Here is a 57671-nt window from a genome sequence, read left to right as displayed (position 1 = left end):
ACCTTTTGTTTTTTCATCATAGGTATAATCCGTTTCATGTTTAAGTGTTCGTACAAATGAATTTGCCTGTTGATACATCTGTGCAGATTTCTGTGCAGATCCTGAAATTATTAAAGGTGTTCTAGCTTCATCGATAAGAATGGAGTCAACTTCATCAATAATTGCGAAATTCAAAGGTCTCTGAACCATTTGCTCTTTGTAAAGAACCATATTATCTCGTAAATAGTCAAACCCAAATTCATTATTTGTACCATAGGTTATATCACAATAGTATGCTTCCCTTTTTTCTTCTTTGGTCAACCCGTTCCCATTCAATCCGACAGTCAAGCCAAGAAATCCATATAACTCTCCCATTTCTTCCGCATCACGATCAGCAAGATATTCATTTACTGTAATAATATGAACGCCTTTATCAGCTATCGCATTTAAATATGCAGGCATGGTTGAAGCAAGGGTTTTACCTTCACCTGTTTTCATCTCAGCTATATTACCTTCATGCAATGCAATCGCACCCATAAGCTGTACCGGGAACGGACGCATACCTAGCACCCTTTTTGATCCTTCACGTACAACGGCATATGCTTCAGCCATCATATCCTCTAATGTTTCACCATTAGCATAACGTTGTTTAAACTCATCTGTTTTGTACCTTAAATCTTCATCAGATAAAGCTTCCATTGCCGATTCCAATGCCTCTATCTGATCAACCTTCTTCTCTAATCGGGTTAGATGCTTTTTATTTCCATCACCAAAAATCTTTGTCAATAAACCAGCCATTTAAAACGCTCCTCGTATTATAAGAAAAACTTAGCCTTCAACCAACAGGATGACCATCGTTATTCTTAAACTGTACCAATAAAATTTATTTGAAATATAATTCTCTTTAATATGATAGTCCACCATTAATAATAACGTATCTAAAGTCTCATGACAACTGATTTAAAGAGCTTAATCGTTTAACAAATGATAGAGAAAAGAACAGTTCGGGGGTGAACTGTTCTTTAAAATGAGGTAAGTATGAGGCATATTAGTGGAAACTATAGTTCTCTTGCTGCTTAGAAGAAAAATTATGTAAGCGAATATGTATGCGACTGTTCATTTTGCTTCCTTTCCAGTTCTGAAAGGCGCCGATTTGTAACAGCTATGATTTCCACTAGTTGCGTAATGGTTTCTTCATGCTGCTGCACTCTTCTTAGCAGTTCATCATACTTTACTCCACTCACATCAAAATCCCCTTCCTTTTCTGTGTAATTCAGTTATATCACGAAACATTGTAAAGATGCTAATTGCCATTTTTCAATTTTAGGAATCAATTCGACAATAAATTCCAAGAAAAATAAGTAGTACAGTAATTTTAACGCATAATTAGTTGAAAATGGCTTTAAATTAGGTCCCAAAATTTAATTTTGGCAAACTGTACGACAAATTTCGACAAATTGTTAGAAACCCCGGCATTCGCCAACCCTTTTGGCGTGCCTAAGTTGCATTTAGCCAGTAAGAAAGTATTTATACTTTCTTGCTGCTAAAAAAATTTTTTTTACATGCTACTTTTTCATGTTGAGAAACGATTGTTGTTATAGAAGTACAGTTTTCTGCTTTTGCCGAAAATAGCACATCTTAACTGCTCATTTAAACTAGGAAGGACGATCTCAATATGAGACCGCCCTGTGAATATCTATTATTTTTAGCTGTTAGGTTCGATCAAACCATATCTCCCGTCTTTACGGCGGTAAACTACATTTGTGTCACCAGATAAAGCATTGGTAAACACATAAAATGCATGACCTAACATGTCCATTTGTAATACTGCTTCCTCAGAATCCATTGGTTTTAAATTGAAACGCTTTGTTCGAACAATATCAATTTCATCTGAATCAAGTTTTTCATCGTATGCTTCTTTTTCCAATTCAGCAAAAATGTGTTTCGGAGAACCTTCCTGTCTAAACTTACGATTAACTTTAGTCTTGTACTTACGAATTTGTCTTTCTAACTTATCTACTACCAGATCAATTGCTGCATACATATCAATATGCTGCTCCTCGGCACGCAGTAGCAGGTTAGTCATCGGAATCGTAACCTCAATCTTCTGTTCATCGTTATAGACACTTAAGTTTACATGTACATCGGATGTTGGGGGTGTATCAAAGTACCTCTCAAGTTTACTAATCTTTTTTTCTACGTATTCCCTTATTGCACCCGTCACCTCGATATTTTCACCACGAATGTTGTACTTCATTAAAAGTGTCCTCCTTTCATCCTTATGTATTTATTATACTACGTTACCCCGTACTTTTCCTGCTTAAACCACCAAAAAAATGTGTCATATTTTGTAACTTTTTGTCGAATGATTCCAGGATGCCCTATACACACTGAAGTACAGTTACTTTTTTCATTAAAAAAATAGTTAAAAACTCCTGGTTTTAGCAGGAGTTTTTAACTATTTTTTACTATCCATATACATACCATCCATTGTTTTCACATTTTCATATGGATTTACATATGTACGATTTGACTTCTTCTGTTTTTTCACTTGCTTCATTTCCACTTTCAAATCGTCAAACAGGTTATTCATCTTCTCTTGAATTTGTTCATTCAGTTTAACCAGTTCTTTTCCAAGTTGCTTTTCTTCTTCGGAATAAGGAGAAGTGATTTCACTTAGCAAGTCACCTCTCTGTTCAACCAAATGATTAACCTGCTCAATTACAGCATTACGGTCTTTACCATTTATATTCACATTTAGCACTTCTTCAAGCTGCTTAGTAACTTTGTATGTTTTCTGAAGTCGATTCATTATACTTGTGCGCCCTGTGCATATTGCGTTTTTCTCGTTTGTATTATAACCTGCTTCCAAGTATCTCTAAACTCAATTACGTAATTTAAGGCTTCTTCTAAAAGATTAACATCATTCTTGACGTTGCCTTCCTTTAATTGAAACTTAATATACTCGTATAAAGGCATAATCTGTTGTGAGATTTCAACTTCTGGATCCAATGTTACCATTAATTCATGTATAATATTCTGTGCTTTTTGGATATTTGTGTTTTTTGCTTCAAAACTTTCATTTTGTAAATCTTTAATTGATTGTTTAATAAACTTGATACAACCATTATATAACATTAAAGTCAGTTCTCCACCAGACGCCGTGTTCACTGAATTATTTTGATATGCCTGGTAATGCTTGTTTGCTGCCATAAAGTAACACTCCTTAAAAGTTTAAGCGCCTCCACCAAACTGGGACATTAATTGTGCTGATTGCTGATTCATTCGTTGTATTGCTTTCTCCATTTGTGTAAATTGGCTCCAATATCGGTTTTCCACCCGTACTAAGCGATCCTCGAAATCTGAAATACGCGTATTAATTTCTTTCATTCGTTTTCCTAATGAATAATTTTCTAATGTATCCATACCACTTCCAGCTCGTGCTTCGATTTTTCCTCTAGTCGAATCAAGTGCATCATCTAACCGATTAATAAGTCCACGGCTGCCATCTTCACTACTGTTTGAAAATAACTTTTTAACTTCCTCTGGATTGTCGCTCAACGCAGCTTTCAGTTCAATTGGATCTACAATTAACTTACCACCATCTCTGTAATTACTGGAGGTGGTAATACCCACTTGCGTTAGTGAGGTTATCTCACCACCTGTATCAACATTGGAATACCAGCTGCTTCGCATGGAAAATAACCCATCAGAAATTGCTGATTCACCACTGAGAATACCGCTTTTCGCTTTTTCTTCCCAAAGCTCGATTTCATCTTCTGACATGGACTCTTTTTGTTTGTCTGTCAGTGGTTTATAATCACGGAATTTTTCTTCACTTTGCGATCCGTTCAATTTTTCAACAACTTCATTATACTTATCAACGAATTTCATGATGGAATCAAATGTAGCCTCATCATTATTTGTCACTGAAAGATTGGCAGTCCCTACACCTTTAAACTGGAAATTGATTCCTCCAAGATCGTAAGAATTATTATGTGAAGTCATACCGACACCATTATAATTAAATTGAGCATCTTCTCCACCTGTTTCTTGTGATGCATAACCTGCCCCTAGTTTCAATGTATCATTTAAAAAGGAATCTGTAGAAAAATCAATTTCCTTATTACCATTAATATTGTATTTTCCGGTTCTTGTAGTCTCCATAATTACTTTTTTTGTATTTGAATCATAAAATGCTCGCACATTATTGTCATCGTCAGTTATTTTTTTCAGTACATCTTGTAATGTGTCATTAGAATCAACTGATATAGTATGAGTCTCGGTGTTCCCGTCTTCTGTATAAGTATTAAAGGATATTTCTCCAGGTACTATTCCTTGTTCCTCTAATGTTTTAGTTGTATCAATATCGATTTGTTCACCAATAACTGTCTCACTACTGGCTAATTTTTCCACTTCAATACTGTAGTTACCATCAGATACTCCGGTAGATGCTGTTGCAGTAACTGAGCTTTCATCAGAGGAACTGACGGATTTCGAGTTATACGTTCTGTCCAGTTTCATATTCAGCATCATATCATCTAACTCAAGTAACTTTTTGTTAATATCCCGAAAAGCATCTCGTTTCCAGGTTAGTGTAGTGCTCTCCTGTTGCATTCGGTCCAATGGCATCCGTTCTGCTTTCATTAACTTATTAACAAGTGAATCAATATCCATTCCTGTAGCTAGACCACCAATACGCATAACATACAACTCCTTTAAATCTTTTCATCCACCAGAATTCCCATGAACTCTGCCATCGCTGCATACATATCAAGCATGTTCTTAGGTGGAATTTCCTTAATGACCTCATCTGTCAGAGGGTTTACAACCGTTACATAATATTCATTTAATTTTTCATGATATTCGAACTTTAAATCTGTTCGCAGTGACTCGGTAAATTCATTCAATTTATCAACTACTGTCTTGACTTTATCAGTATTAATGACCTCTTCATCATGTAAAGCGGTTTTCTTTTCAGCCACTTTATCCTTTGCTGCTGACATTTGCCTGCTGAATTTCTCATTTTGCAAGGGATGAGCACCTGTTAGTGCATTTTCTAACTTCATTGCCCAAGCAACTCCTCGTATTTATTCTATTTTCTATTTATATCGGACTAAAGTTATGTAATGTTAAGGTTTGAGTGAGAATTTATATATGCTATTAACTATCTTTGTTTTTACTCTCCAGCAATTTAAGAATATCCTGTGAAACATTAACTGCTTCGTTATTCTGGTTCTGAATATCCAAGTAAACTTCCTTTCGGTGGATATCTATGGACTTTGGCGCATCAATTCCTAGTTTTATCTGATCACCATCAATTGCCAACACTTTGATCTCAATATCATCGCCAATTTGGATTGACTCATTCTGCTTTCTGGTAAGTACAAGCATCGTTATTCCCCTTTCCCAGTGGAGGAAGCTGATGGAGCAATTGCAGCCTTGGATGGGTATTCATCCATATTTAAAATATATTGCTTCCCTTGTTTCGTTTGTGAATTAATAATTATTGGTGCCTTTAAGTTTATTGTACTTGTATTGAATGGATCTTTTACCGTCACAATAACCAATACAATCACATCTTTATCATCTTCAATTTGCAGATTATCAATAATACCCTCGTCCAAGTCGATTACATAGTTCTGATAAAATTGATATGGATTTGTAACAATGAACGCGATACTAGGAGTGATAATTGATTGCATGATTTGAAAGGATGCATTATCTGGCAAGTCCAGTAATACAAACTTTGTTTCATCAATAAACCCAGGTAAACCTGATGGAAATTGGATAACCCTACTATCTACTATTTCCATGTCACCTAAATATTTGGTCTCTATTTTCATATTATTTTTAAACATCCTTTCTTAAGCAGATTCGGAGAATAGGTTAATAAAATCTATTTGCAGATCCTGATATTGCTTCATACTCGTTGATACTTCCCCAGGCTGGTAATTGATAATCGGCATTTGTGGTTTATTGTTAATAATTGGTTGGTTTACTTCCGTATCAATTTTTAATTCAGATGGTTGATAATGAATTTTAACAGCAAAATGTGATGGAATAAATTTAATGCCTAATTGCTTCATTTGGTCGTGTGCATTTGTTGCAGCTTGGTTCACAATTGGATTGCCATCATTCTCGATCTTCATAAGCTCTGCACCTTGTTGAACCCTCCGAGCGATTCCTTCTAGCAATCCTTGGCGACCGTCATTTGCAAACTTTTCTATTCGTTTAGAAATATGCATTAGACCCATGTCCTCCCAGGCTTGTGTCTGATCAATGCTTAACTTAGAGGGTGTCGTCCTCATGGAAACTTCGGCTTTAGGCTGTTGAATCGAAATTTGAGCCTGTGGTTGCTGAATTTCCTGTTTTCCAGCTATTTGTTGAATTTGTATACGTGCCATTTGCGATTCCATTCGTATTTGTGGTAGTTCCATATCATCAATCCTTGACTAGTTTTTTAGAAACTTTCATTACTGTTAATAAAGCCCTGTACCATAAAGGCCAGGGCTTGCAAACTAATTAGCGTAAAAAATCCATTAGTGTAGGTTGAATTATTCTCGATCCAGCTGATAAGGCAGCGCGATGTATACTTTCCTGTGATGTCAGTTTAGTAATTACCTTCTCATAGTCGATATCTTCGTTTTCAGACATTGTTTGGGTAGCAATTACTTCTTGTTCGCTTAACCTATTTTCCACTAATTCCAATCTATTCATTCGTGCGCCAAGGTCTGCACGGGCATTAACGACATTATCAATGTTTGCATCAAGGGATTTAATACTATCTTCAATTGCAGATTGATCTTTACCATCAGCAAGCGCATTAATAAATGTGTCAATTTCACCAAACATATCACCAGCACTATCTGGATCCCCAGCAAATACGCTTCCTGCATCAACATTTGCTTGTAATTTAGTCCCATTTGCAACTTCAATCATAACTGGATCTGAATTAATCGCAATTTTTGTAATGTCACCATTCTCGTTAGTGGTAACTGGTTTTGTATCAGTTGATGTCCCATTAAAAATATATTTACCATTGACCTCCGTATTAGCAATATCAACAAGATGCTCTTTTAACTGTTCTGCCTCTTCCATAATGTTTTCACGTTGTCCATCGTCGTATGTATCATTACTTGCCTGAACAGCTAATTCCCGTAACTTTTGCAGTGCTTGGGTGGTTTTATCCAATGCAGCATCTGAGTTGTCCATCCAATTATGAACTTCATTCGTGTTCCGTTGATATTGTTCAACTTCCTTCAACTCTGTCCGGTAGCTCATCCCTTTCATTGCGATTACAGGATCATCAGAGGGCTTGTTGATTTTTTTACCCGTAGATAACTGATTCATATACGTATTCATTTTGGAGTAACTGTTCGACAAGTTATTAAGCATATTATTCGAAAGCATACCTTGTGTAATTCGCATCAATACTTACCTACCTTCCTACTAATCCCATATTATTAATAACACGATCAATCATTTCATCTACAGCTGTCATGCTGCGGGCAGCTGCACTATACGCATGCTGGAACTTAATCATGTTACTCATTTCTTCATCCAATGAAACAGAACTAACCGACATTCGTTGATCTTCTACTTGTGATCTTAGTATTCCAGAGTTTTCTACCATACTATTAGCTTTTTGGGCGTTTACACCCATATCACCAATAATAGATTCATAGTAACTTCTAACAGAAGCATTATCTAGATCGCCATTTTCTGCATCAAATATATCAGCTAAATCGGAAGCATTTTCGCCATTTCCAGAACCACCACCATTACTCGCAGCTATTTCATCTGGATTATTCAATATCGTTTCACTCACGGTGATATTTCCAGCTGTTATATTGGCAGCAGTTTCATCATCCGCATTTTGAAAAAATTGAGCGGTACCCTGTTCTCCATTTAAATTCGCACCATCATTATGAACATCGTTGAATTCATCAGCAAATGCTTTAGCCATTTTATCCAAATCTGCCAGCATATCAGGGTATTCACCTTTAACAACAGTATTACCTGCATTATCTACGCCATCCGTAAAACCATATGATTCAATAAACCCTTTAAGTGATCCTTGTGAAGTGAATTCTGTTGCTGTATAGGTTTCGCCATCAGCACTGATTGTTTCAACAGCGTCATCTGTTACCTTAACGTTTATTTCATTAAAACTCAGATCACCTTGTGATAAATCACCATTAACCAGCGTTGAACCCAGTGGTTTGCCACTTTCATCTGCAAGTTTAATAGTTGCCAATCCATCTGCAGTGTCAAGAGCGGCATCGCTGCTTTTTGAATAGGACACCTCGATATTAACGATTCCTGATAACTCATCAACTAAACGGTCACGCTCATCATAAAGGTCATTTGCCAAGGAACCGTGTGTCTCTATATTCTTAATTTGTTTATTCAATGAATTGATCTGGTCAGAAATAGAGTTCGCGTCTTTGACTTTAACATCAATTTGATCCTTCAAATCAGTTCGCATCGTTCCTAATGAATCAGACATATAGTTAAAGGTTTCTGCTACTGCAAGCCCTCTTTGTGCGACAACAGATCGTGCCCCAGTATTTTCGGGGTTAACCGATAAATCCTGAAGTGATTGCCAAAACTTGTCCATCGTTTTATTCAATCCATTCTCAGATGGTTCATTCAGCAGCCCTTCCATCTTACTAAGAGCATCTGCTTTTGTGTCCCAATAATGGGATTTACTATTTTCTGCACGATATTGATAATCCAGAAATTGATTTCGGACCCGTTGTACCGACCCTGCTTCCACACCTGTACCCATTTGACCAGGTATCTCCGGACGATTCCGTGAAGCAGCTGGAAATGGTGATGTCGTTTCAAAATTTACACGTTGTCTGGAATACCCTTCTGTATTTGCATTGGAGATATTGTGTCCAGTTGTATATAGTGCTGATTGCTGTGCAGATAAAGCTTGCTTAGCCATTTCTAACCCATGAAAAGTACTCATTGCTTACTCCCTCCGATCGTTATTCGCTCCTGTTTATGCTTTTGAATCGAAAACAGAACGCTCTGCAGAATCAGATGATTTGTTTCCACCGTAGTTCAGATTACGAATAGAGGGTTTCATCATGTTGAGCGATAGTTCGACAAATTGCATTGATTGCTGGATTAGCGATTGATTCAGTTGCTCCTGCTGTTTTAATTCAGTAATTGTTTTAGTTAATGTAATTGTTATTTGTTCCAATTCATTTTTGGTTTGTTCATCATTGATAACCTCAAGAATACCAGTGATAGTTGCATTTTCCAGATTAGCATTGTGCTGGGCAACCCAGTCCTCAACTTCTTTTTGACGCTTAACCTCAGCTTGTTCTAACGCTTGGACATGTTTGCGCTCTTTCAAAAGAAGGGGTTGCAAGCTCTCGACGGAACCCTCTTTCACAACTGCTGTTTTCTGCTTAGAAATCTCAAGGAGTGATTCATGCAGACCAATCAATTTTTCCAATGATTGTATTATCGGTTGAACGGACAATTTGATGTCCTCCTTTACTATTGCTTCGACCAGAAATCAACCATTTTTTGTGCTGTTTTCTCATGATTGACTTGATATTCTCCAGCATCTACTGCATCTTTAATGTTTTGAACATATGCGGCACGTTTCTCACTTGGTTTCTCATTTTGAAGCATTTCCTTAGCTTGATTCGAGATTTCGAGCTGATCTTTTTTATTGATATCTTTGGAGTAGTCCATCTGTTTTTGCAGTTGATTTTTATATGGGTTAAAATTTGTTTGGTTTGGACCATTAATTTTCATTAAAATCACCTCATTTTTTCGGTTACAATTCATTATATTATCATTTCATGTATATTTATATCTTACTTTTTATATCGGCAGATTTTATGTTTCTTAAAGCTATATGCGATTATTTTTTACGGTTCTCATATGTATAGTAAATATTTGCCTTTTCTTCCTTCTCGTTTGCTTGACTTTCCATTTTATCATAATACTCTAAACCACTTTTAATATCATCAGAACAATCGCCGCACAATCTTCCATGAATTATATCAACGTCACATCGTTCACATGGATAGGCTAATTTTGGAAACTGTGATGTTCGCAATCGCTTTTCTTTAATGAATTTAATAATGAGATTTTCATTCACCTCTGTAGCCTTAACAATCTCCATCATCGTTGCTTCTCTGTTTTTTCGTACACTTAAAAAACGGTATACTGTTTCAAATGCTCTTTCTTCTTCTTTATAGCATGATTGACAAACATCTCGAATAGTTTTCACAAAAACCGCCTGGCAGCGAGAGCAATTTGCTAGTTCAGCCATTGTAACTCCCCCCCTATTATATAATAACACCATCCGCTACCCACGAACTAGTGTCAGGGCATAAACTGTTGGGCATCCCTTCTCCTTTAATAGCGATGCAGCATGACGCAACGTAGACCCTGTTGTATATATATCATCGGTAAGAATGACTGGTTTGTTTATAGTTTTCATTATTTTAAATGGATTCAACGTCGAGATACGTTCTTTTCGTGTTTTTTTGGATTGTTTTTCACCATGGACACGGGTAAGCAATTCGCAAGTTTCTAGTGATAAGAAACTTGCGAGCTGCAGCGACTGGTTAAACCCTCGTTCCTTCATACGCTCATCGCTTAAAGGGATTGGAACAGCAATTGTATCTTTTGGTAAATAAGTAAATTCCTGATCAAATGCTTTTGTATAATACCTTTTAAAAGAATTACCAATACAATAATCCCCACGATATTTCCACCTTGAGATCATATCCTGCATCTGCTCGTTATAATTAAAAACCGAGAAATTCAATACTAGTGGATCGTCATTTTCCCCATGTACGTCCCATCTTTTGCAATCTAAACAAAATGGCTCTTCACTAATGCGGCTGCATTTTCTGCATCGCTTTCCTTCCAATATAGAGAACTTCTTCTCACAATCTGAACATAAATTCTTCGGTTTGGATAAAGTAAACAAGTTTTCCCAATTTATTTCGGGAATAATTTCAGCATCACACCATAGACAATTCATCTTAACGAAAACCTCCCCGTTTGTTCATCGTTTGAATGGAACGGACCGCTTGTACCATTGCTTCTGTTTTACCATTATGAAAAAAGACCACTTCCCCTGTCGGATCCTTAGGACTTCTGCCTGCTCTTCCTGCTATTTGAACTAGCGCTGCCTCATCAAAGACTGTATGGCCCGCATCAAATACCACCACATCAACCGCTGGAAACGTCACACCACGCTCCAAAATAGTTGTTGTAACTAATATCCTAATTTGTTTATTTCTAAATTGCCGGATTTTTTCTTCGCGATTACTGTCAGATGCATGAACAGCGACTACATTATCATCTAGTATTTGTAGCAGGTTCCTGTACAGTTTTTCTGCGAGTATAATTGTTGGTACAAAGATTAATAATTGGTGATTTGGAGTTTTCCGGTGAGCATACCATTTGAAAAAAGGTTTTGGGGGCTGGAAGCTTTTCATATCCTTTTGCAAAGAATAGCACATATGAAAAGCAGGTACTGGCAATGGATAGCCATGAAAACGACTTGGAACGAATATATGCTGGAGTTTCTTGCGGGCAATTAGAATTTGATGTTTCTGTCGTGGAGTTGCAGTTAGATAAATGGTCGTATTTGAATCTTCTCTTTTTGAACGATTAGCAGCATACGAAAGGGATTTATCGGCATGATATGGAAATGCATCAATCTCATCAATGATGATGACATCAAAGGCATTCTTAAACCGTAACAGCTGGTGTGTTGTTGCAATTACGAGTTGAGCTGCTCCATCAGTCTCACGGCTACCACCATAAAGACCTTGGACATAGGTACCTGAAAAAGCTTCACGTAGCCTTGGCAGCAATTCACGTACGACATCTGTTCGTGGTGTAGCGACACAAATACGCTTACCACGCTTTAACGACTCGGCGATTCCTGGAAAAAGCATTTCTGTCTTACCTGCACCACAAACAGCCCATACAAGTAATTCATTCTCTTTATTGCAAATTGCTTCTGTAATACGGTCCGCAGCCTTTTGCTGTACTTCTGTTAGTTCTCCTTTCCATGTACATGCGTTAATATGAGCAGGCCATTTAACCTTTGGACCAGTCCATTCATATAACGGTTCACATTCCATTACACGTCCCATTTCAATGCATTTTCGGCAATATAAATGTGTTTTTTCGCAATTGTTACAGGGGATACTACCGAATAAAGACCGTTTACAGTTACCACATCGCTGACACTGATATTGATAATATTTCTTTTTTATCGAAGACCTAGGTGTGAAGAAAGAACTATGAAGAAGTTGCTTAAATGTGGCTTCATCTACAGGGATTTCTCTTCTTAATAAAAGTTTTCCTGAATAGCGGTTGATAGATTCATTGTCGGGGTTGTAAAACATGGACTAACACTCCTTCTTTAGAGGATAAAGCGGAATAAGAGCCTACCAGTCGGGGAGACTGGCAGCTATGAAATAAATTATTATTTCTTATACCAACTAACGCCAATGGCACCTTCACCAAGGTGTGTGCCGATTACAGGACCGAAGTAGCTTATCGTACTATCAATATTTGGATACATAGAATCCATACTATTTTTTAAATCAATTGCGCCTTGCTCATCATTAGCGTGAATGAAAGCTACCTTTAGGTTTTTACCTTGCTTAGCATCATCCTCAAGCATACCAATAATTCGATTTAATGCCTTTTTTCGTGTGCGGATTTTTTCAAAAGGAACGATCTTTTTATCAAAAAAATGAAGAACTGGTTTAACCTGCAGTAAACTTCCAACGATTGCCTGTGCGCCATTTAAACGACCACCGCGCTGCAAATGACTTAAATCATCCACCATAAAATATGCCCGAATACTTTGTTTAATTTCTTCAAGACGATGCATAATTTCTTCGGGTGCTTTTCCAGCCTCAGCCATTTCTGCCGCTTCCAGCACATAAAAACCCTGTGCCATGGCGCTGAGCTCCGAATCAAACGGATAAACCTCTATTCCTTTAGCCATCTCTCCGCCACTGACAACAGTTTGGTATGTCCCACTAATTCCACTCGATAAATGGATGGCTATAACTGCATCGTAATCCTTAGCAAGTTCTTCGAATTTATCTGCAACAGCCCCGATTGAAGGCTGTGAGGTTTTTGGCAGGCTCTCCGATTCCTTGACCTTCTGGTAAAATTCATTTGTTGTAATATCAATTGACTCACGGTACGTTGTATTTTCAAACATGACACTTAACGGGACGACATGAATATTATGCTTATCTTTCAGTGAATCAGATATATATGCCGTACTATCAGTCATTACAGCGACTTTCATTGTCTACCTTCTCCTCTTCTAACTTGTACTATAATTTATTTTACATGAAGGAAAATAAATTTGCATCAGAAATATAAAAACATTAGAAAACTTAACTTATTGCCAAAATTTAATAACGAAATTCTTATTTTACTTATACAATAAGAAAGCAATTATACTGTCTTTTAAGGCAAAAAAATACTCTGTTACTTAAAAAGCAACAGAGTATAGATATCTATCAAAATAAAGGAACAAATACTAATATTGTACTTCTACCCAACCCTTGCGAATTGCTGATACAACTGCCTGCGTTCGGTCGTTTACGCTCATTTTCTGCAGAATGTTACTGACATGGTTTTTCACCGTCTTTTCACTAATGTATAATGTTTCCGCAACAGCTCGATTACTTTTCCCATCTGCAAGAAGCTGCAATACTTCACACTCTCGTCTTGTAAGCAGATGAAGCGGTTTATGATACTCGATAGCATTTTCTGCCACATTAGAAACATTTTCTTGAGCTAGGCGACGATATTCCTGGACTAGGTTGTGGGTCACTTTCGGATGGAGGTAGGAACCCCCTTCACTAACTACTTTAATAGCTTCGATTAACGAATCTGAGTCCATTTCCTTCAGTAAATATCCTTGTGCACCTGTTTTCAATGCATGCGTAACATAGCTTTCATCATCATGAATGGAAAGTATAATAACATTCGTGTTTGGAAAATGTCTCACGAGATCTGCAGTTGCCTGTACACCATTCATTGTAGGCATATTGATATCCATCAATACAACATCAGGATTGTGTTCTTTAACTAAAGAAGAAGCAACAAGACCATCATCACCCTCTGCAACAACCTCAAATAATTGTTCAAATTCAAGGATTCGCTTTACACCTTCACGAAATAATTTGTGGTCATCAATTAATACAATTTTTGTTTGTTTCATATTCATCGATTTTGTTCCTCCTAGATTAATAGCTATTTATTTATATATACCCTATTACGTTTCAATGGTAGTCTGATTTCGTACTTTATTTTTATATCGGTTTAAATCTATTATACTTGAATAGTTTGAAATTAGTAAATCTTTTCATGAAAGTTCATATGGAACTTTAATCATAATTTTTGTGCCTTCACCAATTGTAGAGTTTATTGTCAGCTTACCATTCAACATTTCGACACGTTCCCTCATGCCAATTAATCCAAACGATTTATCTCGTTTTAATGCTGGATCGAAACCTTTACCGTTATCATTAATTACCATTAGTAAATCCTTAGTTCCAACCTCTAACTTCACCTTTATCAAAGTAGCATCTGCATGCTTAATGGCATTCTGAATGGATTCCTGTACTAACCGAAAAAAAGCAATCTCGTATTTTTGATTTAATCGTTTTTGAAAGCCCATCGATGAAAACTCGATTTCTGTATCATTATAATCGGCAATTGTAGCAACATATTTTTTTATTGTAGGTATTAGTCCTAAATCATCCAACGCCATTGGGCGCAAATCATAAATAATGCGTCTTACTTCATATAAAGATGAACGAATCATTTTTCGCACACTTTTAATTTCTTTTAACGCATCGTCAACCGTTCCCTCACGAAATGTGCGATCCACTAACTCTGAACGGAGCAAGATGTTTGCCAGCATCTGTGCGGGTCCATCGTGAATTTCCCTGGATATTTTCCGACGTTCATCTTCTTGGGCTTCAATGATTTTCAAGCCAAACTCCTGCTTTTCTTTAGCCTCTTCAATCATTTCATTAACTTGTTTAAAATCGTCATTTAGATAAGTGAGAATAACTGATATTTTACTAGCTAATCCTTCAGCACGCTCGATGGTTTGATCCAATGTAAGTAAGCGTCGCTCGAGATCATCTCGGCGATCGCGTAGCCCTTTCTCTTCTTGGCGTAGCATAGCAAGCTCTGTTTGCATCATGTGTGTGTTTTCATAAACTGCTCGTATTTCACTCTCCGAATGGCGATCAAAGTACTTACTCACCTCGGAAAGCCGCTGTCTGGAATACTTCACCTTCTGTTCCAATGCGTCCCCATCATTTATATGCTCGATGACTTTTTCTTTCGTTTCTTTTAATTCTCTAAGTAAATTTTCATGCTCGTCTCGGGCTTCTTCGCTTATGTTAAAAATTTCATCTTTACTTTTTTGAACAACATCAATCATTTCATCGATAACATAATCCAATGCTTTCTCTTCCATTTTTTGAACCATCTTGTTCCACCAACCTATGATATAATTATTCGAAATGAATTATTTTTTTTATAGGGTCTTTTAGCATACTTTAAGGAAAGTTTATCCTTTAATTATAGGTCAAATTATATCCCTACTTATAATAATGGATTGTCAGGAGGTTAAAAGCAAGATGTTATCGAATTATTTTACCGTAAAAAATGAAGGAATCTATCAGCTAGTCGTTCAAAAGTCACGTTTTATTGGCTATGTAAAGCGAGTAGAAACAGAAGAAGTTGCTCAATCCTTTATTCAGGAAATTAAAAAAAAGCACCATGACGCAAACCATAATTGTTCAGCATACATGATTGGTGAGAATAATCAAATACAAAAAGCCAATGATGATGGTGAACCTAGTGGTACTGCAGGTGTACCCATGCTGGAAGTGTTAAAAAAACAGAACTTAAAAGACACTGTTATCGTTGTGACTAGATACTTTGGTGGTGTAAAACTCGGAGCTGGCGGCTTAATCCGAGCATATGGCAGTACTACATCGCAAGCAATAGCTGCTGCTGGAGTAGTGGAACGTAAACTAATGCAAGGCCTGTCCATTGTTATTAGCTATTCCTTACTAGGCAAACTGGAAAATGTTTTACGTAACTCTGATCATGTTTTAGATTCCATTAATTATCTTGAACAAGTGGAATTTCTTGTATATGTGAGAGATGGCGAAGAAACGAACTTCCGTGAATGGATTACTGATCTCACTAGCAATCAAGCTACATTTGAATCAAAAGGAACAGCATATGTGGAGACTGATGTTTAGTACAGTTGAAATCCTCTATTTCAGGTGGAAAAAGGGGCATTGTCTCAAAGCTTTGACAGTGCCCCTTCATCTGCAATCAGTATGACATTTTCATGCTTCTGGAGTATGGATGCCGGGAATTCCTCAGAAGTTTCACCATATACCAGTCTGTAAACAGCTTCTGCCTTCTTTTCACCAGAGACTAGCAGAAGTATTTTTTTACTCTCCATAATTGTTTCAATGCCCATCGTGATGGCTCTTTCTGGCACATCATTCAATGAGTCAAAAAAGCGGGCATTAGCTTTACGGGTAGTCTCATCCAAATCTACAATATGTGTACGACTGTCAAAAGCAGTTCCAGGCTCATTAAATCCAATATGACCATTCAAGCCTAATCCCAAGACCTGTACATCGATGTACTCAGCTTTATACATTAATGTTTCATAATCCCGACATTCCTTTTGCAGATCATCGGAATCACCGGTAGGCAAAAAAGCACGATTGTCAGGTAAGTCAATATGATTAAACAACTTTTCATTCATGTAAAAACGATAACTATTAGGGTTGTTTCCTGCCAGACCAACATATTCATCTAAGTTAAAAGTTGTCGTTTTTGTAAAAGAAACCTTATTTTTTTGATATGAATCAATCATCTGCTGGTACATTCCCTCTGGAGTTGAACCAGTCGCAAGGCCCAATACAGGATTATCCAGTTTATTTACCTTCTCAACTATTAGATCACAAGCCTTCTCGCTCATCTCATCATAATTTCTCACTTTAACAATTTCCATTCAGTCTATTCCTCCTTGTGCGCAATTTCTCCGCGGCAAATCGTATATTTAATCTGTAAATCATCATCTACGAGTAAAAGATCTGCATCCTTTCCAACTTTAACGCTCCCTTTTTTGTCAAAAATACCCAGTTGTTTTGCCGGATTGGAAGAAGCCATTTCAATCACATTCTTAATTGATACATCCTTTAATTGAAGCATTTGCTGGGCACCTTGATACATTTTTAGTATACTCCCAGCAAGTGTCCCATCACCGAGAACAGCTCGGTCCTCTGTTACATTCACAGGTTGTCCGCCTAACTCATATGCACCAGAATGCAAGCATTTTGCGCGCATTGCATCCGTAATCAGAATTAAACGTTCACTTCCCATATTTGAATAAATGAGCTGAAGCATTTCGGGTGATACATGAATTCCATCAGCAATTAACTCAGCACGTAATTCTTCCAGTTGAAATGCAGCACCTACGACACCTATATCACGATGATGTATCCCTGTCATTGCATTACAGATGTGTGTTACCTGACGAACCCCATGATCAACCGCTGTTTTCATTCCTTCAAATCCTATCCCTGTATGCCCTGCTGAAACGTTTACACCTGACTCGTATAGGGACCTAATAAATGTGCCATCCTCATCATGTTCAGGGGCAAGTGTAATTGTTTTAATTTTATTCCCTGACAACTGTTGCCATTTTTTAAACTGCCCAATATCCGGCTTCATAATATATTCAAGTGGCTGTGCACCTTTTTTACTTTTTTCAATAAAGGGGCCTTCAAGATGAACACCCATAACTTCCGCTTGTCCACACTTAGATGTATATTCCGCTACATTTCGTAAAGCATCATCAATACTTTCAGGGGATTGTGTAATAGTTGTTGCTAAAAAACTGGTCGTACCTTCTTTTGGTAAAACTTCTGCCATCGTATCCAATGCTTCCTCAGTTGAATCCATCACGTCTGCGCCTGCCGCACCATGAATGTGTCCATCGATGAATCCGGGTATAAGATTTAATCCTTGCCCATCGATGATTTGCGCATTTTCTGGAGGTGTTGCTTTCACTTTATTATGTATTTCTTTTATTTTACTATCCTCTAAAAGTATTGAACCTTTAACAATGCCTTCTGATTCAGTAAATATAGTGGCATTTTTTATAAATAACGAACGCTTCATATATTCATCAGCCCTTTGTATTTGCTAATCTTTAAGGTAGCATACCAATAATGCACCTGTCTAGAAACCAACCACTATTAGAAAACTTGCCTTATCGAATCCTTAATATAGATAAGCTTAGTTGCACTTATGCAGTTAAGAACCAACATGGCTGCCGAGTGTGCTGCCGCCAGCTATCATGTAAATGGATTGGATTTGTAATCGAATTAGAGAGGTGTTTTCACTTCATACAGGTTTTGCGGACATCAGGGACCTTATTTGTTACAAATCCCCTCTATTAAGCATGATATATGTAAAATAAGGGCTTCTGTGTCCGGATAACTTCGAAAAGACGATTTTTTAAAGAAATAGCGTCTCCTGTGTCCGCTAAAAATTAAAAGGCTTATTATAAATTCATTTGCGATAGCACGAGGAGGATCAAGCCATGTCTGAGGAAAGCGCCCGCCTGCAACGGAAATCAACAAGCCTAGCACATTTACAAATAGATTGGTTTTACTGCTTGATTTTTGAATATGAAATTGAATCAACCCTTAAAAGAAAAACTACATTCGCTAAAATAGCAATGTAGTTTATAGATTCAATTTGACACTTTGTTCGTATTCGTTTTTCCATTTGTTAATTCTTGGATTAACGCCTGTATCAGTTCCTCGGATGATTGAAATTTCAAATTCTCCGTTTCGTCTATCATCCTTTTCAGCATATTTTTATATCGTTCCTGCTCTACCATTTTTATACCGCCTTTTGTCAAAATGCAAGACTATTATACCATGTTTAAAACAGTTATGTTGTCGAATGATGTCGGATACTAGACTTTTTTTAGCAGTTAAGGAAGTACAAATAAGTGCAACTAGAGCTTTCACCATTATGGCTTGGCGATAAGTCAAGTTTTCTATAAAATATTCGTATCAGGATTTATTTTGTGGCTGTTTTCCATTTAACCAACATTAAACATATAGTGGCTAATGCAGCGCCGACTCCATCCAGAACAACATCACCTAAATACGGTGTTCGATTAGCTGTGAACCCTTGATGGAATTCGTCTAATCCAGCATATGCAACTGTTAAGCAAAACGATATTGTAATAAGTGAACGGAACTTCATATCACATGATCTGTTCAAAGCGATATAAAATAAACACATCAGCACAAAGAATACTCCAACATGTGCGCCTTTTCGCAGGAAGAACTCAACGAAACCCGCTGTCCCCAATACTGCGACACTTACCTCTGAATGATGATAGGTAAAAGATATCCAATCAACGAAAGGCGTTAAAAAGGATAAATCAACCATATTTGTCAAAAGCGGCTTAACATCCTGATCTTCATAAGGCTGTGCTGAGGAATAATAAATTATCCCCATCCAACTAATCGGAAGCAGCCAAAAGAAATATTTTTTCATAATAAATTCACCTTAATTCTCATACCAGTTCCACACTTCAACTCCGCCTAAGTAAAACTGATGGAATTGTTCCTCATCCAGTAATTTTTCAATCTCACGAATTGGCCCAGTCACGACAGCACCATATACCTTTATTCCATTTTCCCGTAAATACTTCAGACGCTTTTGATCAATATCTTTACCACTGTAATTCCCATTTTCAGTAAGCCACTTAATATCCTCGTAAAATTGATCAATTGATTGTTCTATCGTTACTTTATTAAGAGGACTAACAGAGGATGAATGCCTGTTCTTATCATCATAAGTAATTTGAGGCCTTAGCAATAGGGACTGGACAAATGTTAATTGACCACTTCCATGGCTAGATGTCTCAAATTCTGTTAACTCGCCACCATAAACTGGCATGCGGTAAACCTGGATGTCATATGCTTCTAGCTTATCTAATAATGCTCTGGATTTCATTGGTGTTTTTACAGAAAATTGCGCTTGGGCAACATGACCTTCATCTATTTTCGTTAGCTGCTTTCTCAAATGTTCTTTACTCCCTGACTCTGCATTCGAACTTTCCCTTCCTAGTATCTTCGGTGGTATGGCAAAATTGCGGACTTTGTTCTCATATAAATATTTTTCATCAAAATTTAACGAGTAACTCACCTTGCCAAACAAATGCTTTTCCGCTTGAACTTCACCAATAACCACATCCCACTCCCCGACATTACGGTAAAGCTTTAATGTAGTTGACTGTGTCAGGAAAGAATTAATTTCCGCATGCGCACTATACCTATGGTTAACTTCCACTCCAGAATACCTTGTTTCAACAAGAGTTGTTACAAGCCTGTCAAATTCTGCTTGTTTGCCTGACATATCATAATACATGCCCACAGGAATCATATAAGCTATATAAATCAGAAAAATAAGCAGAATTGTTCTAATAACAGTAAATCCAATTGATAGTCTTGTTCGCCACACCATCCTTCTCGCGCTCTTTTTATCTAAATTAGCTTGGTCTTTCTCTTCCCAACCTTCCAAAACATTATCATCTTTCATCTGAACATTCTCCCTTCAGCAGCTGATCATAATACCGAAACTTTTTCCTCGCACGGAACAGCGTTGTTTTAACCTGACTAAGTGATAGATTCATAGCCGTAGCCACTTCCTGATATGTAAAACCTTGAATTTCACGTATGTAAAGAATGGTACGCATTCGTTCAGGCAAACGACAAAGAACTTCTTCAATATGTTCCTGTTTCGTAAGGTTCTCTAACTGCGCCTCAGGATTTCCGATACTATCTATGTCAGCACGTTCCAGTTGAATTCGTTCCACCATACGCTGTTCTGACTTCGACTTTCTTGTCCAATCGATGTAAAGGTTACGAGCTACCTTAAAAAGCCACGCTTTTGCCTGTGCCATATTTTTCACTTCTAACGAAATCATCGCCCGATAAAACGTCTCCTGCAAAAGCTCTTCAGCAACCTGTTTATTTCGGCTCATCTGCAATAAATAACGGTACAGCGGAAGTTGATATGCCTCAAACAAATCTGTAAATATGGTTTTTTTCAATCAACTCCCGCCCCCTTCTATATAATTAAACGATTGAACAATCCGTTTGTTACATGAAATTTTTATATAATCTGTTGCTTACATCGACTTATCGTTAAAAGGGATTCTTATAAAACCTCATTGTTGCACTTAAGCTGTAAAAAAGTATTTCTGTTTGCAAAATAAAAAACCGCAAGCCATTAGCTTTACGGTCAGCACTTATTTATCCTGTTCTTTTCGCCACTTAGTAAACTCAAGGTACTCTTTAAATTGCTCTTTTGAGACACCCGAATCCATTGCTTCCTGAACAATTTTCAACCACTCGCCATCTAATTGTTCCTCTGTCTCTTTCCATTTATCTTCTAATATTAACTCATTCACTGGGACTCCCAGTACTGAACTAATTTTTTCAATAAACTGGATCGATGGATTAGTTTGAAGGCTTCGTTCAATAGAGCTTAAATAGGATTTGGCTACACCAGCTTTATCTGCGAGTTCAGAAATCGACATCTTTTTTTCTTGACGTAGTTGCTTTATTTTTTCACCGATCAAGTAATACACCTTCTTTCAAAAAAATTATAACACAAAAAGGTGTATGGTTCTATATAAAGCACAAGAATTTTTTTAATTATTTATTCATTTTGTTTAATTCCTGCCAAAAACAACCTAACCTCCTCCAAAGTTAACCCGATAGTTTTCGCCTCTTTCATCAGTTCCAGCCACTCATAATCAATCTCTCTGTTCTTTTTTACATTTATCATCCCTATCGTCCCCCATTTAAATTCCCAGGCAGTCCAGCCGCCATAGCTATAAAGCTTTAGACCCGTGACTTTGCGCCCCCATTTTTCAATAAGTTTGCTATTTTCTGAGGAACCATCATTTTATAATGACTACTATACTATATTTATGGGGGTTTTTGGGTGTCTTGTTTTGTCATAATTCAACTAGTTTTGTAATTTTCCGAAAATATTTTATCGATATAGGTCATTTGAATCATTTCTGCTATTGAAAACTTTTCGATATAGGCTTATATTCAATATAAGTCATCTTTTAATGGAGGCAAAAATGAAGAAGCTCGCTTTAGTACTATTAGCAATAGGTTTTGTTACCATATCAATTGGAGGATACCAATGGCTCGGAACAAAACATGCACAAGAAAATAGTCTTGAAGAAGCTCAAACTATAATCGCAGAACAAAATTATGAAACATCTGACACCGCAAAAACGTCTACTACTATAGTGGAGAACATTTCTCATTCTATTGGAGAAACTGTAGGAATATTACATATACCACAACTTGATGCAGATTTGCCCATTGTAGAAGGAACTGACGAAGATGAACTTGAAAAAGGAGTTGGCCATTATGCAGGTACAGCATTTCCAACGCAAAATGATCAAATTGTCTTATCAGGTCACCGTGACACAGTGTTTCGCAGAATGGGAGAACTAGAACTTGGTGACACATTAACGTTACAATTAGAATATGGTAGCTTTTCCTATGAAATTGTAAACACAGAGATTGTTGATGCAGAAGACCGCTCAATAATTGTTTCAACATCACCAGAAGAAGTATTGACCATGACGACGTGTTATCCATTCTCATTTGTTGGCAACTCACCAGAACGCTACGTCATCACAGCTTTACCAATTATAAAAGAATAATAGACTAAAATGACTTGTTTCGATATAATTTATCTTATATTTGATTATTTTATTTCTGAAACGACAGAGGAGAATAACTTGTGGATTCAAGAATTGAAAAACGAAATGAAAAAAAGAAACGTAAATGGCCATATTGGGTAGGCGGTGTCATTGTCGCTTTACTATTAATTGTTGGTACTTATCTATTCTATATTTACGATAAGGTCGGAGATACCGTTGATGTTATGCATGAACCACTTGCACGGGATGAAAATCCGGATCGCCAAAAAGAACTTAATTCACTTTTTAATAAAAACAACTCCATAAATATTCTATTACTTGGAGTAGACGAACGGGAAAATGATAAAGGCCGTTCAGATACAATGATATTAATGTCATTAAATCCTCAAATAAATTCAATGAAAATGTTGAGTATACCTCGTGATACGTACGTTGATATTCCTGACCGCGGAATGGATAAAATCAATCATGCTTATGCGTTCGGAGGTGTCGGTTTATCCGTACAAACTGTGGAGAATAATTTTGATGTGCCCATACATTTTTATGTGAAAGTTAATATGGAAGGTTTCAAGCAAGGTATTGATGCTTTAGGTGGCGTAACGATTACCAATGACCGTGCATTTTCACAGGGTGGAGTAGACTTCCCTACAGGTGAAATTAACCTGAACGGTGAAGAAGCACTAAAATACATTCGCATGCGTAAAGGTGACCCAAGAGGAGACATCGGGCGTAATGAACGCCAGCGTAGTGTTATTAAAGCCGCTATCGGTGAAGCTGCCAGTTTCTCAAGCATTACGAAAATTACTGACATTCTAGGAATTCTTGGGGGTAATGTAAAAACCGACCTTAACATGGATCAAATGCAAACACTGTTTTCAGATTATCGTCAAACACGAAACAACATCGATACTATGGAGATAAGTGGCAGTGGTCAAATGATTGAAAATATTTGGTACTATATTGTTCCCGATGAGGAAATGAACCGTGTTCAAACTGAAATACAAGAGCACATGAAAGCGAAGTAAGTCATCCAATGATGGCTTTTTGCTTTTATATACATGTTTTTGTATATGGAAAGTGGTATGATTAATTTAGAGTTTATAGAAGATTGAGGGGGTCATTATGAAAAAAATAATCGCTTTAATTCCTATTGTATTGTTAGTTCTTGTTGCTGCGTGTTCTAATGATGAGGTAACACCACAAGATCGCTTTGATCAATATGTGAAACATTGGAATGAGCAGGAATTTAACGAGATGTACAATATGAGTACTACTACTTCAACTGAAAAATATGCGAAAGAAGACTATGTTGAACGATATAAAAATATTTATGAAGATTTAAACATTGATAATCTAAACATTACGTATGACAAATTATCTGAAGAAAAAATGGAAACAGCAATGGAAAAAGGAACAGCTCAATTTCCTTTCACAGTCGAAATGGAAACCATTGCAGGCCCTATTACATTTGATTATAAAGCAACACTTATTGTAGAAGGAGAAGAAGAAAATGCTAATTGGTTTGTAAAATGGGACCCAGGCTTTATCTTCCCAGCAATAAAAGATGGTGGTGAAATTGGTCTATCCAATATAAAACCTGAACGGGGTGAAATACTCGATCGGAATCAATTGCCACTAGCCTTAAATGATACCGTTCATAACGTCGGCATCGTTCCAGGAAAATTAGGTTCTAATCCTGAAAAAGCAAAACAGAAGATCTCTGACTTATTGGGAATGTCTATTGAATCGATAAATAAAAACCTAGATGCTGGGTGGGTGGAACCAGATTTATTTGTTCCACTTAAAAAAGTACCTAAATCAGCAGAACAAACGCTTAATCAGTTATGGGAAGTTAGTGGCGTAACCGAGCGTAAAGTAACCGGCCGTGTTTATCCGTATGGTGAATCATTAGGCCACCTTGTCGGGTTCACAGGTCCCGTAACTGCGGAAGAGTTGGAGGAAATGGACTCTGGTGCCTACAGTGCTAACGACATCATTGGTAAACGCGGTCTTGAGTTACTATATGAAGACAAACTTCGTGGCGAAGCAGGCGTTGAAATAACTGTATCGAAAGAAAATGAAGAAGATACTATCCTGGCTGAGAAACCAGTTAAAAATGGTGAAGATGTCGTAACTACAATTGATGCTGATTTACAAATGAAAATCTATGAAAGCTATGATGGCAAAGCTGGAACAGCAGCTGCAATTCATCCAAAAACAGGAGAAACATTGGCATTAGTGAGCAGTCCTTCATTTAATTCTAATGAAATGGGATTTGGAATCTCTCAATCAAGACGAGATGAATTACAAAATAATCCTAAGCAACCATTATTAAATCGCTTCACATCTACCTATGCACCTGGATCTACGTTTAAACCGGTAACTGCGGCTATCGGGCTAAATAATGAAAGTATTATTCCTGGTGAAGGCATCGAAATTAATGGTCTAACATGGAGCAATGGTGAAGGCTGGGGAAATTATCAAGTTCGCCGTGTATCAGAGTCTAATGGACCTGTAGATGTTACAAATGCACTGGTTCGCTCAGATAATATCTATTTTGCTAAGAAGGCAGTAGAAATGGGTAGCGAAAAATATGTGAATGGGTTACAGCAATTTGGGTTTGCTAAAGACTTTCCATTTGAATATCCGATTGAAACATCGACTATTTCATCCAATGGAAAACTTAATGATGAGGTTTTACTTGCTGATACAAGTTACGGGCAAGGAGAAATCCAGATGAGCGCACTCCATTTGGCTATGGCTTATACTCCTTTTTTAAATAAAGGTAACCTGCTTAAGCCTACAATCCTTGCCGATGCAGAAAAAAGCCAGGTTTGGCAGGAAAAATTGATAACCGGTGAGCAAGCCACACTTATCCAAGAAGCACTTCGTAATGTGGTTGCCGCACCAAATGGAACAGCTAAAGGTGCACATATTGACGACTTAGCGATCTCTGGTAAGACTGGAACAGCCGAACTTAAGAAATCAGGTGAGGAATCTGGTCCAGAAAATGGCTGGTTTGTGGGCTATCCGACTAAAAATCAGGACATACTAATATCGATGATGATTGAAAACACAGAAAAACAAGGTGGTAGCGCCTTTACCGTGGGAAAAGTAACTGAATTACTGAAAGCTGTGAAATAGTATATAGCCTATTCAATTTATTGAGTAGGCTTTTTACTATATCTTCACACCACAAACATTACAATATTTAGCGTTAGCTGGAACTTCATTATCACAACGGTAGCATAATGAAGTTTCTTCATAATCAATATCAGGCATATCTGTCTTTTTACCGCATTGCTGGCAGAATAAATCATCCTCTGTAAGTGCAGCACCACATGAGCATTCCATCATATCGACTGCTTCCGGTTTCTTCTGACTTATAATCGAATGAATTTTTTTATCCAGCTCTTTTAAAAGCTCACCTTTCTCATCTAAGATTGACGTAAATTTGTCACCACGTCGATAAGCTAAATAGACTTCCTGCCCCAATTCAACCAGAACTTTGGTTTTGGCAGCCGTCAGGTCTTGAACAGTTCGTTTATCTTCCACCGTATTATTCATATTATCCTCCTTCAGAAAAGCTTTCTCGAATATGCACCGATAAACCCTGTCAATCCGGCGTATAATAAACTTATGAAAAACGTTTGAATTAGTTTAAAGCCAGCAAAGAAACCCTGTGGATTATTCACCTCTTCGTGTTGAATTGAATAATTTATCGATAAATGATATGTAAAAAATGAAACAATAAAAGCAAAGAAAATACTGTACATTACAATCGTATTTATATAGTGCTTCTGCGATTTTGTTATTAAACGGCCAACAATAATAAAGAATATGGCCACAATTATAACTGATATAAACTCGTAGGATTCAAACATCTTCACAGGAATAATAAAGTCAATAAGTCCTCCCATATTTTCATTTACTGTATTGGAAATTCCAGCGTAAAACGAGTACTCCACAGCTTCCACATGTGTACCCTGGAAAATAAATGTATTAAACATTGCAAGGTTTAACAAATAGACTGCAATCTTTCCAACAAAAGATATATCAGCGTATATTGAATCACCGACAACATCCTGAAACATTCTCTTTTCAGAAATAACTGAAGTGTATTGTGTAAATTGAAATACACTTATAATCACAGCTATAATAATCACTCCTACAAAGGCTAAAGAACTATAATATAGAGCCCTCTGATACGAAATAAGCTGCAACTTTTCCTTTAAAGGCCCTTTGAAAATAAGCATTCCTACATAGCTAAAGAAGAACCCTATAAATAGCCCATTGATTAATGCACTAATAAAGTAGTAATCAATATTAAAAATGTAGAATTCACTTTCAAGTGTTTTATCACCTGTAATAATTGAAATTGTTCCCAGCAAGCCACCATATCCTATAGCAAAAAATACAGCTGCCTTCCATTCTTCGATGATTGGATTCCGATACTTCGAATATAACCCGCCAGCGATTAATGAAATCGCTGGAATTAAGGCAAGGTATACTAACCCCGTAGAAGAAAATGCAAGCTGTTGAGAAAACTCCGCATCACCAATTCCAATCAAGAAACTGCTTAGATTAGTAATTAAAGCAAAATCCAAAATACTGAGTTTATCCAATACTTCCTCATTCAAAGGGATAAATACTTTCATGAATAAATCAATTAAACCACTGCCCTTTACCGAAGCCATTATTATAATTATTAGGAACAAAATGCCAATAGACAACAGAAACCCCGGCAGAACTTTTTTTCCAAGATCTATATCAAAATATGTATGACTTCTAGAATAATGTTTCGATTCTTTATAAGTTTCAAATGAGCTGCCACATTCCGCACAATATCTCGCTATATGGTTATTTGCTGTACCACATAACCCGCAATATGAATTTATATTAACACGTAAACTTCTACTAACTTGAGTCTGTAGTGGATATCCATCTTCCACACAATATAATGCATGCGGGTCATTCTTTGTTCCACATTCACTGCAATACAACTAATCCCCCCCTTAGGTAAATAGTAATACAACTTTATAATATCAAATAATTGTATAGAATTGTTGTATTCTTTCGAAAAATACATGTAAACGTACTAGAAATACGAGGATAATATATCTTATGAGGACTTGGTGAAGGGTTTTTTTATCCAAAATGCCGCACGGTATCATTGTGGTATGATTGTGAATTGGATCGAACTGTCACACATTCGGCTCAAATTCACAATTAAAATGTTCTGGTTCATTTCTGCTCACTAAACTGCCCAACAGATTACATTGCAACACTTGAAAACCCAGCTTTTGGACAAGCTTTTGTAGCGCTTATACAGTAGCTTATTGCAAAAAAATACTACCTATTAAAAGGTAGCAAAAACTAGTTTGTCCTCCAGAATGAAAATCTGCATCCCCTTGACTCATCTACTATAAGGTCGGGGCGGGCCTGGTGTGTTTTCTCTAGTACAAGCCGGTAATTCATATCTATCGCCTTATAAATCTTGTAAACTACTATTCCACTGAGTGCAATCTGAGCTGCTATGAGTATGAACTGGATTATACCCGTACTCTCTGGTAGAACAGTAGATAAACTTAATAGTAGCAGCACTTGTAAAGAGGTAATTAGGAAGGAACGCATCATAATTGTCAAAACTGTAGTTATTATTACTATAATAAAAACCAATGAATATTCCTGCATGAGTAAATCTAATGATATGTTCATAATCATCACCTATCCTTTTCATTTTCCGGAAGTTCAAGTTGTGAATCGCCATATCTCTCATTTAAATATCCGCCTGCCAGCCCTTCATTGACCATTCGATCTACGTCTGTGTAGTACTCGTTAATTTCCATCCCAACTCCTCCTTATCTTTATTATCATATGAATTAGTTAATAATTCCTTGATGCAGATCAATTTTTTCATAAAAAAGAAGCATTCCCATTTAAGAAATACCTCTCTATAATAAAAATGCTCCGTATACTAATGTGATTCCGATTACAATTGCTGGATGGATGCGCATTCGCTCAATTAAAAGAAAGCTTGATATGGTAATTAGCAGAACCTGCCACAATCCAATTCCTTCATATGACGTCTGAAAAAAACGCCATGCCATGACACCGAGTAAAATCGCGATAACCGGACGCACATATAATGTTAACCGCTGTACTTTTGGTGAATCTTTGTATTTATACAATACACCTAACAGTAATATCATGATAATAAGTGATGGTGCCACTGCTGCGAACACTCCAATAACAGCACCAAGCGGACCACCTTCTACATACCCGATATAGCCAGCAAGTTTAGTCGCAATTGGTCCAGGAAGTGAATTAGCAAGTGCGAGCATTTCACTAAACTCCTGAACAGACATCCATTCATATCGACGTACAACTTCATTTTCAACTAGTGGGATTGATGCAGGTCCCCCACCATAACCAAGTATACCAGGTATAAAAAAGGCCAAAAAAATGTGCCAATATTTCATTGGGTAGCACCACCCTTATCAGCAGGTGGGGTATCCTTCTTGAGAAGGGCTATTAAAATTAGGACAACGATTATTATCCCCGGATGTACATTCAGGAATTGAAATAATATAAATATGACTGCTGACATAACAAGGGTTTGCGTCCATCCCATGCCTTTTCTGGCTTTATCAAAGAACTGCAACGTGAGAACCGCCAGCATCATTGCCACAACAGGAATAACTGCTGCAGTCATACCCTGAACCCAGCCAACGTCCTTGATGCTCGATAATGACGACAGCAGGATAATCATCAGGATAATAGTGGGTATTATTGTTGCGAGAACAGCATTTATCATACCAACTAATCCAGATACACGATGCCCAATATAGCCGGCTAGTTTCGTAGCAATTGGTCCCGGGAGTGTATTTGCTAGCGCAAGCAAGTCACCAAAGTCCTCATCACTCATCCACTCATATTTATCAACGACCTCTTTATGTATTAACGGTATCGAACCAGGGCCACCACCATAGCCCAGCATCCCCACTCGAAAAAAAGCAATAAATAAATGCCACTGCTGCAATGGAATACCTCCTGTCCTGGATTGGATTTTATGTTGTAGCAGAATTCCATTCGTTATAAAAACAATCATAACAGAAGTTTCCTTAGATTAGAAAATTTGGTTATCGCATTAATAAGAGCCAGCCCTCAAACAAAAGGACTGGCTCTTAATTAGTTTAAAATTATTTATTTAATGATTTTTTGTTTGCAGTATGGAATAGATACCATGCTACAAGTGCAAACGCAATAATCGATGCAAGCGGACCGAAGAATGCTTCGCTAGGGAATACGACACCAGCTGTTACAGCTAATGCAACAATAACACCCATTAGCGCTTCACCGGCAATGTAACCAGAAGCAAGTAAAATTCCGCGTTCGTTTTTCTCCTTCAACTCGTCTTTATCTTTTGTACTACGAGAAATGATGGCGTTGATTAGTCCACCAGCCATTATTGGAGAAGTTAAATGAATTGGTAAGTATAATCCAACCGCAAATGGCAATGATCCTATACCAAACAGCTCAACAGTTGCTGCAGCTGCTGCACCAATAAAGATTAGGTTCCATGGAAGATCACCACTCATAATACCATCAACAACCATTGACATAAGAACCGCTTGTGGTGCAGGAAGTTCAGCAGAGCCAAATCCATATGCATTATCAAGTAAAATCAGGATAAAGCCAATTACAACACTTGTAACTAAAACCCCATAAAGCTGTGCAATTTGTTGCCATTTTGGTGTTGCTCCAACAATATAGCCTGTTTTCAAGTCCTGTGAGGTATCTCCGGCAATAGCAGCCGCAATACAAACAACAGAACCGATGATAATTGCTGTAACCATACCTGCTTGTCCAGTCTGACCAACTGCAGATAGTACAAGTGAAATGAAGATTAATGCTCCAATAGTCATTCCAGATACAGGATTTGAGGAACTTCCGACAATACCAACAATTCTAGATGATACTGTTACAAAGAAGAATCCAAAGATAAATAGCAGAATTGCTCCTATAAATCCTAAGTCAATTGTTGGATAGAACATGAGAATACCCATAAATACTACCACTAATACGACAATTAGCGTGATCGGCATATCTCTTTCAGTACGCAGGTCTTCGCCATCACCAGATGATGAAAATCCTTTTATTGCCCCACTAAATGAAGATGCAATAGTTGGCAATGTTTTAAGGAGCCCTACAATACCGCCAAATGCTACCGCACCGGCACCGATATACCGCAGATAATTGTCCCAGATAGCATGGAAGTCCATTTCCGATATTGGGACTTCAGCAGGATAAATTGGTGCTGTTGCAAAATCACCAATATAGCTGATAAGCGGGATAATTCCTAACCAGCCCAATACACCACCAGCAAACATTATTCCTGCGATACGAGGACCAATAATGTAACCAACACCAAGTAATGCAGGTAATGTATCCATACCAATTGCTGCGTTCTTAAATTTATAAATCTCCCATTCTACTGAAGAAGGGAATGCTTTAACGGCATCCGTTAACAGTTTAAAACCAGCACCAATACCAAGCCCTTTAAATACTAGCTTAGCACCTTTTCCGCCCTCTTCACCGGCGTGAAGTACTTCAGCACATGCTGTTCCTTCTGGATAAGGCAGTGTTTTGTGTTCATTAACAATCAATGCACGGCGTAGTGGTATCATTAGAACAACACCTAAAATACCACCAGCTAGAGCAATAATAGCGATTGTTGTCAAACTTGGCTCAAGCTGCCAAATGAATAATGCAGGTAAAGTAAAAATAACACCAGCAGCAAGCGATTCACCAGTTGATGTGATCGTCTGCACAATATTATTCTCTAAAATTGACGTTCGCTTCATAATAATACGAAGTACTGCCATTGAAATTACTGCTGCTGGAATTGACGCAGAAACGGTCATTCCAACGATAAGACCTAAATATGCATTTGCTGCACCAAATACGATTGCCAATACTGCACCAATAACCATTGCAACCCATGTAAGTTCAGGTGGTTTTTGGGATGCTGGTACGTAAGGCTTAAATTCTGGATTTGGATCCTGCTTTGACAAAGTAAACACCTTCCTTATGTAAATTCTAGCTGTTAAAATGAGCCGGGTTCAATTCTCAAAAATGTATGATAATTTTCAATATAATGATAAATTCCCACAAAAATAGAAAAACCTTACTATAAAATTATAGCAAGGAGAGAACCGATTCATTTTTTTTTAAAATATAACAATTGGCATTTCAAGTAATTATAGCCTTTAATATAATATCACACTTTTAATATTAAGCAAATAACCTATAAAAAAAAGATGATAGTAGATTATTGAGATTATCGCCAAGCCTTAATGATCAAAGACTTCGTTATACTTATACAGTAAGAAAGTAGTTATACCCTCTTTTCTGCCCAAAAAAAGACTCCCTAAAATTGGAGGAAGTGTCTTAAAGTAATTTCACTAATGATTGAAATGCCTCGTAATCGCGATTATCCAATGCTTTATCAATCAATCGTTTCATGTTTAATTGCTCTAACTCATCAATAATAGCTTCACTTTCATAATTTGGTTCACTTTTTATCTCTTTATTTAAATAATACGGATCAGCAATCGAGTGTAATTGAACTAAGAAATCAGGAAGTGATATAAGCTCGCTCATAGCCATGTAAATGATGTCTTTACCTTTTTGAAAAGCAAACCTAGCACCAAGATTTTCGACTTTTTTTGTTCTGCGATTAATACGGATTTCCTTTGATTCAATCGGCACAAATTGGTAAACCTTATTATTAATGAATACCGCAAAATATTGATATGCCAAAATTACTCGAACATAATTATCATCTGCTTTGATATAATAAGGCTTCAACATCTTCACTGTAACCACTCTTGCACCTCCCAGAGCATAATATACTCTTAATTTTCTGTAAATTCATTCTACTATATAACGCACGAAAACACAAGTTAAATTTTCGGAAAATTGAAAGTTGCATTATACCACTCAATTGCTGCAGACTAAAGATAGCTTGCCTGTTAACCAGCAGTTTATACGCTGTTCAGCGTATAAACAACGGCCTTCTGAACATCGGTGTTCGAAAAACCTTGTTCATTTTTGTCAAACTTGATACCAGCCAGCTGTAAGTACAGGATACCCTGCTTCATATAGGACTTATAGTTATTATTCAGTTCATTAATTTCAGCTTCATATCGTTCATCGGTTCCTGGTGTAACAAGTTCCTCATACAAATCTACAATCTCTTCCCCATCACGTTCCGGGAAAAATTCATGTGGATCAGTGCTGTCAAAAATACATACATCCAAATCACGAACTAGTACCATATCAATGCTATTCGAATCAAAACTGCAATGATACATCTCAACGTCAAACCCATGTTCTACGCATGCTTTGCTGATTTTTTTCATAAAGGTCGATTTACCTGTCCCGGCACGCCCTTTGATAAAAAATACGTTTTCGATATTCTCATTAAGATGTGGAACAACATTGACAACTCCATCAACTGTATTGGTCCCAAAAAGCCTGTGGAAGGTATGGGCTGTGCGGTCTTTTTTCGAAACACCTGTTAGAAGTCTAGAGATAAATTCTGCTGTAAATTGATCCGCACGATTAAAATCCATTTGACTAATATAGACTTCTTCCAACTCATCGTGAATACTTAACCCTTTAGCAAAACTATCATATGCAGATTGGGTTAGAACGTTGAAATCTGTTAGATCCGGATAGTCCTTTGTTGGGACTGTTTCTTCCAGGTTAATTGCAGTCGATTCTCCGGTTACAATTGCCTCATCTAAAAATGCCAGTGATCTTTCACGAATAATGATACCGTCCAGGTACCGACTCCCTAAAGGACTATGAAGAACTTCTATCGTATTATTCTGGTAATGCTCAAGCAAATTCTGTATTACTTTCGTTTTAAGTGATGCTGAAGGATGTCTGAGCTTAATAACCTGATCGATCCCATTTAAATTACTATCCAAAAAATTTACCAAGCCATCAGCGGTATTACCAGTGACGTAATAATGTAGATTAGGCAATATAGAACACTTCCTTTTCCAAAAGTATAAGTATAGCCTATTCATTTTATGATTGCTGTGGAGGTTTGGTGATTAGGTTCGATAATATTCTAGTACTTCTCCACAATCCGATCACGGAAGACTGGTATTCGTCCTCTGACTTCATCTACTAGATCAAAGTCTACTGTTGCAGTGACAATCTCTTCGCCGCTTCCGCCTTCAGCGACAATCTCTCCCCACGGATCAACTACAAGCGACATACCGCCGAATTCATTTTTCGGATCAGCACCAACCCGGTTACAAGCAACTACATAACATTGATTCTCAATGGCACGTGCCTGCAAAAGTGCGCGCCAATGATCGATTCTTGGCTTTGGCCATTCAGCTACAACGTACATTACTTTGGCACCGCTGACAGCTGACTTGCGCATCCACTCCGGGAAGCGTATGTCATAACAAATATATCCCGCAGTGGACTCTCCATCCAATGTAAACTCTGCTTCGTCCTGTCCTGCTTCCAGGTACAGATGTTCATCCATTAGTTGAAACAGATGAAGCTTGCTGTATTTGTGGATCAGCTTTCCTTTTTGATCTATTACTAGCAATGTATTCCGTACCCCATCATCACATTGTTCAGCAACGGATCCACCAATTAAAATTACATTGAACTCTTTTGCCAATTCACTTAAAAACGCAATCGATTCTATAGCATGTTTATCCGCTATTTCATCTAACCTGGTTAAGTCATAGCCAGTCGTCCACAGTTCAGGCAATAAAATTATATCGGCACCTGTTTTCACTGCATTTGCAAACTCTTCTTTTGTTCGCTTAAAGTTCTCTTTAGGTTCACCATATACAATATCCATCTGTATCATCGCAATTTTTTTCTTCAAAAGAACACCTCCTGCTTCTACTTTACCATGTAAAAAATCGTCACCCTAAGGATAACGATTTTTTTCTTAATAATGTCCAAGCAAACCTTTTTTCATAGCGTACTTTTCACATGCCAGGTAAATACCGACTCCAATAATTCCATAAACAATAGAATTCCCAATCAGCCAGGCGTAATCTATCATTGTAAAATCTGCTAATGTATAGCCATTAATCATCACCTGTCTGGTCATATCCACGCCTTTCACAAATGGAGCAGCAACCATGAACGGCGCAACTGATAATGGAACAAACGTCAGTCCAGCAATGATGAACTGAAGAATCTGCAAAAATGCACTAACTTGCTTAAAAATAAGCGCCATTCCCGCTATGACAAAACTGACACCTATCATACTGGCCAACGTCAACAGAAGAATAGGAATGATAGCAAACGGGTTGAGATTTAACCATTGCCCAGCAGTCGCCATTGATACGAATAACAGAAAAATGACTAAAACAAAATGGTTGAAAATCATCCCAAACATTCTGGACAGAAATATCTTCCATGGACTCACTGGCGACATAAAAAGTTGCTCTAAAGTTCCTTTCATTGCTTCATCGGATATCGTCCACCCAATTGACTGCAGAACCATCATGGCAAAATACCAAAATATATAGTTCACAATAACAAACTGAGTATTTGTACCAGCCTGAGCCGGATCACCAATAACCTGAATCCCAAACATCATCGCAATAAAAATAATGTAAAATGTCAAAAGAAGACTTATCGTATTAGCTTTATACCGTACTAATTCGAGATATTCCATCTTCGTATTAACGCGCAGCACGTTCCAAAAAGAAGTCATGAAGCCACCTCCTCTTTAACAAGCTTTCGAAACACCTGTTCAAAATTAATTTCGGTACGATTGATTGTTTCAATTGGCGTCTGGTTCTTTTTGAAAATTTCCATCAAATCATAAATTTCCTGTTCCTGCTCAAAACTGACTTCAAGCTTCAACCCTTCCCACCTGTGGATCGGGAATTTCAGCTCAAGAATCTCCCGCTGTTCTTCAGTCAGTCCTTCCTTCAGGTTCACCTGATATGCACTTGTTTCAAATAGTCGCAGCAACTGATCTACACGTTCATCTGCAATCACTTTCCCATCATTAATAATAATTGTCCGTTGGCATAAGTCCTGAACAACCGGCATGTCATGCGTACTAATGATGACCGTCTTTCCTTGGTCGTGGGCGATTTTTCGAAGTAATTCACGAACTTCATATCCTGTTTCCACGTCAAGTCCAAGTGTTGGTTCATCCAGCAGGATCACATCAGTGTCTGCAAGCATTGCCACACAAATCGCCAGCTTCTGCTGCATGCCACGTGATAAGTTATTTACCAATTCATATTTTTTATCTTGAAGCTGAAAGAGGTTCAATAGTTCATTTACCTGCGTTTTAATTTCCTTTTTCGAGGCACCCCGATTGCCTGCAAAATACTCCATATTTTCCAGCACATTCAAGCGCCAGTATAGATTTCGATTCCCCTCAAGAACTGCACTTATATGGCCCAATGCTTTATTGCGTTCTTTCACACTATCGAACCCATTTATCGTAACCGAACCATCGTCAGGAACAAGCAGTCCGCAAATTGTTTTAATCGTTGTTGTTTTACCTGCACCATTTGGCCCAAGCAAGCCAACAATCTCCCCCTTCCCAACTTCAAATGAAACACCTTTAACAGCAACAAACTCTTCCTTAGACTTACGTTTTTTATAGCTCTTTTTAATTCCATCAACCGTTACGATACTCCCCATGTTCCCAAACCCCTTCCAAACTTTGTTAACTTCATTATACCGATTTGTCAGAGAAGTACATCAGTCGTAGAGATGTTTTCACCCTCAGTCCAGGGACTGAGTTAACGTTCTGTTGATGTTCTATGCTGTTCAGTTGATGTGCTGTGCTGTGCTGTCGATGTTCTCGTCCTTATATGTTACGACCCAACTCATCCCATCAAAAAAGTCATGCGGAGTCTCGCTCTCCGCATGACTTTTTTCTTCACTGTAATTCCGCTCGTTCTTCCTCGGTAAACACCCTTGATCTTGTCAAAAACCGCTTGCCCTCAGGTCCCTCCAATGAAAACATTCCACCACGACCTTTTACAGCATCAATGATCAGCTGGGTATGTTTCCAATACTCATATTGGTCCTTTGAGATATAGAAAGGTGTTTCACCAATTTCACCTAGTAACAAATCTGAATCACCAATGCGAAATTCATCCCTCGGATAACACATCGGTGAGCTTCCGTCACAGCAGCCACCTGATTGATGAAACATGAGTGGCCCGTGTGTTTCAGCTAATGTGTTGATCAGACTTATCGCCTCTTCAGTTGCCGTTACACGATCAGCCATATTTTACACCCTTTCTATTTAATTTCACTCGACACGATTATTATATGTGGAAAAGGATTTTCGTACCCCTTTTCCCAACCCCCTGTAAGCATAACTAGTAAACAAACTTGGCTTAAAGCTAAAGGGATTCTTAGAATGCGTTCTTTGCTTTCTTAGAGTCCCTTTAGCTTTGGAGTCCAAGCCTTCGTTGTATTCAGTAAGCTTTTTAACTGCTTAAAAGAATCCAGCAGCACCTTCACTATAGCTAATTAATAGATTCTTTGTCTGCTGATAATGATCAAGCATCATCAAGTGATTTTCACGTCCAATACCTGATTTTTTATAGCCACCAAAAGCAGCGTGTGCTGGATACTGATGGTAACAATTCGTCCATACTCGGCCTGCCTCAATTCCACGCCCGAAGCGATATGCCGTATTGATGTTACGTGTCCATACACCAGCACCTAAGCCGTATAATGTATCGTTAGCAATCTCCATAGCTTCTTCGTTATCTTTAAAAGTTGTTACAGAAAGTACTGGCCCAAAAATTTCTTCCTGGAAAATACGCATTTTGTTGTTTCCTTTAAATATCGTAGGTTGAACATAGTATCCATCTGTCATGTCATCTTCAAGTTTGTTGACCTCACCGCCAACAAGTACTTCTGCACCTTCCTGTTTTCCGATATCAAGATACGATTTTATTTTTTCCAATTGTTCCTCAGATGCCTGTGCACCCATCATCGTATCGGTATCAAGTGGATGACCAATTTTAATTTCTTTCACACGTGCGATCGCTCGTTCCATAAATTGATCATAAATCGACTCGTGAACTAACGCTCGTGAGGGACATGTACAAACTTCACCTTGGTTTAAGGCAAACATGACCAGACCCTCAATTGCTTTATCCAGGAATCCGTCATCTTCATCCATTACGTCCTTGAAGAATATGTTCGGTGATTTTCCACCAAGTTCAAGTGTAACCGGAATGATATTTTCCGAAGCATACTGCATAATCAATCGACCTGTTGTTGTTTCACCTGTGAAGGCGATTTTAGAAATACGGCTGTTCGACGCTAGTGGCTTTCCTGCTTCTAAACCAAATCCATTCACAACATTCAATACACCATTTGGCAATAGATCCTTTATCAAGTCTAGAAATATATGAATTGATGCAGGTGTTTGCTCAGCTGGTTTCAAAACGACGCAGTTACCAGCTGCAAGTGCTGGTGCCAGCTTCCAAGTTGCCATTAATAGCGGAAAGTTCCAAGGAATTATTTGTCCCACAACACCCAAAGGTTCATGGAAATGATATGCTACTGTATCATTATCAATCTGGCTTAGACCGCCTTCTTGCGCGCGTATTGCTCCAGCAAAGTAACGGAAATGATCAATTGCCAGGGGTAAGTCCGCATTCAATGTTTCCCGAACCGCTTTACCATTGTCCCAAGTTTCAGCAACCGCTAGTGTTTCCAAGTTTTCTTCCATGCGATCTGCAATCTTATTTAAAATATTTGCTCGTTCTGCTACAGCGGTTTTTCCCCAAGCATCCATGGCGGCTTCTCCCGCATCAACAGCAGCCTCCACATCTTCTTTCGTCGATCTGGACATTTCACAAAATACCTTCCCTGTAACTGGGCTTACATTCTCAAAATATTTTCCATTCGCAGGAGCCCGATACTCCCCCCCAATAAAATTGTCATAACGGTCCTTAAAGGTCACCTTGGACCCGTCAGTGTTTGGATTCGCATACTTCATTCAATCATTCCTCCTCTTATTATTGTAAACGCTTACAATTAACTTGATGAAGTAGTCCCTGATGAAGCCTCTATATCACATTATACCAATAAATTCGGAATTATGACAACTATTAGAATTATCTATATAAAAAATAAGCCAACCCTAAATTAAGAGGGTTGACTTGGTGAAATGCTGAAGCATATATAGTAAAAGACGCCAGTCTCCCAGCGCCACTAATAGGAAATCCCAGGCTTATAACCAAAGTTTCCCTTATACTTTAAGAAAGTATAAAAAGATGCCTATCATGACATCTTAACGAAATATTAAATATAAATTGCTTTTACTATAGCTTCAATACCATATTAACTACTTCAATTCTGGAAGTACACGTACTTCTTGTTTCATTGAAGATTTACAGAGTGGGCATTCTGGCTCTTCTTCAAAACTGTATGATTCTCTCATCCATCCTGAGCAGTCCTCACTAGTACAAGACCATACATTTGTGTCCACTTCTGGCACTGGCTCTTTTGGCCCGCGAGAAAATGACATAACAGCAACCCCTTTCATGGTACTCTATCCATTATACTCCTTTATAGCAAAAAAAGTAAGGGAACAAGCAACATTAATTCATTATATCCGAAAATTAGTTAAAATATACCTATTGGACAACCGTAAGCTATAACGATTATACTTGAACTTATTCTGAAACTTCTACAGTAGAAAGGGAAACAGCTATGACATCAAAGACACACCCGTTCACAAAAATGATTGCCGGAATCGGATTCACTTTTTTTATTGCACTTGTCGGGTACATACTGGCGCTAGTTCCAGGGTTTAGCCGTGTCGGTCAACTAGCCGGCGCAATCATTATTGCAATCATATATAGACAATTTTTCGGCTATCCTGAATTTTTCCGTGCGGGAATACAATTCTCATCAAAATATTTATTGCGGTTCGCCATCATTTTATATGGTTTAAAACTTAATGTTGATATTATTTTGCAGGATGGTCTTGGACTGCTGGCTAAAGGTGCTATTGCAATTGTTTTTGCCATATTACTCACCGTTTATATCGGGAAAAAATTAAAAGCAAACACACAGCTTGCTTTATTGCTTGGAGTCGGCACAGGAGTTTGTGGTGCTGCAGCGATTGCCGCTGTATCCCCGATTATCAAGGCGAAAGATGAGGACACTGCAATTGGAGTAGGAATTATTGCATTAGTTGGAACTATTTTTTCTATAATTTATACCCTTATACAGCCGCTGCTGCCGATTACTGATTTGCAATACGGCATCTGGTCAGGCATTTCCTTACATGAACTTGCCCATGTCGCACTGGCAGCAGAACCAGCTGGGGAGGATGCATTGGCAATTGCTTTGCTGGCAAAACTTGGCCGTGTTTTCCTGCTTGTCCCGCTTTGTTTCATCCTGATTTTCTGGATGCGAAACCGGAATGATGACAGTAATACAAAAGTCAGCTTTCCCTGGTTTCTGATTGGATTTATTGGAATGAGTCTTTTCGGGAGCTATGTTTTAGGTGATATAGTTCCTGTATCCGATATTACTATGGACGCAGTAAGCCAGGTTACGACTTTTATTTTAACCGCTGCGATGGTGGGATTAGGATTGAATGTCAGCCTGATAGATGTAAAAAATAAAGCAATGCGACCTCTAATCGCCATGGTGACTACATCCATATTACTTTCATTTGTAATGTACTGGATTGCAGGAATCTAAAGAAGCTCCCTAATGTTAGGGAGCTTTTCTATAGCACGAACTTTTCAATTGCTTTAGCGACACCATCATTATTATTTGTATCTGTCACATGATCTGCAACATTCTTTATTGCCTCCTGCGCATTTCCCATCGCAACTCCAAGTCCAGCTTGCTGTATCATTTTTATATCATTCAAACTATCGCCAACAGCCATTACGTTATTCATTGTAATGCCAATTTCATGACATACTTTCTTAAGAGCACTTGCTTTGTTAACCCCTTTAGGATTGACTTCAACGTTTGTCGGCAGCGAATTCGTAAGCTCCAGTTCATCGTAATGCGATAGTTCCTCAACAACCATATCAAGCTTTTTCGTATCAAGCGAATCACAACCGTATTTCAACCATTTATGGGCAAAAAAATCGTCAGGACGTGTTCCACGAAATACGCCATCAGTTGTTACCATCCAGCTATGTAAACCAAGCTTATCACCTAATTCCCACATCATCTGAACCCGCTCAGGGTCAAGTAAGTGCTGATCTCTCAGCTCTTTATTTACAGTCCAGATTTCGCCGCCATTACTTGTAATCAGATACGATGGCAGTTCAAGTAATTCAGCATACGGATAGCAGGAATCAAGCCAGCGACCGGTGCTCAATATAACATGCACATCTTTCACCAAGGCTTTTGCAATCACTTCTTTCGTAAATTCGGAAACCTCTTCCTCACTATTCAATAATGTTCCATCCATATCTAATGCTACTAATTTTAGTTTATCCATTTATACGCTCCTCCACTCTGTCACGCCATTATCCATCCTAGTATAAAATCATTTAACTCGATTCATTTTAATCATGAATGATATAATTGTTGCTATAGGGACTATTATTACGAAAAAAACAAAGCTTATCCCTAGCCCTGTTCCACTATTTGCAGATTGTACCATAGCCCAGGCAATATAGGAAAAAATTGCGACCATCTCTAAATTAATTGCTGCCATAAATGTTCGCGCCAACGCGTATAATCGTGGTGCATTTTCTTCAGTCACTCTTACCATATAATTGAATGTGTGTGGTACTTTCGTTACAAAATACATAATTATGAAGGAAACAAAAGCAATCCCCGGCATGAGTAGGACTGTACCCTTGTTCCCCCATGCATCCGCTTCGCCTTTTGCATTAAAATGAGTAGGAACTGATTCAGGCAAACTGTTATACGCTTGTATAACATATACAATTGAACAAATAAGTATGATTACTGATGATATGTTTAAAAACTTCTCCCATTTTGTTGCAGGAACTTTTATTTTCGGATGATTCTTCAAGGCTTCTCCCCCCTTCACCCTTAGTTTAGCTTGAATCTTTCTAATTTAAATAAGAACTTTTCCATTTGAATTACTCGTTGCTGAGCCTCTTCTACTGTTATCGGGGTAAAGCGGATTTCTCCTTGAGGTACAAGCTGAGCAATCTTTGGCAGATCTGATGAAATGACAGTTCCTATCCGAGGGTATCCTCCTGTAGTCTGCCTGTCCGCCATTAGAATAATTGGCGAACCATTACTTGGAATCTGAACTCCACCGAAGGGAACAGCATCAGACCAAATTTCCATATTATCTTCATGTGTTACCGGCTCCGATTTTAGTCGATACCCCATTCTATTCGAATTCGCATTTACAGTATGAGGACTGTTGAAAAAATTATATCGTCCTTGTTTTGTGAAAAAATCCGTATGTGGTCCTTCGATAACAGCAACCTCTACCGATTTTTGATAGATTGGCGGATTGGTGATTCCAATGCCGTGTTTCGCTTCAGTCGGGTACCCATATATATAATCATCTCCTACTAGCGAGCGACCAAACCCACTCTTCACATCAGTTGACTTACTGCCAAAAAACACAGGTGCATCAAATCCTCCAGCTGTCGCGATGTATGCCCGCACCCCTGATTGATGCTTGCCAAAGCTTAAACGATCCCCTTTTTCCATTCTGAATGTTTTCCACATCCTGATGGAATTATCATTAAGTTTCGGCTCCAGTTCCGCACCTGTAAGAGCAACCGTGATTGGATCAGGTGCAGTCATTTCAAGCTGAGGTCCAACTAGCGTCACTTCAAGACATGCAGCAGAACGTTGATTCCCAACCAGAATGTTAGCTATTTGCAGCGCAAACGTATCCATTGCACCAGAAACAGGCACACCAAATTTCTGATAACCAGCCCGACCAAGATCCTGAAATGTTGTAAGCACACCAGGCTTTATGACACGGAAAATTTTCTCACTCTGCATCCTATTCACCACTTCACTTATGTATTTGGAGATTTTGTAGCTATGCTGATGAACGATCGCGGTGGGGTATCGCTCGAGTTTCACCCTCTGTCGCTCGAGTTTGACCCCCGCTCGCTCGAGTTTGACCCCCGTTCGCTCGAGTTTCACTCTCTGTCGCTCGAGTTTGACTCCCGCTCGCTCGAGTTTGACTCTCTGTCGCTCGAGTTTGACTCCCGTCGCTCGAGTTTGACTCCCGTTCGCTCGAATCTAATCGCCCATCGAGCTAACAACAATCCCAGCACGCTCTAACATCGCGCGTAACTTCTCAACAAACGATACAGCATGTTTACCATCACCATGAATACAAATCGTGTCTGCCTCAATATCTACAGATCCTCCGTTTACAGTGCGCACAACACCTTCATTCAACATTCGCTCTACCTGTTGAACAGCAAAATCCACATCATTAATCATGGCATCCACTCTGCCTCTAGGGGTCAAGCTTCCATCAGCTTGATATGTCCGGTCAGCAAATACTTCTGATGCAACAGTTAATCCTAGTTCACGGCCAGCCGTAAGCAGTTCACTCCCAGCTAAACCAAACAGCACCAATTCAGCGTTGATGTCATACACAGCACGTGCGACAGCATCCGCTGCATCACGATTTCTAGCTGCCAAATTGTACATCGCACCGTGTGGCTTCACATGTTGCATCTGAACACCATGCACCTTGCAAAATGCCTGCAAGCTTCCAATCTGATGAACTATCATTCGGTAAATTTCATCTGGCGAAAAGTCAATCATACGACGGCCAAATCCAGCTATGTCAGGAAAGCCTGGATGTGCACCAATACTTACATTATGCTCTTTTGCCAAACGAATAGTTCTATCCATGACTGTAGGATCACCAGCATGTGCACCACATGCAATATTCGCTGATGTAACAGATTCCAGTAATTTTTCATCCGAACCAATTGTGTAGGCTCCAAAGCTCTCACCCATATCACAATTCAAGTCAATCCGTTGAACCATCGTCAGCCTCCTCTACCACAAACTCCCCACTTTCTACTTGCTTATCAATTTCACTATCCGAAACTTCATAAAATTTCACACGGTCACCTGCCCGAAACAGAAAAGCATCCTCTTTCTCACTATCAAATAATGTGAGAGGAGTTTTTCCAATAATGTTCCAGCCACCTGGCGAGTCTATCGGATAAATTCCTGTCTGTTCATGGGCAATTCCTACAGAACCTGCAACAGTCTTTGCCCGAGGTTCATCCAGTCGTGGTGTTGCAATCCGCTTATCCAGACCACCTAAGTATGGAAAGCCTGGCAAAAAACCTAACATATAAACAAGGTATTCCTGCTCGCAATGAATCCGTATAATCTCATTCTCTGATAAATTGTTCGATTCAGCAACACGTCCCAAATCTGGACCATACTTCCCACCGTAGACAATAGGAATTGAAATCAGTCGTGATTTACACTCTATTCTATCAATATTCATTCGATTTATCTGATAAATTTTGTCACAGACTTCCGTGTAGTTTAAACATTGTGGTCGATAGTAAATCGTAACCGAATCAAATGCTGGCACCCATTCCACGATACCTGGAATTGCAGCACAACCTATTTTACTGCAAAATAACTGAATCTCCCTATTTAACTCAGGCGAAACACCATCAGCAAAATCCACCTTAACTGCCGAATCACCTATAGCGTGCAAGGTAAAATGCATACCGATTGCCTCCCGGATTTTCTTTTACTAGTATGATAGCATATTCAAGCTCAGTCCAACACATAACGATTACGGCCAGCACCCATTCCGAAAACCATGACCAATAGTGCTACCCCAATTAATGTAAGTAATGGAACCGTCCAGACATGTGTTACATCATATAAATACCCGATAAACATAGGACCGACTGCCGCAAGCGTGTAACCGAGCGACTGCGCCATGCCTGACAGTTCTGCAGCCTGACGTGAATTACGTGCCCGCATTCCCAAAAAAGCTAATGCCAGAGCAAATGATCCACTCAACGTAATTCCAATTAAAATCGTACTAATAACCATGACAGCATATGACTTCCCTATTAAAAGACCACCATAGCCACCCAGTGCGCAGGTTGTCATTACGAGCACAATTCCGCGCTGTGATTTGAAACGCCCAGCAATCATCGGAACGAAGAAACTCGCAGGTAATCCTATAAATTGCATAAATGAAAGCATCCATCCAGCAGTTCCCATGCTAACACCATAATCATGCAAAATTTCTGGGAGCCACGAAATCGTTACATAAAACATAAACGATTGAAGCCCCATAAAACAGGCAACCTGCCATGCGAGTGGTGACTTCCACATGCGATTGTCACTCACAGTAACATATTGCATCTCGACATCATTGTCTGCTTTATTCTTTTTAGACAGATACATCCAGATGATAATTCCAATGATTGCGGGGACGGTCCATATGATTAGTGCAAATTGCCAGCCCATATTCAACCCACGTGCAAATGGAATACTTAATCCTGAAGCCGTCGCAGCAAAAATTCCCATTGCTGTTGAATATACACTAGTCATTAATGCTACCTTTGTCGGAAACTTTTCTTTCACGACACCAGGCAAAAGCACATTGCAAATTGCAATTCCAAGCCCGACAAATAATGTTCCAATAAATAGTAGTGCTGCAAAGGGAAACGAACGAACCGTAATACCAAATAAAAGAAGAATAAGACCTGCAATTAATGTTCGTTCATTCGAAAACCTGTTGCCAAGCTTAGGCGCAACTGGTGACATCACTGCAAACGCAACGAGAGGCAGACTAGTCAAAATCCCTGCACTCCAATTGGAAAGCCCCACATCATCGCGTATAATTCCGATTAACGGACCAACAGATGTAATTGCTGGTCGCAAGTTAAACGCCACGATTATAATACCTGCTATAAGTAAAAAACGATATAACTTTTTTTGATTATCAGTTGCTGACATTATTTGTACAATTCCCTTCCAAAAATCCTCTTCCTAACAATATAGCATAACAGAATTGCATAGTTAAAAACGACGATTTCCTGCCGAAACAGAAAAACCTTTCCTCCTACAACGTTTGGTAGATAACTTTCTAGCTTTCACTATATTCCTAATAATTTAAATGGTTAAACACCACATTTCACTACAATTTTCGACAATATTTTCCGATATAAATAATAATAATAGCAAAAGCAGAAGGGGATACATATATGGGGGAAAATAAGAAAAAGAAACTAAAGATAAAGAAAAAAGGCAGCTTCTTTAGTAAATCACTGCAGCGACAGATACTCGTACCGTTTTTATCATTAATTATTATTGCCGGGGCAGTCATAGCCTTTACAAATTACACGTTAAGCAAAAACATGATAATTGATCAAAAAGCACAAAGTGTTGAAACACAAATGAGTAACCTCAACGATACATTTAATGTATTTTTTGACAATACGACAAGCATTTTAAAACGTCTAACTCAAAACGAATTATTTGTTAACTATGATGAAAAAAACCGGCGAGCTATTGTCAATTACTTAGGAGAGACTGTAGAGGCGAATCCCAATATCGCAAATATCTATACAGGTGTTGAACTTTCCAGTGAAACAACCATTTATCCAGAAACGGACCTGCCAGATGACTTTGATCCGCGTGAACGTGACTGGTATAAAGCAGCCCTTGAAGCTGACGGAGAAGTTATTTGGACAAAGCCCTACGTAGATGCTGCATCAGGAAAAACAATTGTTACCGCCGCGCAATCCTATAGCAAATATGGACAAGTCGTTGGTGTAATTGGAGCAGATGTTCTAGTTGATACGCTAATATCCATGACAAACAACATTCAAACTGGTGATTCAGGATATGCGATGATTATTGACCAGCAGGGAACATTCATTGCCCATCCTAATGATGAACTTGTTGGAAAAAGTGCTGAAGAGACCGCATTCTATAGTAGACTTAACAGCAATGGCGCTAACGGTGTTATTGAATATACCGAAAACGGCGAGGGAAAAATCCTAGGGTTCACCACGAACAGCACAACTGGATGGGTTCTTGGAGAAACAGTATTTGAAAGTGACTTTAGTGACCAGGCAAGCAGTATTTTAATTCCGATTATCGCTACATTGCTAATTATTTTGCTGCTTGCAATCGTAATTTCGTTTTTTACAACACGAAGAATCACGAAACCTATTAAGAACCTGCAAGGAACGATGAAGGAAGTTGAGAATGGGAACCTTTTAGCCAAATCTAATGTCAAAACACATAATGAAATCGGCCAGCTTTCCGAAAGTTTTGATAATATGCTCCAGCAAATGCGGATGATGATGATCAAAATTAAAGATGTTTCATTCAACGTGTCCGAAGCATCACAAACACTTGTTGCAAGTGCAGAAGAAAATACTGCTTCATCAAATGAAGTCGCAACAACTATGGAACAAATTGCAACAGGTGCTGGCGAGCAATCAGAAATTATGGAACAGAATGCAGCTGCTACCGAAAAACTGTCAACATTGATTAAACAAATAGAAGAATATAATAGAAAAGTTTATGATGAAGCTCGAGTCATGGATGAAGTCTCTGAAAAAGGAGCAGAAACGGTAAACGGTCTCCGTAAACAATCTGAAGAAACAGGACAAATAACCAGTGAGGTTGTCAGAGCAATCCAATCACTTGATGACAAATCAACAAATATAAACGAGATTGTCACTAAAATTGCTGATATCGCAAGCCAAACAAATCTTCTCGCATTAAACGCAGCAATCGAAGCTGCTCGAGCGGGAGAAAACGGACGCGGATTTGCAGTTGTAGCAGATGAAGTAAGAAAGTTAGCAGAACAGTCTGAAAGCGCATTAGGGGATATATCCAAGTTAATCGAAGAAATGCAATCAGAAACAAAGCATTCGGTAACATTGATTGGTAAAACAAACGAAGTCATCCAAACCCAATCACAATCAGTTAGTGAAACAGAACAAGCATTCACAAGTATACAGCATACAATTCATACCAATAATCAATTAATTAACAAGGTAATGGATATAATGGAAACAATCATAAGTCAGGAGCGGATTATTTCCAGTAATACACAAAGCATTGCATCGATAAGCGAGGAAACTGCAGCAGGGACAGAAGAAACATCAGCGTCAATTGAACAGCAAACAGCATCAATGGAGCAATTAAACCACCTGGCAGAAGAACTTGAAACATACGCTATAGAAATGCAACAGCAAGTTAACAAGTTTAAAATAGACGATAATTAATTTTGTAGAGAGATGAGTTATAACTCATCTCTCTTTTTAAAGGGTATTATTGCCCAGGAAATAATTATCGAATCATGTCGATAATACTTCCCCACATTCTAATGGTAATTAATACCTCATTCTTATTTCTTTTCATCACCAAACTTTGTGGTATAATGTAGGTAGAAATATGCATATACTAAAAAGACCACAGTTACAGCTGTGGCCATATGATAAGCGGTTCCCTTAGGGGATCAGCTATCCACAAAATAGGCCTCTCCCATTAACGCTTTGCGGCTTTACAGGGAGGTCTATTTTTTATTAATCATGTGCACAATCAGCGTCAGAAGACCGGTCATAAATGTTCCAAACCCGATCAGCAAGAAAAAGACTTCAAAAACACCCAATCGCCTCACCCCCTTTATAACACTGGGGTAACTGACCTATCCCTAAAAGGAACTTTATCTATTAAATAGTATAGCATAAAATTCGGTAAAAATACGAACAAATGTTTGGTTTTTGGTCTTGGTACAAGTTCTTGCTAAGCCTTTAGGTTATAGGTATTTAGAATTAGTTTAGAGATTGATGCCACTTTTCGGGGCCCTGGTTCGATAATAGTAGTAATAGAAGGAACTCTATAGTGCGCTTGTATACTTTAGTATATGCACTGGCGTGTAGGAGTTCGTAATGCATTTGGGGGATAAAATTGAAAAACGAGCACCCTGTGTAGGATGCTCGCCTATTCTTATGATCCAGCGATAATATGAAAACCGGAGTCCACATGCAACACATCACCAGTAACACCACGTGCCATGTCACTAAGTAAAAATGCAGTCGCATCGCCAACCTGGTCCTGATCAATCTGACGACGGAGCGGCGCTTTTTCTTCAATAACCGACATTTTATCATTGAAACCAGATACACCTTTAGCTGATAACGTGCGAATCGGACCAGCTGAAACAGCATTCACACGAATACCATACTTACCAACATCTTCAGCCAAGTAACGCACGCTAGCCTCAAGTGCTGCCTTAGCAACTCCCATCACATTATAATTAGGCACAACTCGCTCAGCACCAAGATACGTTTGCGTGACAATACCGCCACCCTCAGTCATCAGCTTTTTCACTTCTCGCGTCACAGCAACTAGTGAATACGAGCTAATATTTTGTGCTAGAAGATAGCCGTCACGAGACGTATCCGCATATTCACCATTCAGCTCGTCACGGTTCGCAAAAGCAACCGAATGGACAAGTCCATGAATGGTGCCAACTTTCTCACCAATTTCCTGGAATGCATTAACGATACTCTCATCATCAGCAACATCACATGACACAATTAGTGTTGGATCAATTTCATTTTGCGCGAGGAGTTTTTCCAGCTTTTGTTTCGAACGTTCCTGGCGGTTGGTGAAAATCAAGTTTGCCCCAGCATTGTGAAGAGATTTTGTAATACCCCATGCAATACTGCGATTGTTCGCAACACCCATTACAACTATGTTTTTATTTTTCAATAGTGAATTCATTTATGTACCTCCGATTGATTGAATATGTCTTACCTATAATGTAGCACAATTAGGACCAGGTGTTAAATGGGAAGGTAATTGTTTAACTGATATATAACATTAAACAAAAACGTACATTTTTTAAAAATTATAAAGTAATAAAAACAATTGGATTCCAAGAAACCTACTACTATCACCTTAAATAATCATGATGATTGTCCGATAATATATATAAGTCCTTTTATTAGAAATAAGTTATACAGGAGTGTCAGATATGGAAAATACAAAAGATAAACAACTTCACCAGGCATTAAATATAATAGATACATTATTAGAAGCGTCAGATCACTTCTATAAATTAGTAAAAAATAAAGAATTAAATCAAAGTATATTCATCTTTAGTTCCATGCTTGAAGGGGCTGAGACGGTTAATAAAATCATCACTTCCTCAATGGCTGAATATACTCCACAAAAAGATAAAGTAGAGAAGCAATTACTCTTAATCGCACAGAACCTTGAAAATGGGAAGCTTACCAAGATTGCAGAAATACTACAGTTTTCATTTATACCACTGCTTAAAGATTTAAGAAATTCTTTTTCAGAAAAAGTAGGTGTTCAAGATGAAAACAGACTTATTACAATCGGTGTTTTTGCTTCACTACGGAATCCCAGAACATTTTACACAAAAGAACGTGTTAATGCCTTAGTTCAGGAAAGTGAGAGGCAAAATACAAGGTTACTCTTTTTCTCTTCCAGTGATGTTGACTTTAACTCAGGACAAATAGAAGCGGATGAATGGCAGAATGGAAAATGGGAACGTACTGTAGCGGCTTTTCCGGATGTTATTAATAATGTTGGCGGAGGAAGAAGATCACACACCGAGCGGAAATTACGCCGACAAATTCCTTTCACCAGTTTCCATGTCGGTAATAAATTCTCCTTACCAAAGCGAATCGTACAACATAGAGATTATGCTGAATTACTTGTTCCCTTCAAGGTTTGTACCAACGAAGTAATGATACATGACTTTTTAGATGAAAATAACAGTGTTGTATTTAAGGCTCTTTCAGGAAATCGGGGAGAAAATATATACTTCATTACTAAAAAAGGTAACCGCTATTCATTATTGGACCAAAAGAAACAACAGATTTTAAATCAGAGCGCATTTAATGAATGGCTGCAAAAAATTATTTTAAGTCAAAAAGGCAGCTATATTATTCAGCGTTACATTCATACCAGGACAAAAAATGACGAACCTTACCATATTCGTGCACATGTTCAAAAAGACATGGAAGGAAAATGGCAACTTACTCATATATACCCACGTATTGGAAGTAAGAAGAGTAATCTTAGTAATATCAGCACAGAAGGTAGAGTTGAGGATCTGCTTACTTTTCTTACAAATGAATATGGCGAACAAGGGAAAAAACATGAACAAGCTATCCTAAAGCTATCCATGGATTTGGCTTGGCATCTTGACAAACTTCACGGCCTTGCCTTGGATGAACTTGGTATCGACCTAGCAATTGATGAAAATGGACGATATTGGATGCATGAAACAAACAACGGTCCACAAACGGCATTTCATGAAGAAAAAAGAGCAGTGAACACAATAGGATATGCCAAATATATTGCAAAGAATGTATTAGTTCATACAGACAGCATTCGTGAAGCTAGTAAGGTAAAGGGGAAGTTCAACGCAAGAACAACAAATCTTCCGTTTGCTGATTTAGATAACCGACCAATTATCGGTATGCTCCTTGGAGCACAGACAAATGACAATTTAGCATCGGCAGCGATTCAAGCAGCAAAAGAAGCTAATGTCCATTTTTATTCCTTTTCACCAAAGGACATTGATTATGATGAAATGCTGATAAAAGGATTCTTTTACGAAAACAACGAATGGACACCTAAAGTCGTTGAATACCCTGATGTAATAATTGACCGTCTTAAATTGAGAGGTGCTAAAAGAGCCCAAGTGTTATATGAAGAACTCGAAGATATTCCTTTTACAAACGAATGGTCAGCCCTCACCAGCAAGCGCTCGGAATTATACGAAAAACTGCAAACAAATGAAGAATTGGCTAACCTTCTATCACCTTATCAAAGGATCCACCGAACCCGTGACGTATTCCGGTTCATTGAAAGATATGGGAAAGTGATAGTAAAACCTGAAATTGGTTCCCTTTTAACTAGTCAGTACATTGAAAAAAATGCTAATGGTAAATATTCAGTGACAAAAGGAAAAACAATTAAAGAATACAGTGAATTTCCATTAGTAAATAACTTGAAAAATCTAATGAAAAAAGAAAATTTTATCGTCCAAAAAGATTCCGGCTTTATTACAAATAGCAGTCAGCCGTTCAACATTCATGTACACATGGCCAAAGGAAATAATAATGAATGGAGTATAGTAAGTCTTCGTTCAGAAGTTAAAAACAATGTGGATAATACTAAACAACAAGAAATTCATAGAGAGCAAAAGGATTTTAATGGAGACAATTTTGGTTCAATTTATTCGACATCGTTGCATAGACGATTAGAAAGATTATCTAGTAAAATTGTTAACACTATTGAGGAAGCACACGACGAATCAATTAGCGAAGCGGACATAAAATTAGCGCTTGATGAGAATGGGGAACTGAGTCTTATGGAAGCAGATCCAAACGGTCCTGAAGTGATAGCTAATGTAACAGAATTTGCAAACTTTGTTATACCATATGCTAGATTATTAACAGAATCTAACAAATCAGAAGCATCAATCGAGGAAGGAAAACAGTTAACATACTAGTAATTTAAAGCCACCATCTTTTGGTGGCTTTTTTGTATTAAATAATGCAAAATTTATAGATCAAGTTTCTATTATATCTTAATTAAATGAGATACTTCTTATTTAATTAGCTTAACTATCAACATTTTAACGTTCTTCATTATTAGGATTAAGAGAACAGACCACTTGTCATTTACTCATAAAAAAATTGATCTCAAATAACATTATTCCCCATTAGTTATTAATCCTTCTTCTTATCTTTTTCGGTATATCAAAGTACCAGTCTTCGTAGTAAAAAAAGAGACCCTAGATAACTAGAGTCTCATGCAAATATTCTAAATTAACGTAAAAGTTGTAATACTCCTTGCGGTTGCTGATTTGCTTGCGCCAGCATGCTCTGTGCCGCTTGTGAAAGAATGTTATTCTTAGTGAAGTTCATCATCTCTTTTGCCATGTCAACGTCTCGGATACGTGATTCTGCAGCTGTCAAGTTTTCTGCAGAAGTTCCTAGGTTGTTAATGGTATGATCTAAACGATTTTGTACTGCACCTAGTTTCGAACGTTCACCAGATACGCTATCAATTGCCTCTTGAATGGTAGTAATAGCTGCATCAGCTGCTTCCTCAGTAGAAACATCAATTCCTGTACCCTCTGTTTCACCTTGCACTTCCAAAGCTTCTGCACTCATATCTCCAATTTCCAAAGTTAAGTTTTGACCTTCATTTGCTCCAACATGGAATGTTCCTTCAAAGCTGCCATCAAGAAGATTTTTAGTGTTAAATTCAGTGTCCTGAGAAATGTCAGTTAATGCACCTGCTAATTGATCCACTTCTTTTTGCATTTCTGCACGGTCCGTGTCAGTATTCGTATCGTTGGCACTTTGAACAGCTAGTTCACGCATACGTTGCAAAATTGAATGAGATTCGTTCATTGCACCTTCTGCAGTTTGTACTAGAGAAATCAAATTTGTTATCGCAGTGGCTGTTTATCCGCTGCTTCTTTATGTTTCCATAAAGTTCAGATCATATCTTCATCCTTATAGGATGCCCCGCGCTCGTGGGTGGGTTATTGGTATGGATCCTCACCACCTGATCGTTACACCTTCCTAACTACTTTCACCAATTCATTAGGCTTGGCTCGGTATTGCCCACCATCCACACTGCAAAGCTGGTTTGGGGTTCCACCGAATTCACGGAGTTTTCATCTAAGTATTGCTACCTAGAGCGGCATTTCTGGTCTACCGTCTTGGGCATTTTTCTGTGCCATTTCCAAACCACGAATCTGTCCACGCATTTTTTCAGAGATTGCAAGACCTGCTGCATCGTCTCCTGCTTTGTTGATTTGTAGACCTGAAGAAAGTTTTTCTAAAGACCCTTGTGTTGCTTGGTTGTTGTTGCTTAGTTGGCGGTGCGTGTTTAGCGCCGCAATATTGTGATTAATAATCATGTTTTCCTTACCTCCATGTAAGTGTATTTTTTTTTGCGAGTCACATCCTTATGTCTCGCATGTCCTTCTGATGTTATGGCCATAACATTCATTCATCATGATGATGTATTACTTATATCGGCAATGTTCGATAATGTTTAAATCTTTTTTGGAAAAATTTTTAATTATATTTTTCCCGTTTTTTAACACTCATCATCTCCTTAACCAAATCATACAATTAAAACAAGCCAATTGACGCAACAAAGAATCTTCTGATAGTTTTAAAAGGTGCACTTAAATAAAGCGCTTACAATATACAAAGGAGGAAATCTAATTGAAAGCATTAACATCATTTTTCGACCGAATGGTACAACGATATTTACCTGATGCATTTCTTTTTGCAATTATTTTAACGTTTATCGTTTTCATTTTAGGGATGGGTGTCATGGGCAGTACAGCTATTGAAATGACACAATATTGGGGAGACGGTTTCTGGAACTTACTGGCTTTTGCCATGCAGATGTCGCTTATCGTTATAACTGGCTACATACTTGCAAACACGCCGCTTGTCAAACGATTGTTAGCTAAGATCAGTACGCTTGCAAATTCACCTGGCCAGGCAATCATACTTGTTACATTTGTTGCTGCAATTGCATGTCTGATTAACTATGGTTTTGGCCTGGTAGTAGGGGCGTTACTGGCAATCCATGTGGCTAAACGTGTTCCATCAGTAGACTATCGTTTACTAATGGCGAGTGCCTATAGTGGGTTCCTGTTATGGCATGGTGGTCTTTCAGGCTCTATTCCATTATTAATTGCAACACCTGATCACTTTCTGCAGGATACAATTGGAACAGTTCCTGTAACTGAAACACTTTTTAGCGGATTTAATATTTTCATTGTCGTTACTTTACTTATTACACTTCCACTTTTGAACAGATTTCTAATGAAGTCACGCGATCCGCTTAACAATACAGATGCTTCTACATGGAAATCGGAGGATACTGAGCCAGAGGAGGAAGCTCCAGCTAAAGATGACATGACACCAGCTGAACGATTAGAAAACAGTCAAATCATTTCCTTATTAATTGGGGCTATGGGGCTTAGCTTTATTGTTTATCATTTTGTTCAAAACGGTTTCGACCTGAACATTAATATTGTAAACTTTATTTTCCTATTCTTAGGAGTTATTTTCCATAAAACACCACGTCGTTTCCTTACCAGTGTAACAGGGGCGGTTAAAAATGTTGGCGGAATTATCATTCAGTTCCCGTTTTATGCCGGCATTATGGGCATGATGGTCGCATCTGGTCTGTCTCAGGAAATGTCCATGTGGTTTGTGAGCATTTCAACTGAATATACATTGCCATTATTCACCTTCATCAGTGCAGGGATTGTGAATTTCTTCGTCCCATCTGGTGGCGGTCAATGGGCTGTGCAGGGGCCAATTATGATTCCGGCAGCATTGGAAATAGGTGCAGATACCGCAAAAACTGCGATGGCCGTTGCATGGGGTGACGCGTGGACAAATATGATTCAGCCGTTCTGGGCATTGCCGCTCCTCGCAATAGCAGGCTTGAAAGTCCGCGATATTATGGGCTTTTGTGTGATGATTCTATTGTATAGCTTTATCCCAATATCTATCGGTCTATTGTTCTTTTAATTAAAATGCTGTCATCCGACTAGGATGACAGCATTATTTATTTTTCCATAGATTATATGAATCTCTTCCTCGATTTTTTGCTTCATATAATGCAATATCAGCATTCTTAAACAGGGAAACCGCGGTATTATCTTGCTTTTGAGACATTGCTATTCCTATACTAGTTGTAATGAAAAGCTGCCTATCATTTGCCTGCCAAGGCTTTCGAATACACTGTAGAATATCTTTGGCAATGGCAACTGCTTTATCGGCAGATCCAATATTCGGTAAAAGTATTATAAATTCATCGCCACCAATACGTGCAACAGTATCCTTTTCTCTAATCATTTGAGTTATTCTTCTCCCAAACTCTATAATAACCCTATCCCCAACGTCGTGACCCATTTCATCATTAACTTCTTTAAAGCGGTCAATATCCAACATGATTACAGCTAGTTCATCTTTGTTCTTTTCTTTTAAGGTTTCTAAAGCTTGATTTAATCGTTCATTAAATAAACGGCGGTTTGGAAGCTCAGTTAATGGATCATGAAGAGCAAAATCTTTTAACTTCATCTCATACTCTTTCTGCAAGCTAATATCTCTGGTCAAAACCAGTATATATATAAGATTGTTTCGATTATCAAAAACTGGTGTGCCACGTGATTCTGACCAAACATTTTCATTCTTATAGTTGTATTGTTTAATTTCTATTGAAAACGATTCACCACTCTTAATCGACTGAATAAAGGCCTCTTCCATTCGCATTCGATCATCAGGATGAACATTGTGCAGAAAGTTCTTCCCAAGGTATTCTTTATTATCATAACCTAATATTTTTCTATAAGATGGTGATGCATAGATTATTTTCCCTTTCTCATCCATTAAAGTTATTAGATCATGAGCATGCTCAGCTATGATTTGAAATCTCTTTTGGCTTTCTTCTAATTGTTTTTGAGCTTTTAATAGCTCCGTTATATCTCTAAAAATACAATAAACGCCAATTACTTGTTCATTTATTATTAACGGCGTAATCTTTATGGACAAGCAAATTTTATCTCCTGCTTTATTATGAATTTCCAACTGTGAATTTTCAGTTGATCCACTTATAGCTCCCATAAAAAGTTTCGTAGCTAATTGTTTATCCCCTTCAACTACGAATGAATCCCAGACTGATCCTTTATACTCTAATGGTGAATATCCAGAAATCGTCTCAACAGCAACATTTCCATTTGTAATATGACCATTTAAATCTAGTGAAATTATTGCATCGGAATTATGATGGAATAATGAATGATACCTTTCTTTACTTTCATGAAGCCTATCCCATGCTACTCTTCTTTCAGACTCAGCTACTTTTTCACTGGTGATATCTTTAACTACCCCTACAATTTGTTCACATTGGCCTAAATCATTAAATAGTGGAGTAAGTAACGTTTTTGAGTGAAACTTTTCACCTGCGTGAGATATGTATGAATCTTCAAAGGTTACACTATTTTTGCTTATAACTACTTCCTTATACTTCTCGTATAAGAAGTCTGATTGGTCTCGAGCGCATACTTCCTGAATTGTTTTACCTAATGCAGCTTGAGTTATATCCGTTCCTTCCATTGCCGCACGGTTCACAAAGTCATATGTAAATTCAAATCCACCTTCTACTTTCATCACAAAAACCATGTCACTTAAACCTTCCATTAAGACCTTATTAGAAATAATGTACATCCCCCCTATAAATTCAATATTTCCTATAAATAACGCATGTTACTTATATAACAAATTTAATAGTCCATTGACAAGTATATTTATCTAAAGATGTTTAAAATTTTTTATGATAAAATGATAAATACATTTACTGAGTAAAAACAAGGAGGACAAGTCATTGCATTTTTTTGTGAAACTTGGATTAAATTTAATAAAGATGAGAAACTTGACGCTGTTGCTCTCAACCGTAATTTTTGTTGTTCTGTGCACCTTCGTTATGTACTTCCTGGAACCAGATAACTTTGAGAGTCTGTTAAATACATTCTATTATGTCATGACAACCTTTTCCACTGTTGGTTATGGTGATTATTCCCCGTTAACTGCAGCCGGAAAGTTATTTGCAGTAATTATGTATATGATAGGGATTGGCTTGTTAGGGGTAGTTATAGGAAAAGTTGTCGACGTGTTTTCAATCTTTAGAAAGAAAAGGGAGGAAGGTAAAGTGGAATATACACAAGAGAATC

The 57671-nt window shown here is 38.0% G+C and carries 62 protein-coding genes, 1 pseudogene and 1 riboswitch (2 of these 64 only partly in view); of the genes and pseudogenes, 10 read left to right on the top strand and 53 right to left on the bottom strand.

Annotation, left to right across the window (positions count from 1 at the left end; translation table 11 throughout):
- The 20 genes from secA to BLS02_RS05590 all read right to left on the bottom strand — a co-directional run.
- On the bottom strand, positions 1-777 hold the beginning of the coding sequence (gene secA / locus BLS02_RS05680; RefSeq protein WP_092491975.1) for a preprotein translocase subunit SecA. 1737 nt of this gene lie to the left of the window's left edge; the window shows 777 of its 2514 coding nt (coding positions 1-777); it begins with the start codon at positions 775-777; its stop codon lies beyond the left edge, outside the window.
- Between the two features lie 290 nt (positions 778-1067).
- Positions 1068-1223, bottom strand: coding sequence for a hypothetical protein (locus BLS02_RS18905; RefSeq protein ID WP_175476714.1), 156 nt, complete (start codon positions 1221-1223; stop codon positions 1068-1070).
- A 461-nt stretch (positions 1224-1684) separates the two neighbouring features.
- On the bottom strand, positions 1685-2236 hold the full coding sequence (gene hpf, locus BLS02_RS05675; protein ID WP_092491974.1) for a ribosome hibernation-promoting factor, HPF/YfiA family: 552 nt from the start codon (positions 2234-2236) through the stop codon (positions 1685-1687).
- Between the two features lie 201 nt (positions 2237-2437).
- Positions 2438-2791, bottom strand: coding sequence for a flagellar protein FliT (locus tag BLS02_RS05670; protein ID WP_092491973.1), 354 nt, complete (start codon positions 2789-2791; stop codon positions 2438-2440).
- Positions 2791-3192 (bottom strand): flagellar export chaperone FliS, encoded by a 402-nt coding sequence (gene fliS / locus BLS02_RS05665; RefSeq protein WP_092491972.1) that lies wholly within the window; start codon positions 3190-3192, stop codon positions 2791-2793. The genes BLS02_RS05670 and fliS overlap by 1 nt, the downstream gene beginning before the upstream one ends.
- A 21-nt stretch (positions 3193-3213) precedes the next feature.
- Complete coding sequence (locus BLS02_RS05660) at positions 3214-4683, bottom strand: flagellar hook-associated protein 2 (protein WP_092491971.1); 1470 nt, start codon at positions 4681-4683, stop codon at positions 3214-3216.
- 14 nt (positions 4684-4697) lie between these two features.
- Entirely contained in the window at positions 4698-5048 is a 351-nt protein-coding gene (gene flaG / locus BLS02_RS05655) for a flagellar protein FlaG (protein WP_092491970.1), read from the bottom strand.
- Between the two features lie 94 nt (positions 5049-5142).
- Entirely contained in the window at positions 5143-5373 is a 231-nt protein-coding gene (gene csrA / locus BLS02_RS05650) for a carbon storage regulator CsrA (protein WP_092491969.1), read from the bottom strand.
- Positions 5374-5375: 2 nt separating this feature from the next.
- A complete protein-coding gene (gene fliW / locus BLS02_RS05645) occupies positions 5376-5825 on the bottom strand; it encodes a flagellar assembly protein FliW (RefSeq protein ID WP_092491968.1) in 450 nt (149 codons plus the stop codon).
- A gap of 21 nt (positions 5826-5846) precedes the next feature.
- Positions 5847-6419 carry a DUF6470 family protein gene (locus tag BLS02_RS05640; protein WP_092491967.1) on the bottom strand — a complete coding sequence of 191 codons (573 nt, stop codon included), beginning with the start codon at positions 6417-6419 and terminating at the stop codon, positions 5847-5849.
- Positions 6420-6504: 85 nt separating this feature from the next.
- Complete coding sequence (gene flgL / locus BLS02_RS05635; RefSeq protein ID WP_092491966.1) at positions 6505-7410, bottom strand: flagellar hook-associated protein FlgL; 906 nt, start codon at positions 7408-7410, stop codon at positions 6505-6507.
- A 10-nt stretch (positions 7411-7420) separates the two neighbouring features.
- Positions 7421-8959, bottom strand: a complete 1539-nt coding sequence (gene flgK, locus BLS02_RS05630) for a flagellar hook-associated protein FlgK (protein WP_092491965.1) — start codon at positions 8957-8959, stop codon at positions 7421-7423.
- A gap of 33 nt (positions 8960-8992) precedes the next feature.
- A complete protein-coding gene (locus BLS02_RS05625; protein ID WP_092491964.1) occupies positions 8993-9481 on the bottom strand; it encodes a flagellar protein FlgN in 489 nt (162 codons plus the stop codon).
- A gap of 17 nt (positions 9482-9498) precedes the next feature.
- Complete coding sequence (flgM, locus tag BLS02_RS05620) at positions 9499-9762, bottom strand: flagellar biosynthesis anti-sigma factor FlgM (protein ID WP_092491963.1); 264 nt, start codon at positions 9760-9762, stop codon at positions 9499-9501.
- Between the two features lie 109 nt (positions 9763-9871).
- Positions 9872-10285: a TIGR03826 family flagellar region protein gene (locus tag BLS02_RS05615; RefSeq protein ID WP_092491962.1), complete on the bottom strand. Its 414-nt coding sequence runs from the start codon at positions 10283-10285 to the stop codon at positions 9872-9874.
- Positions 10286-10321: 36 nt separating this feature from the next.
- The gene (locus BLS02_RS05610) at positions 10322-11005 is read right to left on the bottom strand and encodes a ComF family protein (protein WP_092491961.1); all 684 of its coding nucleotides are present in this window, start codon (positions 11003-11005) and stop codon (positions 10322-10324) included.
- 1 nt (position 11006) lies between these two features.
- On the bottom strand, positions 11007-12119 hold the full coding sequence (locus tag BLS02_RS05605; protein WP_254788731.1) for an ATP-dependent helicase ComFA: 1113 nt from the start codon (positions 12117-12119) through the stop codon (positions 11007-11009).
- A 347-nt stretch (positions 12120-12466) separates the two neighbouring features.
- A complete protein-coding gene (locus BLS02_RS05600) occupies positions 12467-13309 on the bottom strand; it encodes a DegV family protein (RefSeq protein WP_092491959.1) in 843 nt (280 codons plus the stop codon).
- A gap of 237 nt (positions 13310-13546) precedes the next feature.
- Positions 13547-14239 (bottom strand): response regulator, encoded by a 693-nt coding sequence (locus BLS02_RS05595; RefSeq protein ID WP_092491958.1) that lies wholly within the window; start codon positions 14237-14239, stop codon positions 13547-13549.
- Positions 14240-14377: 138 nt separating this feature from the next.
- Positions 14378-15517, bottom strand: coding sequence for a sensor histidine kinase (locus BLS02_RS05590; RefSeq protein ID WP_092491957.1), 1140 nt, complete (start codon positions 15515-15517; stop codon positions 14378-14380).
- Positions 15518-15668: 151 nt separating this feature from the next.
- Between BLS02_RS05590 and BLS02_RS05585 the strand changes: the two genes are divergently transcribed.
- The gene (locus BLS02_RS05585) at positions 15669-16301 is read left to right on the top strand and encodes a YigZ family protein (protein WP_092491956.1); all 633 of its coding nucleotides are present in this window, start codon (positions 15669-15671) and stop codon (positions 16299-16301) included.
- 44 nt (positions 16302-16345) lie between these two features.
- Here BLS02_RS05585 and nagB read toward each other — a convergent pair whose 3' ends face one another.
- The gene (nagB, locus tag BLS02_RS05580) at positions 16346-17071 is read right to left on the bottom strand and encodes a glucosamine-6-phosphate deaminase (protein ID WP_092491955.1); all 726 of its coding nucleotides are present in this window, start codon (positions 17069-17071) and stop codon (positions 16346-16348) included.
- Positions 17072-17076: 5 nt separating this feature from the next.
- On the bottom strand, positions 17077-18243 hold the full coding sequence (gene nagA, locus BLS02_RS05575; RefSeq protein ID WP_092491954.1) for an N-acetylglucosamine-6-phosphate deacetylase: 1167 nt from the start codon (positions 18241-18243) through the stop codon (positions 17077-17079).
- A 424-nt stretch (positions 18244-18667) separates the two neighbouring features.
- On the opposite strand from nagA, the gene BLS02_RS18900 reads away from it, so the two are divergent.
- Positions 18668-18811 carry a hypothetical protein gene (locus BLS02_RS18900; protein WP_175559441.1) on the top strand — a complete coding sequence of 48 codons (144 nt, stop codon included), beginning with the start codon at positions 18668-18670 and terminating at the stop codon, positions 18809-18811.
- 9 nt (positions 18812-18820) lie between these two features.
- Here the strand turns inward: BLS02_RS18900 and BLS02_RS18895 are convergent, their stop codons facing one another.
- From BLS02_RS18895 to BLS02_RS05550, 6 genes are all read right to left on the bottom strand, one after another.
- Positions 18821-18970, bottom strand: a complete 150-nt coding sequence (locus BLS02_RS18895) for a hypothetical protein (RefSeq protein ID WP_175559440.1) — start codon at positions 18968-18970, stop codon at positions 18821-18823.
- A 185-nt stretch (positions 18971-19155) separates the two neighbouring features.
- Entirely contained in the window at positions 19156-19641 is a 486-nt protein-coding gene (locus tag BLS02_RS05570) for a VanZ family protein (protein WP_092491953.1), read from the bottom strand.
- Between the two features lie 12 nt (positions 19642-19653).
- The gene (locus tag BLS02_RS05565; protein WP_092491952.1) at positions 19654-20688 is read right to left on the bottom strand and encodes an anti sigma factor C-terminal domain-containing protein; all 1035 of its coding nucleotides are present in this window, start codon (positions 20686-20688) and stop codon (positions 19654-19656) included.
- Positions 20678-21202, bottom strand: a complete 525-nt coding sequence (locus tag BLS02_RS05560; RefSeq protein ID WP_092491951.1) for an RNA polymerase sigma factor — start codon at positions 21200-21202, stop codon at positions 20678-20680. The genes BLS02_RS05565 and BLS02_RS05560 overlap by 11 nt, the downstream gene beginning before the upstream one ends.
- Positions 21203-21400: 198 nt before the next feature.
- Positions 21401-21733 carry a helix-turn-helix domain-containing protein gene (locus tag BLS02_RS05555; protein ID WP_092491950.1) on the bottom strand — a complete coding sequence of 111 codons (333 nt, stop codon included), beginning with the start codon at positions 21731-21733 and terminating at the stop codon, positions 21401-21403.
- Positions 21734-21813: 80 nt separating this feature from the next.
- Positions 21814-21942, bottom strand: a complete 129-nt coding sequence (locus tag BLS02_RS05550; protein ID WP_092491949.1) for an anti-repressor SinI family protein — start codon at positions 21940-21942, stop codon at positions 21814-21816.
- A gap of 24 nt (positions 21943-21966) precedes the next feature.
- Positions 21967-22051: riboswitch (cyclic di-GMP riboswitch) on the bottom strand.
- A gap of 195 nt (positions 22052-22246) precedes the next feature.
- On the opposite strand from BLS02_RS05550, the gene BLS02_RS05545 reads away from it, so the two are divergent.
- From BLS02_RS05545 to BLS02_RS05535, 3 genes are all read left to right on the top strand, one after another.
- The gene (locus BLS02_RS05545; protein ID WP_092491948.1) at positions 22247-22843 is read left to right on the top strand and encodes a class D sortase; all 597 of its coding nucleotides are present in this window, start codon (positions 22247-22249) and stop codon (positions 22841-22843) included.
- Positions 22844-22923: 80 nt separating this feature from the next.
- A complete protein-coding gene (locus tag BLS02_RS05540) occupies positions 22924-23868 on the top strand; it encodes an LCP family glycopolymer transferase (RefSeq protein WP_092491947.1) in 945 nt (314 codons plus the stop codon).
- A gap of 97 nt (positions 23869-23965) precedes the next feature.
- Positions 23966-25987, top strand: coding sequence for a penicillin-binding transpeptidase domain-containing protein (locus tag BLS02_RS05535; protein ID WP_092491946.1), 2022 nt, complete (start codon positions 23966-23968; stop codon positions 25985-25987).
- Positions 25988-26023: 36 nt separating this feature from the next.
- On the opposite strand, the gene BLS02_RS05530 is transcribed toward BLS02_RS05535, so the two are convergent.
- From BLS02_RS05530 to BLS02_RS05465, 14 genes are all read right to left on the bottom strand, one after another.
- On the bottom strand, positions 26024-26410 hold the full coding sequence (locus BLS02_RS05530) for a zinc ribbon domain-containing protein (protein ID WP_092491945.1): 387 nt from the start codon (positions 26408-26410) through the stop codon (positions 26024-26026).
- A gap of 11 nt (positions 26411-26421) precedes the next feature.
- Positions 26422-27846: a zinc ribbon domain-containing protein gene (locus BLS02_RS05525; RefSeq protein ID WP_092491944.1), complete on the bottom strand. Its 1425-nt coding sequence runs from the start codon at positions 27844-27846 to the stop codon at positions 26422-26424.
- Between the two features lie 720 nt (positions 27847-28566).
- Positions 28567-28692 carry a hypothetical protein gene (locus BLS02_RS19315; protein ID WP_281243651.1) on the bottom strand — a complete coding sequence of 42 codons (126 nt, stop codon included), beginning with the start codon at positions 28690-28692 and terminating at the stop codon, positions 28567-28569.
- A 105-nt stretch (positions 28693-28797) separates the two neighbouring features.
- The gene (locus tag BLS02_RS05515) at positions 28798-29325 is read right to left on the bottom strand and encodes a chromate transporter (RefSeq protein WP_092491942.1); all 528 of its coding nucleotides are present in this window, start codon (positions 29323-29325) and stop codon (positions 28798-28800) included.
- Complete coding sequence (locus BLS02_RS05510; protein WP_254788730.1) at positions 29322-29885, bottom strand: chromate transporter; 564 nt, start codon at positions 29883-29885, stop codon at positions 29322-29324. Before BLS02_RS05510 ends, BLS02_RS05515 begins: the two co-directional genes overlap by 4 nt.
- Before the next feature lie 160 nt (positions 29886-30045).
- Positions 30046-31920, bottom strand: a complete 1875-nt coding sequence (locus BLS02_RS05505; protein ID WP_092491940.1) for an OPT family oligopeptide transporter — start codon at positions 31918-31920, stop codon at positions 30046-30048.
- Positions 31921-32296: 376 nt separating this feature from the next.
- Positions 32297-32734 carry an IDEAL domain-containing protein gene (locus BLS02_RS05500; RefSeq protein ID WP_092491939.1) on the bottom strand — a complete coding sequence of 146 codons (438 nt, stop codon included), beginning with the start codon at positions 32732-32734 and terminating at the stop codon, positions 32297-32299.
- A gap of 158 nt (positions 32735-32892) precedes the next feature.
- Positions 32893-33900 (bottom strand): hypothetical protein, encoded by a 1008-nt coding sequence (locus tag BLS02_RS05495; RefSeq protein ID WP_254788729.1) that lies wholly within the window; start codon positions 33898-33900, stop codon positions 32893-32895.
- Positions 33901-33989: 89 nt separating this feature from the next.
- Positions 33990-34772 (bottom strand): carbon-nitrogen family hydrolase, encoded by a 783-nt coding sequence (locus BLS02_RS05490; RefSeq protein ID WP_139180769.1) that lies wholly within the window; start codon positions 34770-34772, stop codon positions 33990-33992.
- Positions 34773-34838: 66 nt separating this feature from the next.
- Entirely contained in the window at positions 34839-35615 is a 777-nt protein-coding gene (locus tag BLS02_RS05485) for an ABC transporter permease (protein WP_092491937.1), read from the bottom strand.
- Complete coding sequence (locus BLS02_RS05480) at positions 35612-36565, bottom strand: ABC transporter ATP-binding protein (RefSeq protein WP_092491936.1); 954 nt, start codon at positions 36563-36565, stop codon at positions 35612-35614. The genes BLS02_RS05485 and BLS02_RS05480 overlap by 4 nt, the downstream gene beginning before the upstream one ends.
- Positions 36566-36806: 241 nt before the next feature.
- Entirely contained in the window at positions 36807-37160 is a 354-nt protein-coding gene (locus BLS02_RS05475; RefSeq protein ID WP_092491935.1) for a DUF779 domain-containing protein, read from the bottom strand.
- 213 nt (positions 37161-37373) lie between these two features.
- Positions 37374-38894, bottom strand: a complete 1521-nt coding sequence (adh, locus tag BLS02_RS05470) for an aldehyde dehydrogenase (protein WP_092491934.1) — start codon at positions 38892-38894, stop codon at positions 37374-37376.
- A gap of 348 nt (positions 38895-39242) precedes the next feature.
- Complete coding sequence (locus BLS02_RS05465) at positions 39243-39425, bottom strand: cold-shock protein (RefSeq protein ID WP_092491933.1); 183 nt, start codon at positions 39423-39425, stop codon at positions 39243-39245.
- Positions 39426-39610: 185 nt separating this feature from the next.
- On the opposite strand from BLS02_RS05465, the gene BLS02_RS05460 reads away from it, so the two are divergent.
- The gene (locus BLS02_RS05460) at positions 39611-40612 is read left to right on the top strand and encodes a YeiH family protein (RefSeq protein ID WP_254788728.1); all 1002 of its coding nucleotides are present in this window, start codon (positions 39611-39613) and stop codon (positions 40610-40612) included.
- 28 nt (positions 40613-40640) lie between these two features.
- Here BLS02_RS05460 and BLS02_RS05455 read toward each other — a convergent pair whose 3' ends face one another.
- From BLS02_RS05455 to BLS02_RS05430, 6 genes are all read right to left on the bottom strand, one after another.
- On the bottom strand, positions 40641-41372 hold the full coding sequence (locus BLS02_RS05455) for a Cof-type HAD-IIB family hydrolase (protein WP_092491932.1): 732 nt from the start codon (positions 41370-41372) through the stop codon (positions 40641-40643).
- Positions 41373-41420: 48 nt separating this feature from the next.
- On the bottom strand, positions 41421-41915 hold the full coding sequence (locus tag BLS02_RS05450; RefSeq protein WP_175559439.1) for a DUF1648 domain-containing protein: 495 nt from the start codon (positions 41913-41915) through the stop codon (positions 41421-41423).
- Between the two features lie 20 nt (positions 41916-41935).
- A complete protein-coding gene (locus tag BLS02_RS05445) occupies positions 41936-42874 on the bottom strand; it encodes a 5-oxoprolinase subunit C family protein (RefSeq protein WP_092491930.1) in 939 nt (312 codons plus the stop codon).
- Positions 42875-43120: 246 nt separating this feature from the next.
- Entirely contained in the window at positions 43121-43885 is a 765-nt protein-coding gene (locus tag BLS02_RS05440; RefSeq protein WP_092491929.1) for a LamB/YcsF family protein, read from the bottom strand.
- Positions 43869-44591, bottom strand: coding sequence for a 5-oxoprolinase subunit PxpB (pxpB, locus tag BLS02_RS05435; protein WP_092491928.1), 723 nt, complete (start codon positions 44589-44591; stop codon positions 43869-43871). The genes BLS02_RS05440 and pxpB overlap by 17 nt, the downstream gene beginning before the upstream one ends.
- A 50-nt stretch (positions 44592-44641) precedes the next feature.
- Positions 44642-45841, bottom strand: coding sequence for a CynX/NimT family MFS transporter (locus BLS02_RS05430; protein ID WP_092491927.1), 1200 nt, complete (start codon positions 45839-45841; stop codon positions 44642-44644).
- Positions 45842-46089: 248 nt separating this feature from the next.
- Between BLS02_RS05430 and BLS02_RS05425 the strand changes: the two genes are divergently transcribed.
- The gene (locus BLS02_RS05425) at positions 46090-48129 is read left to right on the top strand and encodes a methyl-accepting chemotaxis protein (RefSeq protein WP_092491926.1); all 2040 of its coding nucleotides are present in this window, start codon (positions 46090-46092) and stop codon (positions 48127-48129) included.
- Positions 48130-48419: 290 nt separating this feature from the next.
- Here BLS02_RS05425 and BLS02_RS18750 read toward each other — a convergent pair whose 3' ends face one another.
- Positions 48420-48515, bottom strand: coding sequence for a putative holin-like toxin (locus BLS02_RS18750; protein ID WP_175476711.1), 96 nt, complete (start codon positions 48513-48515; stop codon positions 48420-48422).
- A gap of 338 nt (positions 48516-48853) precedes the next feature.
- Complete coding sequence (gene fabI / locus BLS02_RS05420) at positions 48854-49633, bottom strand: enoyl-ACP reductase FabI (protein ID WP_092491925.1); 780 nt, start codon at positions 49631-49633, stop codon at positions 48854-48856.
- A gap of 253 nt (positions 49634-49886) precedes the next feature.
- Here fabI and BLS02_RS05415 point away from each other — a divergent pair, with 253 nt between their 5' ends.
- Complete coding sequence (locus BLS02_RS05415) at positions 49887-52403, top strand: YheC/YheD family protein (RefSeq protein ID WP_092491924.1); 2517 nt, start codon at positions 49887-49889, stop codon at positions 52401-52403.
- Between the two features lie 319 nt (positions 52404-52722).
- Here the strand turns inward: BLS02_RS05415 and BLS02_RS05410 are convergent.
- Both BLS02_RS05410 and BLS02_RS05405 read right to left on the bottom strand, forming a co-directional pair.
- Positions 52723-53343 (bottom strand): annotated as a pseudogene (locus BLS02_RS05410) (flagellin); the annotation flags it as partial.
- 257 nt (positions 53344-53600) lie between these two features.
- Positions 53601-53828 (bottom strand): flagellin N-terminal helical domain-containing protein, encoded by a 228-nt coding sequence (locus BLS02_RS05405; protein WP_439144704.1) that lies wholly within the window; start codon positions 53826-53828, stop codon positions 53601-53603.
- Positions 53829-54141: 313 nt separating this feature from the next.
- On the opposite strand from BLS02_RS05405, the gene BLS02_RS05400 reads away from it, so the two are divergent.
- On the top strand, positions 54142-55470 hold the full coding sequence (locus BLS02_RS05400) for a short-chain fatty acid transporter (RefSeq protein WP_092491923.1): 1329 nt from the start codon (positions 54142-54144) through the stop codon (positions 55468-55470).
- A 33-nt stretch (positions 55471-55503) separates the two neighbouring features.
- Here BLS02_RS05400 and BLS02_RS05395 read toward each other — a convergent pair whose 3' ends face one another.
- Positions 55504-57168, bottom strand: a complete 1665-nt coding sequence (locus BLS02_RS05395) for a sensor domain-containing protein (protein ID WP_092491922.1) — start codon at positions 57166-57168, stop codon at positions 55504-55506.
- Between the two features lie 157 nt (positions 57169-57325).
- Here BLS02_RS05395 and BLS02_RS05390 point away from each other — a divergent pair, with 157 nt between their 5' ends.
- Positions 57326-57671, top strand: the 5' portion of a protein-coding gene (locus BLS02_RS05390; protein WP_092491921.1) for a potassium channel family protein. The gene runs 668 nt beyond the window's last position; 346 of the gene's 1014 nt are visible here — the first part of the coding sequence; the start codon lies at positions 57326-57328; its stop codon lies beyond the right edge, outside the window.

The organism is Virgibacillus salinus, assembly GCF_900102415.1.
Lineage (GTDB): Bacteria > Bacillota > Bacilli > Bacillales > Amphibacillaceae > Lentibacillus > Lentibacillus subterraneus.
This window is presented reverse-complemented; position numbering and strand designations above follow the sequence as displayed.

Bases quoted from the DNA above. Each gene is read 5' to 3' on its own strand.
- nagA (WP_092491954.1), bottom strand. From the start codon at position 18,243: ATGAAGCGTTCGTTATTTATAAAAAATGCCACTATATTTACTGAATCA.
- flgM (WP_092491963.1), bottom strand. From the start codon at position 9,762: ATGAAAATTAATGGTCCAAACCAAACAAATTTTAACCCATATAAAAAT.
- BLS02_RS18895 (WP_175559440.1), bottom strand. From the start codon at position 18,970: ATGGTAGAGCAGGAACGATATAAAAATATGCTGAAAAGGATGATAGAC.
- BLS02_RS05425 (WP_092491926.1), top strand. From the start codon at position 46,090: ATGGGGGAAAATAAGAAAAAGAAACTAAAGATAAAGAAAAAAGGCAGC.
- BLS02_RS05455 (WP_092491932.1), bottom strand. From the start codon at position 41,372: ATGGATAAACTAAAATTAGTAGCATTAGATATGGATGGAACATTATTG.
- BLS02_RS05585 (WP_092491956.1), top strand. From the start codon at position 15,669: ATGTTATCGAATTATTTTACCGTAAAAAATGAAGGAATCTATCAGCTA.
- hpf (WP_092491974.1), bottom strand. From the start codon at position 2,236: ATGAAGTACAACATTCGTGGTGAAAATATCGAGGTGACGGGTGCAATA.
- BLS02_RS05460 (WP_254788728.1), top strand. From the start codon at position 39,611: ATGACATCAAAGACACACCCGTTCACAAAAATGATTGCCGGAATCGGA.
- BLS02_RS05430 (WP_092491927.1), bottom strand. From the start codon at position 45,841: ATGTCAGCAACTGATAATCAAAAAAAGTTATATCGTTTTTTACTTATA.
- BLS02_RS05415 (WP_092491924.1), top strand. From the start codon at position 49,887: ATGGAAAATACAAAAGATAAACAACTTCACCAGGCATTAAATATAATA.
- BLS02_RS05395 (WP_092491922.1), bottom strand. From the start codon at position 57,168: ATGTACATTATTTCTAATAAGGTCTTAATGGAAGGTTTAAGTGACATG.
- BLS02_RS05605 (WP_254788731.1), bottom strand. From the start codon at position 12,119: ATGGAATGTGAACCGTTATATGAATGGACTGGTCCAAAGGTTAAATGG.
- BLS02_RS05610 (WP_092491961.1), bottom strand. From the start codon at position 11,005: ATGAATTGTCTATGGTGTGATGCTGAAATTATTCCCGAAATAAATTGG.
- BLS02_RS05615 (WP_092491962.1), bottom strand. From the start codon at position 10,285: ATGGCTGAACTAGCAAATTGCTCTCGCTGCCAGGCGGTTTTTGTGAAA.
- BLS02_RS05660 (WP_092491971.1), bottom strand. From the start codon at position 4,683: ATGCGTATTGGTGGTCTAGCTACAGGAATGGATATTGATTCACTTGTT.
- flgK (WP_092491965.1), bottom strand. From the start codon at position 8,959: ATGAGTACTTTTCATGGGTTAGAAATGGCTAAGCAAGCTTTATCTGCA.
- BLS02_RS05475 (WP_092491935.1), bottom strand. From the start codon at position 37,160: ATGGCTGATCGTGTAACGGCAACTGAAGAGGCGATAAGTCTGATCAAC.
- BLS02_RS05405 (WP_439144704.1), bottom strand. From the start codon at position 53,828: ATGATTATTAATCACAATATTGCGGCGCTAAACACGCACCGCCAACTA.
- fliW (WP_092491968.1), bottom strand. From the start codon at position 5,825: ATGAAAATAGAGACCAAATATTTAGGTGACATGGAAATAGTAGATAGT.
- BLS02_RS05545 (WP_092491948.1), top strand. From the start codon at position 22,247: ATGAAGAAGCTCGCTTTAGTACTATTAGCAATAGGTTTTGTTACCATA.
- BLS02_RS05485 (WP_092491937.1), bottom strand. From the start codon at position 35,615: ATGACTTCTTTTTGGAACGTGCTGCGCGTTAATACGAAGATGGAATAT.
- flaG (WP_092491970.1), bottom strand. From the start codon at position 5,048: ATGAAGTTAGAAAATGCACTAACAGGTGCTCATCCCTTGCAAAATGAG.
- fliS (WP_092491972.1), bottom strand. From the start codon at position 3,192: ATGGCAGCAAACAAGCATTACCAGGCATATCAAAATAATTCAGTGAAC.
- nagB (WP_092491955.1), bottom strand. From the start codon at position 17,071: ATGGAAATTGTTAAAGTGAGAAATTATGATGAGATGAGCGAGAAGGCT.
- adh (WP_092491934.1), bottom strand. From the start codon at position 38,894: ATGAAGTATGCGAATCCAAACACTGACGGGTCCAAGGTGACCTTTAAG.
- csrA (WP_092491969.1), bottom strand. From the start codon at position 5,373: ATGCTTGTACTTACCAGAAAGCAGAATGAGTCAATCCAAATTGGCGAT.
- BLS02_RS05465 (WP_092491933.1), bottom strand. From the start codon at position 39,425: ATGTCATTTTCTCGCGGGCCAAAAGAGCCAGTGCCAGAAGTGGACACA.
- BLS02_RS19315 (WP_281243651.1), bottom strand. From the start codon at position 28,692: ATGGAAATTAACGAGTACTACACAGACGTAGATCGAATGGTCAATGAA.
- pxpB (WP_092491928.1), bottom strand. From the start codon at position 44,591: ATGCATTTTACCTTGCACGCTATAGGTGATTCGGCAGTTAAGGTGGAT.
- BLS02_RS05550 (WP_092491949.1), bottom strand. From the start codon at position 21,942: ATGATAAATGTAAAAAAGAACAGAGAGATTGATTATGAGTGGCTGGAA.
- BLS02_RS05535 (WP_092491946.1), top strand. From the start codon at position 23,966: ATGAAAAAAATAATCGCTTTAATTCCTATTGTATTGTTAGTTCTTGTT.
- BLS02_RS05445 (WP_092491930.1), bottom strand. From the start codon at position 42,874: ATGCAGAGTGAGAAAATTTTCCGTGTCATAAAGCCTGGTGTGCTTACA.
- BLS02_RS05530 (WP_092491945.1), bottom strand. From the start codon at position 26,410: ATGAATAATACGGTGGAAGATAAACGAACTGTTCAAGACCTGACGGCT.
- BLS02_RS18900 (WP_175559441.1), top strand. From the start codon at position 18,668: ATGTCTGAGGAAAGCGCCCGCCTGCAACGGAAATCAACAAGCCTAGCA.
- BLS02_RS05670 (WP_092491973.1), bottom strand. From the start codon at position 2,791: ATGAATCGACTTCAGAAAACATACAAAGTTACTAAGCAGCTTGAAGAA.
- BLS02_RS05480 (WP_092491936.1), bottom strand. From the start codon at position 36,565: ATGGGGAGTATCGTAACGGTTGATGGAATTAAAAAGAGCTATAAAAAA.
- BLS02_RS05515 (WP_092491942.1), bottom strand. From the start codon at position 29,325: ATGAAATATTGGCACATTTTTTTGGCCTTTTTTATACCTGGTATACTT.
- BLS02_RS05590 (WP_092491957.1), bottom strand. From the start codon at position 15,517: ATGGTTCAAAAAATGGAAGAGAAAGCATTGGATTATGTTATCGATGAA.
- BLS02_RS05600 (WP_092491959.1), bottom strand. From the start codon at position 13,309: ATGAAAGTCGCTGTAATGACTGATAGTACGGCATATATATCTGATTCA.
- fabI (WP_092491925.1), bottom strand. From the start codon at position 49,633: ATGAATTCACTATTGAAAAATAAAAACATAGTTGTAATGGGTGTTGCG.
- BLS02_RS05440 (WP_092491929.1), bottom strand. From the start codon at position 43,885: ATGGTTCAACGGATTGACTTGAATTGTGATATGGGTGAGAGCTTTGGA.
- BLS02_RS05565 (WP_092491952.1), bottom strand. From the start codon at position 20,688: ATGAAAGATGATAATGTTTTGGAAGGTTGGGAAGAGAAAGACCAAGCT.
- BLS02_RS05595 (WP_092491958.1), bottom strand. From the start codon at position 14,239: ATGAATATGAAACAAACAAAAATTGTATTAATTGATGACCACAAATTA.
- BLS02_RS05640 (WP_092491967.1), bottom strand. From the start codon at position 6,419: ATGGAACTACCACAAATACGAATGGAATCGCAAATGGCACGTATACAA.
- flgL (WP_092491966.1), bottom strand. From the start codon at position 7,410: ATGCGAATTACACAAGGTATGCTTTCGAATAATATGCTTAATAACTTG.
- BLS02_RS05570 (WP_092491953.1), bottom strand. From the start codon at position 19,641: ATGAAAAAATATTTCTTTTGGCTGCTTCCGATTAGTTGGATGGGGATA.